This is a genomic window from Janthinobacterium sp. GW822-FHT07H10, from assembly GCF_058798675.1.
The window spans coordinates 723463-781133 of record NZ_JBXAKS010000001.1; the positions used below are offsets into that span (position 1 = coordinate 723463).

Annotated in this window: 45 protein-coding genes and 1 tRNA gene (2 of these 46 only partly in view); 20 read left to right on the forward strand and 26 right to left on the reverse strand. The window is 64.6% G+C overall.

Annotated elements, in window-relative coordinates:
• The 5 genes from nadD to AC1RDJ_RS03310 form a co-directional block, all read right to left on the reverse strand.
• A protein-coding gene (nadD, locus tag AC1RDJ_RS03290) for a nicotinate (nicotinamide) nucleotide adenylyltransferase (RefSeq protein WP_071322195.1) crosses the window boundary here: on the reverse strand, window positions 1-561 show its 5' portion. Its footprint begins 135 nt before the window's first position; 561 of the gene's 696 nt are visible here — the first part of the coding sequence; it begins with the start codon at window positions 559-561; its stop codon lies off the left edge, out of view.
• Window positions 558-1472, reverse strand: coding sequence for an oxygen-dependent coproporphyrinogen oxidase (gene hemF / locus AC1RDJ_RS03295; protein ID WP_071322196.1), 915 nt, complete (start codon window positions 1470-1472; stop codon window positions 558-560). Before hemF ends, nadD begins: the two co-directional genes overlap by 4 nt.
• A 90-nt stretch (window positions 1473-1562) precedes the next feature.
• A complete protein-coding gene (locus AC1RDJ_RS03300; RefSeq protein WP_493026471.1) occupies window positions 1563-2357 on the reverse strand; it encodes a hypothetical protein in 795 nt (264 codons plus the stop codon).
• Window positions 2358-2482: 125 nt separating this feature from the next.
• Window positions 2483-3751, reverse strand: a complete 1269-nt coding sequence (gene purD, locus AC1RDJ_RS03305; RefSeq protein WP_071322198.1) for a phosphoribosylamine--glycine ligase — start codon at window positions 3749-3751, stop codon at window positions 2483-2485.
• Window positions 3752-3809: 58 nt separating this feature from the next.
• Window positions 3810-4535, reverse strand: a complete 726-nt coding sequence (locus AC1RDJ_RS03310) for a YebC/PmpR family DNA-binding transcriptional regulator (protein ID WP_071322199.1) — start codon at window positions 4533-4535, stop codon at window positions 3810-3812.
• Window positions 4536-4679: 144 nt separating this feature from the next.
• Here AC1RDJ_RS03310 and AC1RDJ_RS03315 point away from each other — a divergent pair, with 144 nt between their 5' ends.
• The 4 genes from AC1RDJ_RS03315 (at window position 4680) to AC1RDJ_RS03330 (ending at window position 9644) form a co-directional block, all read left to right on the forward strand.
• Window positions 4680-7163, forward strand: a complete 2484-nt coding sequence (locus AC1RDJ_RS03315; RefSeq protein WP_493026472.1) for an alkaline phosphatase D family protein — start codon at window positions 4680-4682, stop codon at window positions 7161-7163.
• 117 nt (window positions 7164-7280) lie between these two features.
• Window positions 7281-8201 (forward strand): DMT family transporter, encoded by a 921-nt coding sequence (locus tag AC1RDJ_RS03320; protein ID WP_493026473.1) that lies wholly within the window; start codon window positions 7281-7283, stop codon window positions 8199-8201.
• A gap of 29 nt (window positions 8202-8230) precedes the next feature.
• A complete protein-coding gene (locus tag AC1RDJ_RS03325; RefSeq protein ID WP_034786684.1) occupies window positions 8231-8620 on the forward strand; it encodes a methylglyoxal synthase in 390 nt (129 codons plus the stop codon).
• A gap of 94 nt (window positions 8621-8714) precedes the next feature.
• Entirely contained in the window at window positions 8715-9644 is a 930-nt protein-coding gene (locus AC1RDJ_RS03330) for a quinone oxidoreductase family protein (RefSeq protein WP_071326234.1), read from the forward strand.
• 189 nt (window positions 9645-9833) lie between these two features.
• Here the strand turns inward: AC1RDJ_RS03330 and AC1RDJ_RS03335 are convergent, their stop codons facing one another.
• Window positions 9834-10463 carry a DUF4136 domain-containing protein gene (locus tag AC1RDJ_RS03335; RefSeq protein WP_071322202.1) on the reverse strand — a complete coding sequence of 210 codons (630 nt, stop codon included), beginning with the start codon at window positions 10461-10463 and terminating at the stop codon, window positions 9834-9836.
• A 250-nt stretch (window positions 10464-10713) separates the two neighbouring features.
• Here AC1RDJ_RS03335 and pepN point away from each other — a divergent pair, with 250 nt between their 5' ends.
• From pepN to AC1RDJ_RS03350, 3 genes are all read left to right on the forward strand, one after another.
• Entirely contained in the window at window positions 10714-13368 is a 2655-nt protein-coding gene (gene pepN, locus AC1RDJ_RS03340; RefSeq protein WP_493026474.1) for an aminopeptidase N, read from the forward strand.
• A 98-nt stretch (window positions 13369-13466) separates the two neighbouring features.
• Window positions 13467-14468 carry a class 1 fructose-bisphosphatase gene (locus AC1RDJ_RS03345; protein ID WP_071322204.1) on the forward strand — a complete coding sequence of 334 codons (1002 nt, stop codon included), beginning with the start codon at window positions 13467-13469 and terminating at the stop codon, window positions 14466-14468.
• A gap of 115 nt (window positions 14469-14583) precedes the next feature.
• Window positions 14584-14659: transfer RNA gene (locus AC1RDJ_RS03350), tRNA-Thr, on the forward strand.
• Between the two features lie 95 nt (window positions 14660-14754).
• Here AC1RDJ_RS03350 and AC1RDJ_RS03355 read toward each other — a convergent pair.
• Entirely contained in the window at window positions 14755-16155 is a 1401-nt protein-coding gene (locus AC1RDJ_RS03355) for an aminotransferase-like domain-containing protein (RefSeq protein ID WP_493026475.1), read from the reverse strand.
• Between the two features lie 578 nt (window positions 16156-16733).
• Between AC1RDJ_RS03355 and AC1RDJ_RS03360 the strand changes: the two genes are divergently transcribed.
• The 6 genes from AC1RDJ_RS03360 (at window position 16734) to AC1RDJ_RS03385 (ending at window position 25101) form a co-directional block, all read left to right on the forward strand.
• Window positions 16734-17087 (forward strand): hypothetical protein, encoded by a 354-nt coding sequence (locus tag AC1RDJ_RS03360; protein WP_071322206.1) that lies wholly within the window; start codon window positions 16734-16736, stop codon window positions 17085-17087.
• A 247-nt stretch (window positions 17088-17334) separates the two neighbouring features.
• A complete protein-coding gene (locus AC1RDJ_RS03365; RefSeq protein ID WP_493026476.1) occupies window positions 17335-19746 on the forward strand; it encodes a catalase in 2412 nt (803 codons plus the stop codon).
• A 219-nt stretch (window positions 19747-19965) separates the two neighbouring features.
• A complete protein-coding gene (locus tag AC1RDJ_RS03370) occupies window positions 19966-21660 on the forward strand; it encodes an MFS transporter (protein WP_493026477.1) in 1695 nt (564 codons plus the stop codon).
• Entirely contained in the window at window positions 21647-22852 is a 1206-nt protein-coding gene (locus AC1RDJ_RS03375) for an HlyD family secretion protein (RefSeq protein WP_493026478.1), read from the forward strand. The genes AC1RDJ_RS03370 and AC1RDJ_RS03375 overlap by 14 nt, the downstream gene beginning before the upstream one ends.
• Entirely contained in the window at window positions 22849-24255 is a 1407-nt protein-coding gene (locus tag AC1RDJ_RS03380; protein WP_493026479.1) for an efflux transporter outer membrane subunit, read from the forward strand. Before AC1RDJ_RS03375 ends, AC1RDJ_RS03380 begins: the two co-directional genes overlap by 4 nt.
• A gap of 207 nt (window positions 24256-24462) precedes the next feature.
• Window positions 24463-25101, forward strand: a complete 639-nt coding sequence (locus AC1RDJ_RS03385; protein ID WP_335589258.1) for a tetratricopeptide repeat protein — start codon at window positions 24463-24465, stop codon at window positions 25099-25101.
• A gap of 30 nt (window positions 25102-25131) precedes the next feature.
• Here the strand turns inward: AC1RDJ_RS03385 and AC1RDJ_RS03390 are convergent, their stop codons facing one another.
• From AC1RDJ_RS03390 to AC1RDJ_RS03450, 13 genes are all read right to left on the reverse strand, one after another.
• Window positions 25132-26115 (reverse strand): hypothetical protein, encoded by a 984-nt coding sequence (locus AC1RDJ_RS03390; RefSeq protein ID WP_071322212.1) that lies wholly within the window; start codon window positions 26113-26115, stop codon window positions 25132-25134.
• Window positions 26116-26246: 131 nt separating this feature from the next.
• Window positions 26247-29363 carry an efflux RND transporter permease subunit gene (locus tag AC1RDJ_RS03395; RefSeq protein WP_493026480.1) on the reverse strand — a complete coding sequence of 1039 codons (3117 nt, stop codon included), beginning with the start codon at window positions 29361-29363 and terminating at the stop codon, window positions 26247-26249.
• An 8-nt stretch (window positions 29364-29371) separates the two neighbouring features.
• Window positions 29372-30532 carry an efflux RND transporter periplasmic adaptor subunit gene (locus AC1RDJ_RS03400; protein WP_289885110.1) on the reverse strand — a complete coding sequence of 387 codons (1161 nt, stop codon included), beginning with the start codon at window positions 30530-30532 and terminating at the stop codon, window positions 29372-29374.
• 13 nt (window positions 30533-30545) lie between these two features.
• Entirely contained in the window at window positions 30546-31961 is a 1416-nt protein-coding gene (locus AC1RDJ_RS03405; protein WP_493026481.1) for an efflux transporter outer membrane subunit, read from the reverse strand.
• Complete coding sequence (locus tag AC1RDJ_RS03410) at window positions 31958-32686, reverse strand: CerR family C-terminal domain-containing protein (RefSeq protein WP_071322215.1); 729 nt, start codon at window positions 32684-32686, stop codon at window positions 31958-31960. Before AC1RDJ_RS03410 ends, AC1RDJ_RS03405 begins: the two co-directional genes overlap by 4 nt.
• Window positions 32687-32972: 286 nt before the next feature.
• Complete coding sequence (locus AC1RDJ_RS03415) at window positions 32973-34334, reverse strand: hybrid sensor histidine kinase/response regulator (protein ID WP_289885115.1); 1362 nt, start codon at window positions 34332-34334, stop codon at window positions 32973-32975.
• 142 nt (window positions 34335-34476) lie between these two features.
• A complete protein-coding gene (locus AC1RDJ_RS03420; protein WP_071322217.1) occupies window positions 34477-35211 on the reverse strand; it encodes a 2OG-Fe dioxygenase family protein in 735 nt (244 codons plus the stop codon).
• A gap of 105 nt (window positions 35212-35316) precedes the next feature.
• Complete coding sequence (locus AC1RDJ_RS03425) at window positions 35317-37353, reverse strand: TonB-dependent receptor (protein ID WP_493026482.1); 2037 nt, start codon at window positions 37351-37353, stop codon at window positions 35317-35319.
• Between the two features lie 37 nt (window positions 37354-37390).
• Window positions 37391-37879: a DUF6702 family protein gene (locus AC1RDJ_RS03430; RefSeq protein ID WP_493026483.1), complete on the reverse strand. Its 489-nt coding sequence runs from the start codon at window positions 37877-37879 to the stop codon at window positions 37391-37393.
• Window positions 37876-40248 (reverse strand): M1 family metallopeptidase, encoded by a 2373-nt coding sequence (locus AC1RDJ_RS03435; protein WP_493026484.1) that lies wholly within the window; start codon window positions 40246-40248, stop codon window positions 37876-37878. Before AC1RDJ_RS03435 ends, AC1RDJ_RS03430 begins: the two co-directional genes overlap by 4 nt.
• A 165-nt stretch (window positions 40249-40413) precedes the next feature.
• Window positions 40414-40875, reverse strand: a complete 462-nt coding sequence (locus AC1RDJ_RS03440) for a MarR family winged helix-turn-helix transcriptional regulator (RefSeq protein ID WP_070281408.1) — start codon at window positions 40873-40875, stop codon at window positions 40414-40416.
• Window positions 40876-40976: 101 nt separating this feature from the next.
• Entirely contained in the window at window positions 40977-41795 is an 819-nt protein-coding gene (locus tag AC1RDJ_RS03445; RefSeq protein ID WP_493026485.1) for a sugar phosphate isomerase/epimerase family protein, read from the reverse strand.
• On the reverse strand, window positions 41795-42634 hold the full coding sequence (locus tag AC1RDJ_RS03450) for a phytanoyl-CoA dioxygenase family protein (protein ID WP_493026486.1): 840 nt from the start codon (window positions 42632-42634) through the stop codon (window positions 41795-41797). Before AC1RDJ_RS03450 ends, AC1RDJ_RS03445 begins: the two co-directional genes overlap by 1 nt.
• Before the next feature lie 109 nt (window positions 42635-42743).
• On the opposite strand from AC1RDJ_RS03450, the gene AC1RDJ_RS03455 reads away from it, so the two are divergent.
• Complete coding sequence (locus tag AC1RDJ_RS03455; RefSeq protein WP_493026487.1) at window positions 42744-43697, forward strand: LysR family transcriptional regulator; 954 nt, start codon at window positions 42744-42746, stop codon at window positions 43695-43697.
• A 3-nt stretch (window positions 43698-43700) separates the two neighbouring features.
• Here AC1RDJ_RS03455 and AC1RDJ_RS03460 read toward each other — a convergent pair whose 3' ends face one another.
• Window positions 43701-44771 (reverse strand): M29 family metallopeptidase, encoded by a 1071-nt coding sequence (locus AC1RDJ_RS03460; protein WP_493026488.1) that lies wholly within the window; start codon window positions 44769-44771, stop codon window positions 43701-43703.
• A 292-nt stretch (window positions 44772-45063) separates the two neighbouring features.
• Between AC1RDJ_RS03460 and AC1RDJ_RS03465 the strand changes: the two genes are divergently transcribed.
• The gene (locus AC1RDJ_RS03465) at window positions 45064-45483 is read left to right on the forward strand and encodes a hypothetical protein (protein WP_083411632.1); all 420 of its coding nucleotides are present in this window, start codon (window positions 45064-45066) and stop codon (window positions 45481-45483) included.
• Between the two features lie 237 nt (window positions 45484-45720).
• On the opposite strand, the gene AC1RDJ_RS03470 is transcribed toward AC1RDJ_RS03465, so the two are convergent.
• The gene (locus AC1RDJ_RS03470; protein WP_493026489.1) at window positions 45721-47223 is read right to left on the reverse strand and encodes a hypothetical protein; all 1503 of its coding nucleotides are present in this window, start codon (window positions 47221-47223) and stop codon (window positions 45721-45723) included.
• Window positions 47220-48098 (reverse strand): hypothetical protein, encoded by an 879-nt coding sequence (locus AC1RDJ_RS03475; protein WP_493026490.1) that lies wholly within the window; start codon window positions 48096-48098, stop codon window positions 47220-47222. The genes AC1RDJ_RS03470 and AC1RDJ_RS03475 overlap by 4 nt, the downstream gene beginning before the upstream one ends.
• Before the next feature lie 477 nt (window positions 48099-48575).
• Here AC1RDJ_RS03475 and AC1RDJ_RS03480 point away from each other — a divergent pair, with 477 nt between their 5' ends.
• The 3 genes from AC1RDJ_RS03480 (at window position 48576) to AC1RDJ_RS03490 (ending at window position 51067) form a co-directional block, all read left to right on the forward strand.
• A complete protein-coding gene (locus tag AC1RDJ_RS03480) occupies window positions 48576-49064 on the forward strand; it encodes a hypothetical protein (RefSeq protein ID WP_156894679.1) in 489 nt (162 codons plus the stop codon).
• Window positions 49065-49136: 72 nt separating this feature from the next.
• On the forward strand, window positions 49137-50027 hold the full coding sequence (locus tag AC1RDJ_RS03485; protein WP_493026491.1) for a hypothetical protein: 891 nt from the start codon (window positions 49137-49139) through the stop codon (window positions 50025-50027).
• Between the two features lie 311 nt (window positions 50028-50338).
• Complete coding sequence (locus AC1RDJ_RS03490; RefSeq protein ID WP_493026492.1) at window positions 50339-51067, forward strand: hypothetical protein; 729 nt, start codon at window positions 50339-50341, stop codon at window positions 51065-51067.
• Window positions 51068-51143: 76 nt separating this feature from the next.
• On the opposite strand, the gene acpA is transcribed toward AC1RDJ_RS03490, so the two are convergent.
• Window positions 51144-53276: an acid phosphatase gene (acpA, locus tag AC1RDJ_RS03495; RefSeq protein WP_493026493.1), complete on the reverse strand. Its 2133-nt coding sequence runs from the start codon at window positions 53274-53276 to the stop codon at window positions 51144-51146.
• Window positions 53277-53415: 139 nt separating this feature from the next.
• Between acpA and AC1RDJ_RS03500 the strand changes: the two genes are divergently transcribed.
• Window positions 53416-54717 carry a cytochrome-c peroxidase gene (locus tag AC1RDJ_RS03500; protein WP_493026494.1) on the forward strand — a complete coding sequence of 434 codons (1302 nt, stop codon included), beginning with the start codon at window positions 53416-53418 and terminating at the stop codon, window positions 54715-54717.
• 149 nt (window positions 54718-54866) lie between these two features.
• Window positions 54867-55196 carry a hypothetical protein gene (locus tag AC1RDJ_RS03505; protein ID WP_071322231.1) on the forward strand — a complete coding sequence of 110 codons (330 nt, stop codon included), beginning with the start codon at window positions 54867-54869 and terminating at the stop codon, window positions 55194-55196.
• Between the two features lie 69 nt (window positions 55197-55265).
• On the opposite strand, the gene AC1RDJ_RS03510 is transcribed toward AC1RDJ_RS03505, so the two are convergent.
• Together AC1RDJ_RS03510 and AC1RDJ_RS03515 are read right to left on the reverse strand one after the other, a co-directional pair.
• A complete protein-coding gene (locus tag AC1RDJ_RS03510; RefSeq protein ID WP_354669879.1) occupies window positions 55266-57377 on the reverse strand; it encodes a sensor domain-containing diguanylate cyclase in 2112 nt (703 codons plus the stop codon).
• 120 nt (window positions 57378-57497) lie between these two features.
• Window positions 57498-57671 carry the 3' portion of an ABC transporter ATP-binding protein gene (locus AC1RDJ_RS03515; RefSeq protein ID WP_071322232.1) on the reverse strand. The gene runs 1635 nt beyond the window's last position, so the window shows 174 of its 1809 coding nt (coding positions 1636-1809); its start codon lies off the right edge, out of view — the gene reads right to left on this strand; the stop codon is at window positions 57498-57500.

Genomic DNA, 57671 nt, shown 5'->3' on the forward strand with positions numbered 1-57671 from the left:
ATAAGTCAGACCGTGCGGCGTGTTGCGGATGCTTTCCAGGGTGCCCAGGCGGCGCGAAAATTCGTCGGCGACCACCTGCGGCACTGCTGTGTCATTCAGCGCGAAGCCGGGGCGGGCCGCGACGCAGATATGCGCGTATTCAAATAATTGCTGCCATTCGCGCCATGTCGCGAGCCGCTGTAGCTGGTCGGCGCCCATCAGGAAAACGATGGAAGCGCGCGGCCCCAGCTCGGCGCGTACCTGGCGCAAGGTATCGATGGTGTAGCTGGCCTTGCCATGCTCGCTACGCTCGATTTCCTGGCGGTCGATCACCACCGGCAAGGGCAGGCCGCTGAAGGCCAGGCCTGCCATTTCGGCCCGCTGCTGCCCGCTGGCGCCCAGCCTGCCCTTTTGCCAGGGCGCGCCGGCCGGAATCACGCGCAGTTCATCGGCGTGCAGCAGGCTGGAAAAATGCGTGCCCAGCGCGACGTGGCCGATATGTACCGGATCGTAGCTGCCACCGAGTAGCGCCACGCATGGGGTATTGCGCGCCGTACTGCTTACCGTGCCATTTTCCGTCACGCCTGCAGCCAGTCGCGGTGCACGAGGAAGTCAGTATACAGCGCCGCTTCGGGACTGCCTGCTTCCGGGTGCCAGTCGTAGCGCCACTTGACCACGGGCGGCATCGACATCAGGATCGCCTCGGTACGTCCGCCCGATTGCAGCCCGAACAGGGTGCCGCGGTCGAAGACCAGGTTGAACTCCACATAGCGTCCGCGCCGGTAGCACTGGAAATCGCGTTCGCGCTCGCCGTAGGGCGTGTCCTTGCGGCGCGCGAGGATAGGCACATAGGCGTTGACGAAGGCGTCGCCGGCGCTGCGCATCATCGCAAAGCTGTCGTCAAAGCCCAGGGCGTTGAAGTCGTCGAAGAAGATACCGCCGGCGCCGCGCGCTTCGCGCCGGTGCTTCAGGTAGAAATAATCGTCGCACCACTGCTTGAACTTCGGATGCAGCTCCGCGCCGAACGGCGCCAGCGCATCATGGCACACCTGGTGGAAGTGCTTTACGTCGCCCGCGTCGCCATAATACGGCGTCAGGTCCATGCCGCCGCCAAACCACCATACGGGTTCGCCATCGGCGTTGACGGTGCTGAAAAACCGCACATTCATGTGCACCGTGGGCGCATACGGGTTACGCGGATGCAGTACCAGCGACACGCCCATCGCTTCCCACGCCTTGCCGCCCAGTTCAGGACGCGCGGCCGCTGCCGATGGCGGCAGTGCGGCACCGGTGACGTGCGAAAAATTCACGCCGCCCCGCTCGAACACATTGCCTTCCTCGATCAGCCGCGAAATGCCGCCGCCGCCCTCGGGGCGCTGCCAGGCATCGGTCAGGAACGGCTTGCCGTCCTGCGCTTCAAGCGCCTGCACGATACGGTTCTGCAAATCGAGCAAATAGGCTTTGACGGCCGAAGGGGAGGGAGTTGACGACATCGCGTGGGCCGACGAGGCCGAAATAAAAAATTAAGGACGGATTGTACCCTGTTACGCGTTTTTGTGATAGGCCGGCGCTTGCGCTGTGGTTTAGGGAGCCGGCGGCGGCGCGCCGTCCTGCACCACCGTGATGGACAACTGCGCTTCGGCGCCGGGCATGCGGGCGCTCTCCACGGCCTGCGCGGCGCGCGGCTGCAAGTCGCGGCGTTCGACGGCGCTCCCCGCGCTGCCAGGGGCGGGATGCGTGGCGGCCCGGCCGGCGACGATGCTCCGGCCGGCAAACGCGAGCACCAGCAGCAACAGCGCGGCCAGCAGCCAGGTCCCCGGGCGTGCATGGGCGGGACGCTCGCGGCGCGCCTGGCGCACGGCGCCATCGACGATGATGCGCGCCAGTTCCGAACCGTGCCGGCGCGTGCGCAGGGCCTCGAATTGTGGCTGCGTCAAGGTGCCTTGGCCGAGCATCTCGCGCAGGGCGGCGATCGGCGAGGCGAGCAGGCGGTCGGCTGGCAAGCTGGCGTGGGCGGCATCGCGCTGCCACTGGTCGATCAGATTTTCGTCATACAGGGTGTCGACGGCCTGGCGGTTGACCAGCTGCAACGCGGCGGCGGCCGGCTGCTGGCGTTCCTGCAGGGCCGCGCCGCCATGCTGGCGCGGCAAATCGCGCACGCGCGGCAGGAAGGCGTCCTGCGGCAGCAGGTCCGTGTGCAGCAGCCATGCCAGGGTGTCGGCAAGACCCGCATCGGGTGCCAGCCGCGGCATGTCGACATCGTCTTCCTCGTCCAGCGCGAGGATCTCCAGTTCGGCCATGGCCTCGTCGAACTCGGTGGCGGTGATCAGGCCGAGCTGGCGCAGTGCGGCAAGGGAGGGATGGGCATGGGCTGTCATGGGCGGCAAACTTGTCAGGGAGGCAGCATGGTAACGCAATGCCCATTTTTCCGACGCGCGAAAAACAACAGGGCCGGGGCGGAGAAGTTCCGCGCCGGCCCTGCCGTGTGCCACAACGGGGGGGATCAGTGTTTCAGGCCGCGCCAGCCGATGTCGCGGCGGTACTGCGCGCCGTCGAAGTGGATTTTTTCCACGGTTTCATACGCCTGCTTCTGCGCCATCTTGATGCTGTCGCCGAGGCCCACCACGCACAGCACGCGGCCGCCGTTGGTGACCAGGCGCTCGCCCTCGATGCGGGTGCCCGCATGGAAGGTGACGGAGTCGGGCGTTTCCGCCGGGATGTCGCCGATCGGCGTGCCTTTGACGGGATCGTCCGGATAGCCGGCAGCGGCCATGACGACGCCGACGGCCGTGCGGCGGTCCCATTCCAGCTCCACGGCGTCGAGCGTGCCGTTGACGGCGTGTTCCATGACGGTCACCAGGTCGGTCTTCAGGCGCGCCATGATGGGTTGCGTTTCCGGGTCGCCCATGCGGCAGTTGAATTCCAGCGTCTTCGGCGTGCCCTTGTCGTCGATCATCAGGCCGGCGTACAAAAAGCCCGTAAACGTGATGCCGTCCTTGGCCATGCCCTGGATGGTCGGATTGATGATTTCGCGCATGACGCGCGCATGCATGGCCGGCGTGACGATGGGCGCCGGCGAATATGCGCCCATGCCGCCCGTGTTCGGGCCCTGGTCGTTATCCTTCAGGCGCTTGTGATCCTGGCTGGTGGCCAGCGGCAGGATGTTCTTGCCGTCGCACATGACGATGAAGCTCGCTTCCTCGCCGGCGAGGAATTCCTCGATGACGATGCGCGCGCCGGCGTCGCCGAACTGGTTGTCTGCCAGCATCATGTCAACCGCCTGGTGCGCCTCTTCCAGGGTCATGGCAACAACCACGCCCTTGCCGGCGGCCAGGCCGTCGGCCTTGATGACGATCGGTGCGCCCATGGCGTCGATGTAGGCATGCGCGGGGGCGACGTCGGAGAAGGTCTGGTAGGCCGCCGTCGGGATGCCGTGGCGCTGCATGAAGGCCTTGGCGAAGTCCTTCGACGATTCCAGCTGCGCCGCTTCTTTCGTGGGGCCGAAGATTTTCAGGCCGCGCGAGCGGAACAGGTTGACGATGCCTGCCGCCAGCGGCACTTCCGGGCCGACGACGGTCAGGCCGATGTGTTCCTGCTGAACGAAGTCGGCCAGCAATTGCGGGTCGCTGATGTCGAGATTGACCAGGCGCGCATCGCGCGCGGTGCCGCCATTGCCCGGCGCGACATACACCATCTGTATGCGTTCGGACTGGGCCAGTTTCCAGGCCAGGGCGTGTTCGCGGCCGCCAGAGCCGACTACCAGAATTTTCATAGGGACCGTTCGTTCAGTGTGGGTTGCAGGGCGGCGGTGCCGCCCTTGAGGTTGTTGCTTAGTTTTCGATCAGGGCGTTGGTGAAGACTTCCTGCACGTCGTCCAGCAGTTCCAGCGCATCGATCAGCTTTTGCATCTTGACGGCGTCGTCGCCCGTGTAGACGGTTTCTGTCGCCGGCTTCATGATGACTTCGGCCACTTCCGCCTTGAAGCCGGCCGCTTCCAGCGCTTCCTTGACGGTGGCGAAATCGTGCACGGGGGTCAGCACTTCGAAGCCGCCTTCCTCGTCGGCGATGACGTCTTCGGCGCCCGCTTCCAGGGCCGCTTCCATCAGCTTGTCTTCATCGGTGCCCGGCGCGAACAGCAGCTGGCCGCAGTGCTGGAACATGAAGGCGACCGAGCCTTCGTTGCCCATGTTGCCGCCATTCTTGTTGAAGGCGTTGCGTACCTCGGCCACCGTGCGCACGCGGTTGTCCGTCATGCATTCGACGATGACGGCCGCGCCGCCCACGCCATAGCCTTCGTAGCGCACTTCTTCGTAATTGGCGCCGTCGACGCCGCCGCTGCCGCGGTTGATCGCGCGCTGGACGTTGTCTTTCGGCATATTCGCGTCGGCCGCCTTGTCGACGGCCAGGCGCAGGCGCGGATTGGCCGCGATATCGGCGCCGCCCATGCGGGCCGCGACCGTGATTTCCTTGATCAGGCGGGTCCAGATTTTGCCGCGCTTGGCATCCGTGGCAGCCTTTTTATGTTTGATGTTGGCCCATTTGCTATGTCCTGCCATGTCGAATCTTCCTTAGACGGGTGTTCAATTGTGGCCGACATTTTAGCATATCGGCCCCCTGCGAAGCGGCATGGCCCCGTCATCAAGCGGACATAATCTGTTGCTAAAGTGACGCGCTTTCACCATAGCTGAGGGCGCGACATCATGGCAAATCAAATGGACAGGCGGCAATTTTTGAAATTGGGTGGCTTTATTACCGTGTCGGTGGCCACCGTCGGCCTCGCCGCCTGTGGCAGCAGCGATTACAGCGACCCTGGCGTGCCGCTGGCTTCGGGCAGCGACTGGAAATTCCCGCAAAGCGTGGCTTCCGGCGATCCGCGCCCGGACAGCGCCATGCTGTGGACGCGCGTCGTGCCAGCCAGTTTCGACGCCGTCGCGCCCGCCGTGGCCGGCAAGTCCGACGTCGCCGTGCGCCTGATCGTCAGCGCGGCCGACAATACGGCCGCGCTGGGCGGCAACACGGCCCTGGCGGGCACGCCCATCGTCGACGCCAAGTTGCCGTTGAAGGCCGATTTCGACAATACCCTGCGCCACAAGGTGACGGGCTTGCAGCCGGGGCAGGTGTACTTTTACCAGTTCATCGCCGGCGACGTGCGCTCGAACGTGGGCCGCTTCAAGACGGCACCCGCCGCCACGGCCGACGTCAGCCAGCTGCAGTTCGCCTACCTGACGTGCCAGGACTGGAGCATCAACCACTGGGGCGCGCTGTCGCACATCGCTGCCAACGAAACGCTCGACTTCATCGTCCACCTGGGCGACTACATCTATGAAACGGTGGGCGAGGCGTTCCAGAGCGGCGCCGTGGAAAACCGCCACGACCAGCTGAAATTGCCGGACGGCACATTCAAGAGCGGCAACGCGGGCGCGAAATATGCGACCACGGTGGCCGATTACCGCTACCTGTACAAGAAATACCGCACCGATGCGCGCCTGCAAGCCGTGCACGAGCGCTTCGCCTTCATCGCCATCTGGGACGACCACGAATTCACGGACGACGCCTGGCAGGATGCCGCCACCTACGAGGGCATCGTGGCGGCGGATGGCAGCGACCTGCACCAGCCGGCCCGCCGCCGCAGTGCCAACCAGGCGTGGTTCGAATACATGCCGGCCGACGTCACGTTCGACGCCGCCGCCACGACGTTCCAGAATATCCAGATCTACCGCGATTTCCAGTTCGGCAAACTGATGCAGCTGGTGATGACGGACGAGCGCCTGTACCGCGCCGACCACGCGATTGCCGAATCGACCATCAATCCCGCCACGGGCAAGCCGCTGGGCAGCATCGGCAGCCGCTATCTGGTGCCGCAAGCGCTGTTCGACAGCGTGGAAGGGCAGAAGATGGCCGCCGCCACGAAAGCCGGCGCCGATCCGCTGGCGGCCGTCGGCATGCTGGGCAGCACCCAGCGCGACTGGTGGAAGGGCAAGATGAAGGCGGCCACGTCCACCTGGAAGCTGTGGGGCAATGAGGTGTCCTTGCTGCGCATGGGCTTGAATGGCACGGATGCCATCGCCACCCTGGTGGCGCTGAGCGCCATGTCGACGGTGGGCAAGGCCATCGCCAGTACCTTGCCGCTGGTGGGCGGCAGCGTCCCGCTGGCGTCCGCCATCGTGGCGGCCTCGACGGCGGGCGCCTCGCAAGCCGTGGCCCAGGCCGCGGCCATGGCGATCGCCGGCGCGGCTGCCAATGCCAGCGCGCAGGGCGCGGCAGCCGTGGGCGCCGGCTTGAGCGCGGCCCAGGCCGGCATCACGGTGGCGGCCTACAACAGCGCCACGCCGGCCGCCGCCGCGCAAGTGATCGCCTTCGGCTGGATCAAGCCCGACGTGCTGGCCAACAAGGCCGCGTCGAGCTTTGTCGTCGCCTCGGGCCAGCAGGCGGCGCTGGCGCCGTTCTTCACGCGCTTTTTGCTCAATTGCGACCAGTGGGATGGCTACAACAGCGAGCGCAAGAACCTGATGGCCCACCTGAAGACGAATGCCATCGGCAACGTGGTGGCGATTACGGGCGACATCCACTCCTTCTTTGCCGGCACGGTCAGCGACGATTTCGACGCGGCCGGCGGCGGCACGCCCGTGATGGTGGACCTGGTGTCGGCCGGCGTCAGCTCCGATTCCTTCTTCAGCTACCTGAAGTCGGCTGCCGGCACGATGGGCGATGTCGGCACCCTCGTCAGCTATCCGCTGGCCATCCCCGTCACGGGCCTGGGCACGGTCAATCTCGACATCAACCTGCTCGACTACACCATGGGCAAGGCGGCGCCCACCGTCGACAGCCTGCTGGAGCAGTTGCGCGTGCAGTTGCGCGGCGCCCTGGCCGCCAAGGGCGTGCCGGAAGCCCAGCTGGACGGCACGGTCGCCGCCGTGCAGGCTGGCTTGAAAGCGAGCGCTGACTTCAACACGACTTTGCTGGGCCTGGCGCAACAATTGTCCGGCCTGGGCAACAATCCATGGATCAAGCACTTGAACACGGATGCGCAGGGCTACACGGTGGTGACCCTGACGCCGGGCAAGCTGGTGGCGCAGTTCAAGCAAGTCAACAAGCTCGTCGGCGGCAGCGCGCCGTCGAACGTGATTGCGCGCGTGACGACGGCCAGCGTGACGGCGGGGGCGGCGGCGGTGGTGGTGTCGTAAAGGCCGGCCTGCGCTTCCACCCAGAAGGCAAGGGCCGGGGCGGCCCCTCAGGGGCCGGCCCCGGTTTTTGCCGCTGGGCTTATCAGCCGCCTTTGGCTTTTGCCTTACAATCCTGGGATGAGCTCCAGTTCCCCGCAAGCATCCCCCGCATCGCTTCCCCGTTCCGTCTACCTCGGTGGCCTGGCCATCGCCGTGGGCGGGACGGTGCTGTTTTCCACCAAGGCCATCGTCGCCAAGCTGCTGTACCGCTACCAGATCGACGCCGTCACCCTGATCGCCTTCAGGATGATCTTTTCGCTGCCCGTGTTCGCCGTCATCGCATACTGGAAGATGCGCACGGAGCCGCCGCTGTCGAGCAGCGACCGCTGGCGCCTCGTCGGGCTGGGTCTCGTCGGTTATTACCTGTCCAGCTATCTCGATTTCCTGGGGCTGCAATACATTTCCGTCGGCCTGGAGCGGCTGATCCTGTTCCTCACGCCGACTTTCGTGCTGCTGATTACCACCGTGTATTTCAAGCAGACCATCAGCCGCGTGCAGTGGTTGGCCCTGCTCACCTCGTATTGCGGCATCGTGCTGGTGTTCGTGCATGACTTGCAGGGCGGCGCCAGCAACGTGGCGCTCGGTTCGACCCTGGTGCTGGGTTCGGCCTGTTCGTATGCCGTGTACCTGCTCGGTTCCGGCGAGCTGGTCAAGCGCATCGGCTCGATGCGGCTCGTTTCCTACGCGATGTGCGTGGCCAGCTTTGCCTGCATCGTTCAATTCTTCATCCTGCGGCCCGTCGAGCTGCTGATCCAGCCGATGCCTGTGTATGGCTTGTCCCTGTTGAACGGTATCTTTTGCACGGTGATGCCCGTCTTCATGACGATGATCGCCGTCGAGCGCATCGGCGCACCCGTCGCCTCGCAGGCCGGCATGATCGGTCCCGTGTCGACCCTGTTCCTGGGCGCCATGATCCTCGATGAACCGATCACCAACTGGCAACTGGCCGGCACCAGCCTGGTCTTGGCCGGTATTTACTTGCTGTCGAAAAAGAAATAATTCCTCCACCCACTGAAAACGTCCCCACCATGAAAACACGCATCGCCCTGATTGCCCACGATAAGAAAAAAGATGACATGATTACCCTGGCGGGCGAATACCTGGACTTTTTGAAAGGCTGCGAACTGTCGGCCACGGGCACCACGGGCGGCCGCCTGATCAACGAGCTGGGCCTGGCGGTCGAGCGCAAGCACTCGGGGCCGTTCGGCGGCGACTTGCAGATCGGCTCGCTGCTGGTGGAAGGCTTGATCGATTGCGTGATCTTCCTGCGCGACCCGATGACGCCGCAGCCGCACGAGCCGGACATCAACGCCCTGGTGCGCGCCTGCGACGTGCACAACGTGGCGTGCGCGACGAATCTGTCGTCGGCGCACCTGGTGCTGTCGCAGCTGCAGGCGCGGGCCAGCGCGGCAGCCTGACGTTTTCCCCATTCTTCTTTCCAAGGAGCATATTGTGAGCGCAACGATTACCACCAAGGCCATCCGCGTACAGCGCGTGGGCGGTCCGGAAGTGATGGAGTATGTGGATGTGGAGCTGCCGCCGCCCGGTCCGGGCGAGGCGCGCGTCAAGCACGAAGCCATCGGCCTCAATTTCATCGATGTGTATTTCCGCACGGGCCTGTACCCGCAGCCGCTGCCCAATGGCCTGGGCGTCGAGGGCGCGGGCATCGTCGAGGCGGTGGGCGAGGGTGTCACGGAAGTGAAAATCGGCGACCGCGTGGCGTATGCGGCGCGCATCAATGGCGCCTATGCGCAGCAGCGCAACCTGCCGGCGGCTTTGCTGCTGGTGCTGCCCGAGCGTATCGCCTTCGATACGGCGGCGGCCATGATGCTGCAGGGCTTGACGGTGCAATACCTGTTCCACCGCACGGTGGCCCTGAAGGCGGGCGACACGGTGCTGTTCCACGCGGCAGCCGGCGGCGTGGGCCTGATCGCCTGCCAGTGGGCGAAGGTGCTGGGCGTGAACCTGATCGGCACGGCCGGTTCCGATGACAAGGCGGCCCTGGCCAAGGCCCATGGCGCGGCCCACGTCATCAACTACAACACGGAAAACTTCGTCGAGCGCGTGCGCGAGATCACGGGCGGCAAGGGCGTCTCCGTGGTCTACGATTCCATCGGCAAGGACACGTTTACGGGCTCGCTCGACTGTCTGGCGCCGCTGGGCATGATGGTCAGCTTCGGCAATGCTTCCGGCCCCGTGCCGGCGTTTACCCTGTCCGAACTGGCGTCGCGCGGATCGCTGTTCATCACGCGCCCAGCCCTGTTCAGCTATGCCTCGAACCGCACGAACCTGGAAGAGATGGCCGCTTCGCTGTTCGGCGTCGTCAGCAGCGGCGAAGTGAAGATCGAGATCAACCAGCGCTACAGCCTGGCCCATATCGCCCAGGCGCATGCGGACCTGGAGGGGCGCAAGACGACCGGTTCGACCATCATCGTGCCATGAGCGGCGACAGCGGAAACGACGGCGCGCCGAAGTTCGGCCGCCTGCTGATCGTGCTGGTGCTGGCCGTGGCCCTGATCGGCGCCATTACCCTGTCGGCCGAAGCCTACTATTCGTAGGCATGAAAAAACCGGCTTGCGCATTGCTGCACAAGCCGGTTTTTTTGGCGCATCGGATACTGGCCGCGCGCCGTTATTCAACCTTGACTTCGACCTTGCGCGGCACGCCGCTCTGGCCGGGGAAATCGGCAAAGGCGCTGGCCACCATGGCGGGCATCACTTGCGACGTGGCGCGCTTGTTGCTGGTCGATTGCACGGTCACGTCATACAGTTTCTTGCCGGTGCGGTCATTGATCGTCACGCGCAATTCGCGTTCGTATTTATGGCGCACGCTTTCTTCCACTTCCATCGGGCCATACCAGTAGGGGTTATAGCCAAAGCGGCCATAACCTGGCCATGCGCCGTAGCGGTAGCCGTAGCGGCCGGGCCAGTAGCCGGGGCCATACCAGAATGGGTCGGACGCCTGCAGCACGCGCTCAGGGTAGTCGACCGTCGAAAAATCCATCGACACGCGCAAGTTGGCCGCCGCAGGTCCGGAGGCCTCGCCGAAGCCGTGTTTGGCCAGTTCCGCGCGCACGAGGTTCTGGTAGCTGCGGTATTCCAGCGTGTCGCTTTCCGCCGCTGGCGCCTCGAAGACATACGATTTGTCCTGCAACTGCGCGGGCCATTCGTGGAAGGCCGTGACGTCGCTGCGTATGGTGGTGGCGCATCCGGTGAGCAACACGGTCAATGCGGCCATCATGATGGTGAGATATCGTTTCATTGCATGATCTCCTTAGTGTTCTTAATGATTAGCTGCAACTCATTGTTGGCAGGCGCAATTCATCGCTTAGTATTATAAGAATAGTTCCATTTGTTTCCATGCATTATTACAGAATGTTACCGAGCATGTCGGCGTGTAAGGGAATCCCACATTCCCTGATATGAATCGCTGCAAATGGCCGGTGAATCGGTCCGTTCCGGGCCTGGTGTTGGTAAAATAGGCTTTTGCCTCCGCTCCCACCCAAATCCCTATGCGCACAGACAGCCCTCAGACGATTTACCGCAAAGATTACACGCCGCCCAGCTTCCTGGTTGACAGCGTCGAACTTGGTTTCGATCTCGATCCCGCCCGCACAGTGGTGGCGAGCCGGATCCGCATGCGCCACAACCCGGCCAGCAGCAGCCGCAGCATCGAATTGCACGGTGAACACATCGAACTGGTGATGGTGCGCCTGAATGGCAAGGTATTGAAGCCGTCGCAGTACAAATTGACGGCCAGCATGCTGACCATCCCGAAGGCGCCGGACGAGGTGCTGCTCGATATCGAAACGCTGCTGGCGCCGCAAGACAATACGTCGCTCTCCGGCCTGTATGTATCGAACCATAATTTCTTCACGCAGTGCGAAGCGGAAGGCTTCCGCCGCATTACCTTCTTCCCGGACCGTCCCGACGTGATGGCCAAGTACACGGTCATGCTGCGCGCCGACAAGGAAAAATATCCGGTGTTGTTGTCGAACGGCAACCTGATCGAAGAGGGCGACCTCGGCGATGGCCGCCATTACGCCAAGTGGGAAGACCCGTTCAAGAAGCCGTCCTACCTGTTCGCGCTGGTGGCGGCGCGCCTGGTGTGCCAGGAGGAGCGTTACACCTTGCAGTCCGGCCGCGAAGTGCTGCTGCAGGTGTGGGTGGAAGACGGCAACCTCGACAAGACCGATTACGCCATGCAGTCGCTGAAGAATTCCATCCGCTGGGATGAGGAACGCTTCGGCCTGGAGCTGGACCTGGACCGCTTCATGATCGTTGCCGTGGGCGACTTCAACATGGGCGCCATGGAAAACAAGGGTCTGAACATCTTCAATACCAAGTATGTGCTGGCCAATCCGCGCGTGGCGACGGACGTCGACTACGCGGGCATCGAGGCGGTGGTCGGCCATGAATACTTCCATAACTGGACCGGCAACCGCGTCACGTGCCGCGACTGGTTCCAGCTGTCGCTGAAGGAAGGCCTGACGGTGTTCCGCGACCAGGAATTTTCGGCCGACATGATCGGCACGGACACGGGCCGCGCCGTCACGCGCATCGACCAGGTGCGTACCCTGCGCCAGGCGCAGTTCCCTGAAGACGCGGGTCCGATGGCGCATCCCGTGCGTCCCGATTCCTTCGTCGAGATCAATAACTTTTATACGGTCACGATCTACGAAAAGGGCGCCGAAGTGGTGCGCATGTACCAGACCCTCGTGGGCCGCGAGGCTTTTCGCAAGGGCATGGACCTGTACTTTGAGCGCCACGATGGCCAGGCCGTGCAGTGCGACGACTTCCGCGCCGCCATGGCGGACGCGAATGGCCGCGATTTCACGCAATTCGAGCGCTGGTACAGCCAGGCCGGCACGCCGGTGCTGAAAGCGTCCACGCGCTACGACGCCGCCAGCCAGACGTTCGAGCTGACCCTGGCGCAAAGCTGCCCCGCCACGCCGGGCCAGCCGAAAAAGCTGCCTTTCCATATTCCCGTCAGCGTCGGCTTGCTGGGCGCGGATGGCCGCGACCTGCCGCTGCATGTTGACGGCGTGGCGTCGGACGGCGCCACCAGCGTCGTGCTGGAACTGACCGAGGCGTCGCAAACCTTCCGCTTCACGAACGTGAAGGAAGTCCCCGTGCCGTCGCTGCTGCGCGATTTTTCCGCGCCCGTGGTGCTGGAGTACGGCTATACCGATGCCGAACTGCTGCACCTGTTCCGCCACGACAGCGACGCCGTCAACCGCTGGGAGGCGGGCCAGCGCCTGGCCATGGAGCGCCTGCTGAAACTCACCGAGGCCGTGGCCGCCGGCGAAACGCTGGCGCTGGACGACACCTTCATCGAAGCGCAGCGCGCCTTGCTGGCCGACGAAACGCTCGATGCCGCCTTCCGCGAACTGGCCCTGATCCTGCCGTCGGAAACCATCATCGCCGAGCGCATGGCGCAAGTCGATCCGCAGGCGATCCACACGGCGCGCCAGTTCATGCGCCGCACCATCGCCGCGGCCCTGAAGCCCGAATTGCTGGCGCAGTATCACGCCAACCAGACGCCGGGCGAATACAGTCCCGACGCCCTGTCGGCCGGCAAGCGCGCGCTGAAGAACCTGGCCCTGTCCTATCTGCTGATCGCCCCGGGCGAAGCGGAACTGGCCCTGGCGCAGCAGCAGTTCGACAGCGCCGGCAACATGACGGACCGCGCCGCCGCCCTGGGTGCCCTGATTCATTCCGGTTCGCCCTCGCATGCGCAGGCGGCGCTGGCCAGTTTCTATAGCGACTTCGAGAGCGAGGCGCTGGTGGTCGACAAATGGTTCGCCATGCAGGCGGCCGCGCCATCGACCGACGTGCAGGCCGTGCGCCAGCTGATGACGCATCCGGCTTTCACCTTGAAGAACCCGAACCGCGCGCGCAGCCTGATTTTCAATTTCACCAACGCCAATCCATCGCAGTTCCATGCGGCTGACGGCAGCGGCTACGCCTTCTGGGCCGAGCAGGTCATCGCGCTCGACGCCCTGAATCCGCAGGTGGCCGCGCGCCTGGCGCGCTCGATGGACCGCTGGCGCCGTTATGTGCCGGCCCTGCAAAGCCACATGCGCGACGCGCTGGAAAAGGTGGCGGGCCAGGCCAGCTTGTCGAACGACGTGATGGAAGTCGTTTCCAAGGCATTGGCGAATTAATTTTTGGGGGCAGGCCCGCCGGGACCCGGCGTCCCCGTCTGCCCCCGGCTGTTATCCTGGCTTAAGCAAAGAAATACCATTAAAACAAAAGGGAATTCATGAAACGCATCAGTCTTACGCAATACCTGGTTGAAGAGCAACGCTCGAACAACAGCATTCCGGCCGAACTGCGCCTGCTGATCGAAGTCGTCGCGCGCGCCTGTAAAACCATCAGCCACGCCGTCAGCAAGGGCGCGCTGGGCGAGGTGCTGGGCACGGCCGATACGGAAAACGTGCAGGGCGAAGTGCAGAAAAAGCTCGACATCATCTCCAACGAGATTTTGCTTGAAGCGAATGAGTGGGGCGGCCACCTGGCGGCCATGGCGTCGGAAGAGATGGAATCGATCCATCCGATTCCGAACCGCTATCCGAAAGGCGAATACATGCTGCTGTTCGACCCATTGGACGGTTCGTCGAACATCGACGTCAACGTCTCGATCGGCACCATCTTCTCCGTGCTGAAGGCGCCGGACGGCATGGGCGAGCCGACGGAGCAGGATTTCATGCAGGCGGGCGCCAAGCAAGTGGCGGCCGGCTACGCCGTGTACGGCCCGCAAACCATGCTGGTGCTGACCTTCGGCAATGGCGTGAACTGCTTCACCCTGGACCGCGAGATGGGTTCGTGGGTGCTCACGCAAAGCAATATGCAGATTCCGCCGACGACCAAGGAATTCGCCATCAACATGTCGAACGCGCGCCACTGGCATCCACCCGTGAAGCGTTATGTCGACGAACTGCTGGCCGGCGACACGGGCCCGCGCGGCACCAATTTCAACATGCGCTGGATCGCCTCGATGGTGGCCGACGTGCACCGCATCCTGAACCGCGGCGGCATCTTCATGTACCCGGCCGACCTGCGCGACACCTCGATGCCGGGCAAGCTGCGCCTGATGTATGAAGCGAACCCGATGGCCTTCATCGTCGAACAGGCCGGCGGCGCCGCCACCGACGGCCAGCAGCGCATCATGGACATCGCCCCGCACAAGCTGCACCAGCGCGTGCCCGTCTTCCTCGGCTCGAAAGACGAAGTGGCCCGCGTGACGGCTTACCACGCGGAGTAAAAGCCCCACTTTTCCCCTTTTTTTGGCGGCCCGCGGCAGGGCCGCTAAAAAAAATGAAAAAAGATCGCATTGACACTAGCAAATTTTGTGCATTGTTTGTAGAATGTGGGTCTTCGCCGTTGTAGCTCAGTTGGTAGAGCAGCACATTCGTAATGTGAAGGTCGCCAGTTCGATTCCGGCCAACGGCACCAAGTATTCGCAGTAGAAAAAAACCCACCGTGCAAACGGTGGGTTTTTTTTCGCCCGCGTTTCTGTCGCCCGCCTGCGCCGACGGTGCCTTGGCGGGCTAAATCACGAATTCGTGCCGCATGGCCGGCTTGTGCGCCAGCAGCAGCGACAGTTTTTTGAGGGCGTTGGCCAGCCGCGCGCGGTCGCGGATGCTGCCCAGCGAGATGCGGATGGCGTTCGGCGGGCCGTTGTCGTAGAAGGCGTCGGAGGCCGTGACGGCCACGCCCTGGGCGCGGGCCGTGGCGGCCAGTTCGCGCGAGGTCCAGTAGCTGGGCAGCGAAAACCATACGTGGATGCCGTCGCTGCGTGCGTGGCTGCTGCCCGTCAGGATGGTGTGGATCACGTCCTGGCGCGCATCGGCTTCGCTGCGCACGCCGGCCAGCAGGTTGCGCGCAGAGCCGTCGTGTATCCATTGCGTCGCCAGCGCTGTCGTCAATGGCGTGGCCATCAAGCTGAATGAGCGCAGCGCCTGCAGGAAGCGTTCGCGCAGCTGCGCGTCGGGCAGCAGTGCATAGGCCATGCGCAAGCCCGGCGCCAGGCATTTCGACAGGGTGGCGATGTAGGACACGTGGCCCGGCGCGTAAAGGGCCAGCGGCGGCGGCGCGTCGGAGGCCAGCAGCCAGTAGGGGTCGTCCTCGATGATGTGCATGCCGCAGCGCTGCGCCACTTGCGTGATGGCCAGGCGGCGCGCGGCCGGCATGGTGCGTGCCGTGGGGTTTTGCAGGGTGGGGTTCAGGTACACGAGGCGCGCGCGGTGCTTGCGGCAGGCCTTTTCCAGCGCCTCGGGCAGCATGCCGTCCGCATCCGTGTCCACGACGATCACCTTGCGGTTCAGCTGTCCCGCGGCCGAGCGCAGGCCGGGGTACACGGCCGGCTCCGTCAATATCGCGTCGCCGGGCCGGCTCAAGGTCAGGATCAGTGCCGCCAGCGCCGCCTGCGCGCCGGGGCAGGCCACCACGTGTTCCGCATCGACCTGGCCGAACATGGGGGCCAGCCAGACGGCGCCCGCCGCGCGGTCGGCCTTGCCGCCGCCGCCCAGGTGATAACTCATCAGCAGATCGCTGTCCGTGCGCATCAGCACCTGCGCCACGCCCTGTTTCAGCAGGTCGTCGAAATCCACGCCGACGGGCGGCGGCGGGATGTTCATGCTCAGGTCCAGCATCTGCGTCAATTCCACTTTCGGCGCGGCCACGTAGGTGCCGCGCGCGCCCCGTCCCTCCAGCAGATTCCTGCGCTTGGCCTCGTCGTAGGCGCGCGTCACCGTCGTCAGGTCGACCTGGAACAGCGCTGCCAGGCGGCGCTGCGGCGGCAAGCGGTCGCCGGGGCGCAGGCTGCCGTCGGACAGCGCGCGTTCCAGCATGTCGGCGATCTGCAGGTAGCGCGGGCCGCCGTGCTGCACGAACGGCGTGGTCCACGCGCTGGTCTGACTGTCTTCTTGTATGGATTTCGACTGGGACATTTTTCTGTATGCATGGATTTTGCCTGTCGATATTATGCGTAAAAGCCTGGCAAAAATCCATACATTTGTGCGGGATTGGCGTTGTCTGCAGAAAAGGACCATGCATAGGCCATCGTCGTTGCCCAACGACGCCTGGCCGCTGCCGGGCGTTTTCCATGCCATATGGCGCCAGGCGTCAGCCGCAGTTGCGGGAAGAAATCGCGCGGCTGCGCCGGCAAGTCGGCAAATTGCGTGTCGATGACGCCATCCGGCAAGACGTGGCATGCCTGCTGGCAAAGCAGGGTGGCCGATGTGCATGCACGGCAGCGTCTATCCCATCTTCACCAGCCTCGCGAGGCCGCTGGAGATGGTTATTTCTGACAGGAATTTAAGTCTGCGCTTCAAGGTGTGGCAGCGCACGGTGGCGCGTGGCCGGCGCGGTTAAGGTGGTGGCAACAGCGTGCCGCTGATGCCGTATTTGATATGGCTCAGTCCGGCAGCGTTTAATCGCTTCTTTTTCCCCGGAAGCGAGGAGAATCATGATTCGGTCACGGCATCGAGCATGGTTGGATTTTATTCATACTTAAAAGGAAACCATCATGAACGCGATTGAAAAAGCCAGTTCCGACCTGAACGGTAACGCCCAGGATACCCGCCAGGATTTGCACCGCAGCATCGACAAGGTGGCAGACCAGGCCCAGCCGTTGATCGACAAGGTGGCCACGCGCGCGCACGACAGCGTGGACCAGGTGGGCGATCGCATCGAGCAGGTCAGCGCCACCGTTGGCAAGGCATCCGAGCGCCTGAAGGCGCGCGGCAAGCAGCTGGGCGCCGCCTGCCAGCGCGCCGGTGAAACGGGCCGCGGCTATGTGCGCGAACGCCCGGCCGTATCCCTGCTGGTGGCGATGGCGGCCGGTTATGGCCTGTCGAAGCTGCTGGGCTCGCGTAAATAGCGTTTGCCGTTGTTTGACGCATTCTTGCTGAGTATTTGTCGTGGGCGCTGGCCCGGTTCGCCACTGTAGCGGACTGGGCCAGCGCCCACGCGCACAAGGTTGTACGGAGCGTGGACAGGCGCTCCAGGTGCTTGTTCGGTGTCCCTTTTTCACCATGTTTGATTGCCCCTGTACGCGCGCTGGCTCGTGCCTTCCTGGAACGCCTTGCAGCGCGATGTTCGTGGGCAAGATACTCACAGGAGATGTCATGGCTAGCAATAAGAAATCGCCATCCACGGATGGCGCCGGTTCCGTATTGAGCAGCATGTCGGGGCCGTCCGAAATCGATCCACCACTGAGCCTGGGCAGCAGCAACCCCATCGCGCAGGCATTGCTGAACAAGGCTGGCGCCGGGCAGGCCCTGTCCGCCGCCATGCCCGACAATCCCAACGTGCTGGGCCAGTACGGCGCGGCGGCGCATGCGCCGGAAGAGGGCGTGCACGTCGCGGTTGAGGAGCCGCTGGCCACGGCCAGCACCACGGGCGAGACGACGCCGTCGCCGAAGGTGGGCGACGGCTTGCCGGAACTGGGCGCGAATGCGCAGAATGCGGCGCTGGACCGCGCCCGCGCCGACGACAGCGGCTGCGTGCTGACGACCAACCAGGGCGTGCCCGTGGGCGACAACCAGAATTCGCTGAAGGCGGGCTTGCGCGGCCCCACCCTGATGGAAGACTTCATCCTGCGCGAAAAGCTCACGCATTTCGACCATGAGCGCATCCCCGAGCGCGTCGTGCATGCGCGCGGTTCGGCCGCCCATGGCTACTTCGAATGCTACAAGGAACAAAGCAAGCTGACGCGCGCCACGCCGTTCGCCAAGGCGGGCAAGCGCACGCCCGTTTTCGTGCGGTTTTCCACGGTGGCCGGCGAGCGCGGTTCGACCGACACGGCGCGCGACGTGCGCGGCTTCGCCGTGAAGTTTTATACGGACGAGGGCAACTGGGATTTGGTCGGCAACAACATTCCCGTCTTCTTCATCCAGGATGCGATGAAATTCCCCGACCTCGTGCACGCCGTCAAGCCCGAGCCGCACAACGGCATCCCGCAGGCGGCCAGCGCGCACGACACGTTCTGGGATTTCGCCTCGCTGTCGCCGGAAATCACGCACATGCTGATGTGGGTCATGTCCGACCGCGCCATCCCGCGCAGCTTCCGCATGATGCAGGGTTTTGGCGTGCATACGTTTCGCCTGGTCAATGCCAAGGGCCAGTCCGTCTTCTGTAAATTCCACTGGTCGCCCATGGCCGGCACGCATTCGCTCGTGTGGGATGAGGCTGTCAAGCTGAGCGGCGCCGATTCGGACTTCCACCGGCGCGACCTGTGGGAAGCCATCGAGTGCGGCGAATACCCCGAATATGAACTGTCCTTCCAGGTCTTCACGGAAGCGCAGGCCGAAGCGTTTCCCTTCGACGTGCTCGACCCGACCAAGCTGATCCCGGAAGAGCTGGTGCCGTTGATCCCCGTCGGAAAAATGGTCTTGAACCGCAACCCCGACAATTTCTTTGCCGAGACGGAGCAGGTGGCCTTCTGCACGGCGCACATCGTGCCCGGCATCGATTTTTCCAACGACCCGCTGCTGCAGGGGCGCATCCATTCGTACGTCGATACGCAGCTGACGCGCCTGGGCGGCGCCAACTTCCATGAGCTCCCCATCAATGCGCCACTCGCACCCGTGCACAACAACCAGCGCGACGGCATCCACCGCCAGGCCATCAACCGCGGGCGGGTGGCGTACGAGCCCAATTCGCTGGCCGGCGGCTGTCCGTTCCAGGCCGGCAGCAAGGGCTTCAACAGCTTTCCCGCCGCGACCGAGGGCGACAAGGTGCGGGGCAAGCCCGAGAAATTCGCCGAGCATTACGCGCAGGGACGGCTGTTCTGGATCAGCCAGACGGCCGTCGAGCAAGACCATATCGTGCACGCGTTCCGCTTCGAACTGAGCAAGGTGCAGACGGTGGCCATCCGCCAGCGCGTGGTGAGCATGCTGCGCAATGTCGACGAGACCCTGGCGCAGCGCCTGGCCGATGCGCTGGGCCTGGCGCTGCCGCCGGTCATGCCGCGCGCCTCGATGCAGCCGATGCCCTCGTATGCGCCGTCGCCGGCGCTGTCGCTGACGTTCCGCCCCGGAAAAACCGGCATCCATACCCTGCGCGTGGCCATCCTGGTCGGGCCGGGCAGCGATGGCGCGCAGGTGCGCAGCATCTATGCCGCGCTGCTGGCCGACGGCGCCGTGCCGCGCCTGGTGGGCAGCCAGCTGGGCCGTGTCGACACGAGCAGCGCCGCGCCGCTGGCCGTCGAGATTTCGCTCGAAGCGGGACCGTCCGTGCTCTTCGACGCCGTCGTGGTGCCTGACGGCCAGGGCGCCGTGCAGCAGCTGGGCGGCGATGCCAACGCGCTCGACTTCCTGCGCCTGCAATACCGCCACTGCAAGCCGCTCCTGGCTATCGGCGCAGGCAGGGGCTTGCTGGACAAGGCCGGCGTGCCGACCACCTTGCCCGATGGCAAGCCCGACCCGGCCATCATCGTCGTGCCTTCGGGCGACGTGGTGAAAGCCGTGGCGGCCTTCAAGAAGGCGCTGGCAGCGCACCGGGCGTTTGCGCGCGAGACGGACCCGCCGCAGGTGTAAGCGCGGGCCAGGTCGGGCGCAGGGCGGGGTGGACCAGCCAGGTCGCCCCTGCCGGTGCACCGCATCGTAGCCTGATTTTTCTTCTTGGCAACACCCGCGATCAATTTAACCAGGCAAAACGGCCTGCGGTGATATGCTGCTGACTGGAACTGCTCATTTGCAACTGTTTGCATAACAACAGCATTGAGTCGTTCCCGCAAACCTGATCGCGATGACCGCATGGACAAGTACACACCTCGGACCTGGGGGCCGGGCGAACGCCCGACCTTGCCCGGGTCGCCATCGATGCCCGAACACCCGACGCCCAAGCGCGTCGCGTATTTCATCGTCGGCCTGATCGTCGCGCTGACGGGAGGACTCGGCAACGGCCTCGTGACGGCCAACCTGCTCAACCTGCAGGGTTCGCTGGGCGCCTATGCCTACCAGATGCAGTGGCTGCCGGCCGCCTACGTGATGACCATCGTCTCCATGAATCTGCTGCTGGTGAAATTCCGCCAGCAATTCGGCCTGCGCCTGTTCACCGAATTCTTCCTCGTGCTGTATGCGCTCGTCACCTTCGCCCACCTGTACGCGAACAGCCTGTCGTCGGCCATCGCCGTGCGGGCCGCGCATGGCATGGTGGGCGGCGCCCTGGGGGTGCTGGGCCTGTACTACACCTTGCAGGCGTTTCCCGCCAAGCACCGGCTGAAGGGCGTCGTGCTGGGCCTGGGCTTTGCGCAGCTGGCGCTGCCGCTGGCGCGCATCTTTACTTCCGAGTTGCTGCAGATCGGCGAGTGGCATGGCCTGTACCTGTTCGAGCTGGGGCTGGCCCTGCTGGCGCTGGGCTGCGTGCTGGCCCTCAAATTGCCGCCCGGCGACCGCATGCAGACCTTCGAACCGCTCGACTTCCTCACCTTCATCCTGTTCGCGCCCGGCATGGCCCTGCTGTGCGCCGTGCTGGCGCAGGGACGCACGGCCTGGTGGATGGAGGCCGAGTGGGTAGGCGTGTGCCTGGCATGCTCCATCGTGCTGATCGCCGCGTCGCTGGCCATCGAGCATAACCGCGCGCGACCGCTGCTCAATACGCGCTGGCTCACCACGGGCAAGATCGCCAAGCTGTTTTTATCGGTGCTGCTGTTTCGCATCGTGCTGTCCGAATCGACGGGCGCCGTCGGCTTCCTGCAGGCGCTGGGCTTGAACACGGACCAGATGCAGAACCTGTTCGTCGTCGTGCTGCTGGGCAGCGTGGCGGGCCTGGTGGTCAGCGCGCTGACGATCAATCCGGCGACCCTGAACCGCTCGCTGATGTTCGCGCTGCTGCTGATCGCCGCCGGCGCCCTGATCGACGCGCATGCGACCAGCCAGACGCGGCCCGTCAACATGTACCTGAGCCAGTTCCTGCTGGCCTTTGGCGGCACGTATTTCCTCGGTCCCACCATGGTGGCCGGCATGGGGGCCGTGATCGCCGAACCGCGCAACCTGGTAAGTTTTTCCGTGATGTTTACCATGACGCAGAACCTGGGCGGCTTGCTCGGTTCGGCCATCGTCGGCACCATCCAGACGGCGCGCGAAAAATACCATTCCAGCTACCTGGTCGAACACCTGACCATGCTCGATCCGCAGGTGGCCGCGCGCGTGCAGTCGGGCGCGGCCAGCTACGGCGGCGTATTGGCCGATCCCGCCCTGCGCAGCGCCCAGGGCGTGGCGCGGCTCGGCGCCATCGCCACGCGCGAAGCCAATGTGCTGGCCTATAACGATGTTTTTTTGATGATCGCCGGCGTCGCCATCGCCACCCTGATCTGGATGCTGGTCAGCCAGTTCTGGACCCGCATCACCATCGGCGCGCGGCGCCTGGTGGGGCCGGTGCGCGACGCGCAAACGGCCATGGCCATCGTCCCCATTACCAATTCGGAACCGAGCAATGACAGAAAATAAGAATCCGCCGCCCGCCGCCACACCGGCGTCGCCCGCCGCCACGCCCGCGCCTGCGGCCAGCGCCCCTTCCGCGGCGCAGCCGGACCGGCGCCACCAGTGGCTGTCCGCGCTGGCCTTTGCCGCCGTGGCCCTGGTGGGCGTGTTGATCGTGCTGTATGCGTGGCGCCTGCCGCCGTTTACCAGTCCCATCGTGACGACGGAAAACGCCACCGTGCGCGGGCAGGTGACGATCATCGGCACGCAGTTGTCCGGCTACGTGGTGGACGTGACGGTGCAGGATTTCATGGATGTGAAGGAAGGCCAGCTGCTGGTGCGCATCGACGACCGCATCTACCAGCAGCGCTACGAGCAGGCGCAGGCCCAACTGGCCGCGCAGCAGGCGGCGCTGTCGAACTGGGCGCAGCAGAAGGCCAGCGCGCAGGCGGGCATTGCCGTCAGCCAGGCGGCGCTGGCGAATGCGGAAGCGCAGGCGCGCAAGGCCAGCGCCGACCTGGGCCGCGTCGAGCAGCTGGTGGCGGACGGTTCGCTGTCGCAGCGCGAGCATGACCAGTCGCGCGCGGCGCAGGCGCAGATGGCGGCCGCGCTGGCACAGGCCAGGGCCAATCTCGACATCGCCCAGCAAAGCGTGCATAGCGTGGTGGTCAACAAGCAGGCGCTGGAAGCGGCCGTGGCGAATGCGCAGGCGGCCGTCAAGGCGGCGAAGATCGACCTCGATAACACGCGCATCGTGGCGCCATCCGATGGCCAGCTGGGCCAGGTGACGGTGCGCCAGGGCGCGTACGTGAATTCGGGGGCGCAGCTGATGGCGCTGGTGCCGCGCCAGATGTGGGTGATCGCCAATTTCAAGGAAACGCAGATGAACGGCGTGCAGGAAGGGCAGAGCGCCACTTTCCACGTCGATGCCCTCGATGGCGCCGTGCTGACGGGACAGGTGGAGCGCATCTCGCCGGCCACGGGCTCGGAGTTTTCCGTGCTGCCGGCCGATAACGCGACGGGCAATTACCTCAAAATTGCCCAGCGCATCCCCGTGCGCATCCGCATCGATCCGGGCCAGGCGAATGCGCGCCGCCTGGTGCCCGGCATGTCGGTGGTGGTCAGCGTCGATACTTCCGCCGTGCTGAACGACTCGGCGGAAAACCCGGCGCCGTCGCCAGCAGCGCCGAAAAAGGCGCCGGCGAAAGCCAAGCCATGAAACGCCGCCATGCAATCGTGGCCGGCGTGCTGGCGCTGGCCGGCTGCGCCGCCAAGGCGCCGCCGCAGCCCCCATCGACCCTGCAGCTGCCGTCCGGCTGGCGCGCGCAGGCCGCCGGTGCGCCGGTGCCCATTGCCACCTCTGATGGTGCGCATGTCGAGCTGCTATGGTGGCACGCCTTTGGCGACCCGGTGCTGAGCAACCTGGTCGGCGAGGCGCTGGCGCGCAACGGCGACTTGCGCGTGGCGCGTGCCCGCGTGCAGGAGTACCGCGCGCGCCTGGCGCAGGCCGATGCGAACCGCGCGCCCAGCCTGGCCTTCGACGGCTCGCCCACGCGCACGCGCACGCTGGCCTACAACGGCGTGCCCTACGTGACGAATGTCTTCCAGGCCGAGCTGCAGGCCAGCTATGAAATCGATGTGTGGGGTCGGCTGGGCAATCTGAGCGACGCGGCCGCCGAGAGCTACCGCGCCGAGCAGGCCAGCCTCGATGCGGCGGCCCTGTCGATCGCCGCCAGCGTGGCCACCGCCTACCTGAATTTGCGGGGACTCGACGCGCAGCTGGCGCTGACGCAATCGACCCTGCAGCTGCGCGAACAGTCGCGCGAACTGGCGCACAAGCAGTTCGAGGTGGGCTACAGCTCGCGCCTGGAATGGCTGCAGGCGCAATCGGAATACCATGCGGCGGCCGAGCAGGTGCCGCAGCTGCAGCGGCAGATCTTCGAGCAGGAAAACGCGCTGGCCATCCTCGTCGGCGGCAATCCCGGCGCCATCGCGCGCGGCCTGCCGCTGGCGCAGCTGAGCGCGCCCGTCGTGCCGGCCGGCCTGCCGTCGGAACTGCTGCGCCGGCGCCCCGACATCGCGCGCGCGGAGCACAATCTGGCGGCCGCCAATGCCAGCCTGGCCGCCACGCGCGACCAGCTGCTGCCGTCGTTCAAGCTGACGGCGACAGGCGGCGGGCAAGCCACCACGCTGACCGATTTCCTGCATGCGCCGAAAGCCTTGTGGCGCCTGACGGCGCTGGCGGCCGGCCCGCTGTTCGACGGCGGCCGCGTGCAGGCGCAGACGGATGCGGCGGGCGCCCAGCGCGACCAGCTGGCGTATGCGTATGAAAACGCGGTGAGGAATGCCTTCGCCGAGACGGAGAACAGCCTGGGCGCCATCCACCGCCTGCGGCAGCAAGCCGTGGAAAACGACGCGCGCCGCGCCACGGCGGCTGACACCCTGCGCATCGCGCACAACCGCTACCGCAACGGCTATGCATCGTACCTGGAAGAACTCGACGCCCAGCGTACCCTGTACAGCGCCGACGTCGGGCTGCTGCAGCTGAAGACGCGCATCCTCGTCGCTTCCGTCGACCTGTACCGCGCCATGGGCGGCGGCTGGTCGGCGGGAGAGCCATAACGACGGCGTATCCGGCGCGGAGCATGCCGGCGGCCGGTGTACTATTCTCACCAGGGAAAGCGACGGCATGGTGCCAGCCGCTCCCGTCACGAACGAGGTTGCAGCATGACGATTTTTGGCATAGGCATTCACATATTGATCGCATTGTTTTTTGCGATTCACGTGGTACGCAACGGGCAGCAGCTGTACTGGCTGCTGATTCTTTTCATGTTTCCGCTATTGGGCAGCGTGGTGTATTTCTTCGCCATCTACCTGCCCAATTCGCGCCTGCCGCAAGGCGCGCGCAAGGTCGCCTCGGTGGCCGTCCAGGTACTCGACCCGAACCGCGAACTGCGCGAGGCGCGCGCCGCCTTCGAGTACACGCCGACGGCGCAGAACCAGATGCGCCTGGCCAGCGCGCTGCTGGAAGCGGGCGATGCGCAAGAGGCGGCATCGACTTATGAAGCCTGCCTGCAGGGCGCATTTTCATCGGACCTGGAAATTCGCCTGGGCGCGGCGCGCGCCTATCTGGAATGCGCGCGCGGTGCCGAGGCATTGACGCACCTGGAATTCATCCGTCGCAGCGATATTCATTTCCGTCCCGAGATGGTGGCCCTGCTGACGGCGCGCGCGCTGGCGCAAAGCGGACGTCAGCCGGAAGCCAGGGCGGAATTCGACGATGCGCTGACCCGCTACGGCAGCTTCGAATGCCGTGCCGAGTATGCAATCTGGGCGCTGCAGCAGGGCGACCAGGTGCTGGCCGAGCGCCTGCTGCTCGATATCGACAGCGCCATGGCCCGCTGGAGCAGCCATACGCGCTCGATGTATGCGCCGCTGCTGGCGCGCCTGGAGGCGGCACGCAAGTAGCGGAAGGTCGGTTGCCGGCTGCGTATTCGCTTACACGCCAGGCACCGTGTTCTTGCCTTCAACCAGCTTGTATCCCTTGCCATCGAAGGCGTAGCGCGCGTGGCCGTTCAGCGGCGTGGCGATGCGCGGCGGGTCCTGGTCCGGCTTGAGCGTGACGCCGGGCTTGATCTTTTCCGACGCACCCGTAAAGTCGATCAGCAAGTCATCGTAGGCGCCGCCGTTGCGCGCGGCGGCGAAGCGCCAGCTGCCTTCGACCATCCAGCACACATCCATGTCCGGCGTGCAGGCGCCCATATTGTCCGAGTACAGGTCGATGCCGCCGTCGAGCGCGGCGACCTTGCCGTCGCCGATTTCAAACAGGGCCAGCTGCGTGATCGTGTAGCCCTGGCCCGTATAGCCGTGGCGGATCGCCAGTCCCGGCTTGTGCGCGCCCAGCATGACCCAGTGCACTTCGCCCAGCTGCCCGGATGAACCGAGGGCGGCGATGTTTTCCAGGCGCTTGACGACCCGCCATTGGCCGTCGCCGGCCTGGCCCTTGGGCGCGAGGAAAAAGACATTCAGCAGGCCCGACGAGGCATGCGCCGATTCGGCCGTGCCTTCCGTGTTCGCCGTTTCCGCATTCGCCACCAGGATGGCCGTGCCATCGGGCAGCAGCTTGTGGCTGACGGCGCTGACCACATAACTGAGCTTGTCGACATGATTGTCCGGATCGGACAGGTCGGCCAGCGCATCGTCGCTGTCGTCGCGGTAGTCCTTGCCGAAGACGGCGCGCATCATGCCCGCTTCGCGCTCGCGTGCCTGCGGCGTGTTCATGTCTTCCGTCCTGGGCGCGGTAGCCGATGGCGGCCGCACGGCCTCGGTGGGGGCGGCTTCGTCGACGGCAGCGGCAGGGGCGCTTGCCGTGACGTCGGCCGCCGTGTCGGCCACGGTGGCGCTGGCGGGAGCGGTTTTTTCCGAGCAGGCGCCGAGCAGGGAGCAGATCAATAGCAGGGCCAGCGGGGTGGGGTAATTCATAGGCAGGGCAGATTGCGTTCATTGAGAATGGGCGCAGTATGCCAGATAGATGAAAGCGAGGGAGCGCGGCCTGCCGGCCGGTCCCTCGCTTCCTTGCCCGCAGGGGGCGATTTGGCAAACAATGGTAGTGCTTATTTTTCCAGCGCCACCCTGTCATCGCGCCGCAGCGGCGCCTTGTGGCGGCGCAGTTTGGCCATGCCGCGCTTGAGCAGGTGCTCGAGGTCGTCGATGTAGGTGAACACGGCCGGCACCACCAGCAGGCTGAGTAAGGTCGACGTGATCAGGCCGCCGATGACGGTGATGGCCATCGGCGAACGGAAGCTCGGGTCGGCGCCCCAGCCCAGCGCCAGCGGCATCATGCCGGCGCCCATGGCAATCGTCGTCATCAGGATGGGCCGGCTGCGCTTGTGGCAGGCGTCGACCAGCGCATCGAAGCGGTTCATGCCCGCCTGGCGCGCGAGGATCGCATAGTCGACCAGCAGGATCGAGTTCTTGGTGACGATCCCCATCAGCATGATCAGGCCGATCATCGATGGCATCGACAGCGCGCTGCCCGTGATCAGCAGCGCCACGAAGGCGCCGCCGATGGACAGCGGTAGCGCCGCCAGGATGGTCACCGGCTGCATGAAGTCCTTGAACAGCAGCACCAGCACGCAGTAGATGCACAGGACGCCGATCAGCATGGCCAGGCCGAAGCTGGCGAACAGCGACGCCATCTCCTGCGCGTCGCCCAGTTCCGCGATCTTCACGGATGGCGGCAGGTTCTTCATCGACGGCAGCGCGCGCGCCTCCTCGTTCAATTCGCCGAGCGTGCGCGAACCGAGTTCCACGTCCAGCGTGACGTTGCGGCTGCGGTTCAGGCGGTCGATCTGCGCCGGGCCGCTTTCCATGCTCACCGTGGCCACGTTCGCCAGGCGCACGGGGCCATTCTTGCCGGGCACCGTCAGACGTTCGATGGCGGCCAGGTCGGCGCGCACGCTGTTGGGCAGCTTGACGCGGATCGGCACTTGCCGTTCGGGCAGATTCATCTTCGTCAGGTCCGTATCGTAGTCGCCGGCCGTGGCCACCCGCACGGTTTCGCCGATGGCCGCCGCCGTCACGCCCAGGTCGGCCGCCTTGGCGAAATCGGGACGCACGATGATTTCCGGACGCACCAGCGAGGCGCTGGAATTGACGTTGCCGATGCCTTTCAAGCCGCGCAGTTCGCGCTCGACCTTGCGTGCCGCCTCCATCAGCGCCACCGGGTCTTCCGAGCGCAGTACCAGCTGCATTTTCACGCCTGTGTCGGGCGGGCCCACCGTGAAGCGGGCACCGGGAATCGTGTCGAGCTTGTGGCGCAGCTGCGTCTCCAGGCCGGCCATCGACTCCTTGCGCTCGGTGCGGTGCACGGTGGTCAGGGTCAGCACGGCGCGCCGCGCCTCGGCTGCCGCGCCGGGAGCGAAGGCGTCGCCGCTGGAGCCGCCGCCGATGGAGCTGAAGACGCCCTTGATGCCCGGCGTGCGCATGGCAGCGTCGCGCGCCATGGCCGCCACGGCCTGCGTTTCGCCCAGGGTGGAACCGGGCGGCAGTTCCAGGTTGATCTGCGTCTGCGCGCGGTCGGCGGCCGGCACGAAGCCCGTCGGCAGCAGCGGCACGAGCATGATGGAGCCGACGAAGAACAGGGCCGAGGCGATGGCCGTGATGCCGCGGTGATGCAGGCACCAGCGCATCACGCGCAGGTAGCGCGTCATCAGCCAGCCATCCTGCACTTCCTTGTGCGGCAGCGGTTTCAGGATGTACGCGGCCATCATCGGCGTGAGCAGACGCGCCACCACCAGCGAGGCCAGCACGGCCAGCACGGCGGTCCAGCCGAACTGCTTGAAGAACAAGCCGGGGATGCCGCTCATGAAGGCCGTCGGCAGGAACACGGCCACCAGCGCGAACGTGGTGGCGATCACCGCCATGCCGATTTCATCGGCCGCTTCCATGGCCGCTTCCATAGGCGACTTGCCCATGCGCAGATGGCGTTCGATGTTTTCGATCTCCACGATGGCGTCGTCGACCAGCACGCCGACCACCAGTGCCAGCGACAGCAGGGTGACGGTGTTGAGCGTGTAGCCGAACCAGTAAATGCCGAGAAAGGCGGGCATCACGGACAGGGGCAGGGCGGCCGCGGCCACCAGCGTGGCGCGCCAGTCGCGCAGGAACCACCACACCACCAGCACGGCCAGCAGCGCGCCCTCGTACAGCAACTCCATCGAACCGTCGAAGTTTTCCTCGACGGGGAAGGCGTTGTCGATCGACTGCTGCAGCACCACGTTCGGGTTTTCCTTTTGAAGTTCGGCGATGGCGGCGCGCGCGCCATTGGCCACTGCCACCTCGCTGGCGCCCTTGGTGCGGAATACCTCGAAGGCGACCACGGTCTTGCCATCCTGCTCGGCCAGCGCGCGCGGCTCGGCCACCGTGTCGCGCACCGTGGCGACCTGGTCGAGGCGCACATGGCGCCCATCCGGCAGCGGCACTTCGACGCGCGCCAGTTCATCGGCCGTTTTCACGGTGGCGATGGTGCGCACCGACTGTTCGGCTCCGCTGACGTCGCCGCGTCCGCCGGGTGCTTCACGCTGCACCAGGCGCAGCTGGCGCGACACGTCCAGCGCCGACACCTTCAGCGCCGCCATGCGCGCTTCATCGAGTTCGACCTGGATTTCGCGGTAGACGCCGCCCACGCGCGTGACGGCGCCCACGCCGGGCACCGTCAAGAGGCGCTTGGCCACCGTATTGTCGACAAACCAGGACAGGTCGGGCGCGTCGAGCGGATTGTCGACGCCGGGTTTCGCCGTGGCGATAAAGGTCAGCACCACGCGGCCGGCCGTCGACGCCTTGGTGACGGTGGGGTCGCGCAGTTCGGCCGGCATGTCCGCTTTCACGCGGGCGACGGCGTCGCGCACGTCGTTGACGGCTTCGGCGATCTGCTTTTCCAGGATGAATTCGACGGTCACCGTGACGGTGCCGTCGAGCACCTTGGTGTAGATGTTCTTGATGCCTTGCAGGGTGGCGACGGAATCCTCGATCTTGCGCGCCACTTCCGTTTCCAGCTGGGCCGGCGCGGCGCCTGGCAGCACCGCGTTGACGGTGACGATGGGCAGTTCGATATCGGGGAAATCCTGCACCGGATTGGCCTTGTAGGCCAGCAGCCCGGCCAGGGTCAGCAGCGCGAACAGCATGATGGCCGGGATCGGGTTCTTGATCGACAGGGAGGAAAAGTTCATGGCTTGCCTTACTTTTTCGCCGTGGCCGGCTTGGCCGCTGCCGCGACCGGGGTTTGCACATTGCGTACCAGGTCGCCGTCGTTGAGGAAGCCGGCGCCGCTGACGACGATGGTGGTGTCGGCCGTGATGCCGCCCAAAATTTCGATGCGGTCGCTCAGGCGCCGTCCGGCCTGCACCTTGATCTGGCTGACCCGTTGGTCGGGATTGAGGCGGAACACATAGCTGAAGCCATCGCGCACGGCGATGGCCTGCTGCGGCACGGTCAGCGCGCCCGAGGTGCCCAGTTCAAATGCGCCGCTGGCGTACATGCCGGCCTTGAACGGCGCGTTCGTGCCGGTGCTGGCCGGCAGGTCGACATACACGAGGGCGGAGCGGGTTTGCGGATCGACCGTGGGCGCGATCATGCGCACCTTGCCCGTCAGGATGCTGCCGTTGGCCGCCTTCACCTGCGCCAGCGTGCCCTGTTTCAGATTCAGCAGTTCGGTGGCCGTCACTTCGGCGCGCCACTCGAGGCGCCCCTGGCGGATCAGGCGGAACAGTTCCGTGCCGGCGCCGACCACCGAGCCGACGGTGGCCGAGCGCGAGGAGATGATGCCGCTGTCGGGCGCCACCACCTGCGTGTATTTCAGGCGCAGCTGCTGTTGCGCCAACTGCGCCTTGCCTGACGCGATGCGGGCGTTGGCCGTCTGTTCGGCCGTCAGGTATTGGCTGATCTGCTGCGCGCTGATGGCGCCCGTGCTTTGCAGCGAGCGGGCGCGCTGCGCGTTGGCCGCCGCCTCGGCCGCATTCGCTTCGGCCTCCAGCACGGCCGCTTTTGCCTGCGCCACGTCGGCGTTTACCGTGTCGTTCGAGAAGACGGCCAGCACCTGGCCTGCGCGCACGACGTCGCCGACATTCACGCGCACTTCCGTCAGGCGCAAGCCGTTCGACTCGCTGCCGATGACGGCTTCCTGCCACGCGGCCACGTTGCCGTTGGCGCTCAGCTTGATGGGCAGGCTGGCCGTCTGCGGCCTTGCCGTGGTGACGGTCAGGGCCGGCTTGGCGGCCGCCTTGTCCTTCGCTTCGTCGGCCGCCGTGGAGGCGGGCGGGTACAGGGCAATGCCGGCGCCCAGCGCGACAAGGACGGCGGCGAGGGCGAGTGCCATGGGTTTCAAGGTCATTTTTTTCATGTTGTCGTATCCGTCAAGGGGCATTGTTGGCGATGGAGGCAGTACTGTCCCAGCCGCCGCCGGCGGCGCGGTACAGCGCTACCCAGGCGGCGCTGCGTTCGCGCTCCAGATTGACCACGGTGTTTTCGGCGGCCAGGCGCGTGCGGCGCGATTCTTCCAGTTCGATCAGGCTGGCTAGGCCATTTCTGTAGCGGTCTTCGGTGGCGACAAACGAGATGCGGTAGCCTTCCATGGCTGCCCGTGCATGCCCGCTGCGTTCATCCGTGCTGGCCAGATTGACCAGTGCTTCTTCCACTTCGCGCACGGCCTGGCGCACGCCGGCGCGGTATTTCACTACCGCTTCGTCGTAGCGGGCCGTGGCTGCGTCGACTTCGGCGCGGCGGCGTCCGGCGTCGAAGATGGGCAGGCTGACGGCCAGCGGGCCGATGCTCCAGGTGCTGGCCGTGATGCTGCTGCCGCCGGAGCGGATATTGCCCTTGCCGATGGAGCCGGCAAGGCTCAGTCGCGGATAGCGCTGCGCCTGCGCACCGCGCACTTCAAAGCTGGCGGCCGCCACTTCGCGTTCGGCGCTGTAGATGTCGGGGCGCTGGCCCAGCGTCTGTGCCGGCAGCGCGGCAATTGCCACGGGCGAGGGCAGGACGGCGGGGCTGGCCGCCAGTTTCTGGCGCAGCGTCGCTTCCGGCATGGCCGACAGCGCCACCAGCGCCTTCACGTCGACGTCGCAGGCGGCACGCTGTTCGATGGCGCGGCTGGCGCCTTCGGCCGCGCTGGCGCGCGCCAGCGCCGCATTCGCGGGAGGCTGGAAGCCGGCGCCGGCGCTCAGTTCCGTCAGGCGCGACGAGTCGCGGCGCGAGACGGCATCCTGTTCGGCCACGGCTTGCAATTGCTGGCAGGTGCGCAAGGCGTAGTACTGGTTGGCCACTTCGGCCGCCACCGAGACGCGGGCCTCGTGCCAGCCCGCGCGCGCGCTGTCGTAGCGCTCCTGCGCCGCATCGCGCGTGGCGCGGTTGGCGCCGAACACGTCGATTTCCCAGGACGCCTGCAGCGCCGCCTGCGAGGTGGTGCCGCCGGGCTGCAGCGACTGCTGGCTGGTGCGCACCACGCTGCCCGTGGCGTCCAAGGCGGGCGCCAGCGCGGCGCCGCTGGCGACCCTGTCGGCGCGCGCCCGCACGATGCGCGTGCGGGCGGCGGCGATGCTGGGGCTCACTTGCTGGGCATCGGCGATCAATTCCACCAGCAGGGCGTCGCCCTGGCGCTGCCACCAGGTGGACAAGTCGGCCAGGCTGCCGTTATGTGGCAGCGGCGCCTGCCACTGCGCGGGCGCGCTGGCGGCTACGGCGGCGGGCGGCCCCTGCAGGGCGCAGCCGCCCAGGGCCAGCACGATGCCGGCGGCCAGGGTGCGTTGAACGGCTTTGTGACGTATCGTCATGCTGGTCCTTCTGCTTGTCGTTGAACGGTATGGTTTGAGGGTGGGCTGGCGAGGCGCTGGCGTTCCAGGTCGGCCATGGCCAGCGCATAGTCGGTCATGCGCGCCAGCCAGGTGTCGATGGCCTGCGGCGTTGCCAGCAGCTGCGGGCGCAGGGTTTGCAGCACCTCGGTGCCGACCATGTGCTGCAGGGCCAGCGAGGCGATGGAAAACGCCAGCCGGTGCATGTCGTCGCTGTCGTCGGGGGCGCCCAGGTGGCGCGCCAGCACGCCGGTCAGCGCTTCGTGTTCGGGGCGGATGTTCTGGTCGATCTCGCGCGCCCACAGGCCAGTCGGTTCCAGCATTTCGCGGCACCACAGGCGCATGCAGTCGCGCGCGATGTCGCCCTGCTGCATGGGGGCGAGCAGCTGCGCATAAAAGCCTTCCAGGCTCTGGCGCAGGGTGAAATGCGGCTGGTCGAACAGGGCGATATTGTCTTGCGGATTCGACGACTGCTGGGCGAAGGCGGCGCGGTACAGGCCCGCCTTGTCGCCGAAATAATAGCTGATGGCGGCCGCGTTCGTGCCGGCCGCCAGCGCCAGTTCGCGCGTCGACGTCTTGGCGTAACCGTGTTCGGCAAACAGTCGGATGGCGCTATGCAGCAAGCGTTCGCGCGACTGCTCGCCATCGGAACGCGGCTTGCGCCCGTCGTCGGCCGGGGCGATGGGGGTGGAAGTTTTTTCAATCATGCCGGAGATTTAATCACATATCTCAAGCGATTGATATAACTAAATCATTTGATTTAGTTATTGCCGGCAGGGCAGCAGGTTTGCCCGGACGCCGCCGCGCAAAAAAAAAGCCCGCGTACCTTGCGGCGCGGGCTGAATCCAATGTTCGGAGAACGAATTGGAGGAGACAGTTCTACTATAGCGCCAAAAATGGTGCGGTGCAATACCGTAGAACTACTGTATTCGTGCATTTGATATTGGTAAAATTATCAAGAAAGCAAATTTTCATGTTGCGGCGCACAGAAGGTCAGGCCTTGCTGCGCAGGGCCAGGGTAAACGTGCTGCCGGAACCGTAGTCGCTGTTGAAGAACAGGGCGCCGCCGATGGCGTTGGCCAGGTTCTGGCACAGGTACAGGCCCAGTCCCGCGCCTTCCACGTGGCGCGTGGAGGTGGAATCGAGCTGCGAGAAGGCCTGGAACAGCTTGGCCTGGTCCTCTTCCTTGATGCCGGCGCCGCTGTCGGCGATGCTCATTTCCGTCACCAGCACGCCGTCTTCCTCGCGCTGGGCCAGGCTGATGCGCACCGTGCCCTGCTCCGTGAACTTGATGGCGTTGTTGAGCAGGTTGATGAGGATTTGCGTCAGCGCGCGGCGGTCCGTGTCGATGATGGCGGGCGGCTGATCCGCCTCGCCCAGTTCGATTTCCAGCGCCAGGCCTTTTTGCTGCGCCAGCGGGCGCAGGGTGTCGGCCACTTCGGCCATCAGTTCCTGGCAGTGTACGGGCTCGATCGACAGGGTCAGCTTGCCGGCCTCGATCTTCGCCACGTCGAGGATGTCGTTGATCAGCGAGAGCAGATGGCGCGCACTGGCGCGGATGGTGTTCAGTTGCTTGTCCTGGTCGGCCGTCAGCGGGCCGGGCAGTTTCATCAGCAGCGCGCCCGTAAACCCGATGATGGCGTTCAGCGGCGTGCGCAGTTCGTGCGACATATTCGCGATGAAGGCCGACTTCATGCGGCTCGCTTCGGCCAGCTCGAGGTTTTTCAGCGCGATTTCGCGGTTGATGGTTTCCAGTTCGGCCGCGTGGTGCGCCAGGCGCATGTTCAATTCGATCACCTGGCGTTCGCGCGCCTGCAGCTCGCCGTTGACCTGCACCGCCTGCTCATAGGTGGAAATGAGCAGGTCGAGGATTTGCTGGCGTTCCGCATTGATGAAGTGCTTCTGGTCGCCCAGGTACAGTGCGATGCCGATTTCGACGTTCTGGTTCTTGCGCAGCTTCTGGTTCATCAGCATGTGGCTGATGCGGTTGAGCAGGTAGTCTTCCGCGTACGGCTTGCGGATGAAATTGTCGGCGCCGCACTCGATGCCGCGGATGATGTCCTTCGGGTCGTTGAGCGAGGTGACGAGGATGACGGGAATGTCGCGCAGGGTCGGGTCGGACTTGATGGCGCGGCACAGGTCGTAGCCATTCATTTCCGGCATGACGATATCGGACAGCACCAGATGCGGCTTGCGTTCGCGGATGGCGGCCAGGGCCAGCTGGCCGTTGGCGGCCACGCGCGCGTTATAGTGCAGGGACTGGATCAGGCGTCGCAAGCGCTCCGCCTGGGTCGGACTATCCTCGACGATCAGGATCTCGATTTCGTCAGGCTTGATTTGGTTGTTGGAGTCCACAGACCTCTCCTAGAATTCAGTATATTGGATGCTGGACGCAGTGGGCGCGCAATATCGACATCATGTGACTATATCGGATTTAGGTCTGTAAAAGTAACTTCCAAGTAACTATTTTGGCCACAGGGAATGCTGTGGCCGCTTGTTAATTCTCGCCCTGGAATTGACCGGCGCGATACGTCAGCACGAGCGTATCGCGGTGGCCATGTTCGCCCACGGGCTGGATCGGCGTCGACTCGTGGATGACGGCCGCATCGTCGAGCAGCAGCAGCGACCATGGCTCGGTGAGGGTGAAACGCTTGCCGTTGGGGCCTTCCGCCTCGAAGATGCGCGTCTCGCCGCCCTTGATCTGTTCACGCCCGATCAGCAGCACGGCGACGAAGTCGACGCCGTCGCGGTGCGCGCCTTCCGGCGTCGGGCGGCCGATGCCGTCGGTGGTGTCGATGCGGAACTGGTGCGCCTCGATGAACCACGGCTGGCGGCCCTTGACCTGGGAGCAGGCATCGCCCAGGGCGCGGATCAGCTGCTGCCAGGCCGGCTGCGCGACGATGGCCGGATCGACCGGCTCGAACAGGCGGTGCATGCCGCCGTGCAGGGCGTTGTACTCGACCGGCTGCCAGTGCGGACGGTGCGCCGTTTGCGTCAGGCGATCGCCATCCTGCACGAAGCACGAATGGCGCCGGCGCCGATAGCGGCCGCCATCCTTCAGGTAGTTGTCCAGCGCCAGGGTGTCCCAGCTGCCTTCGAGTTCACGCAGCGCCGCCAAGGGGCAGCCGGCCAGCGCGGCCACGTCCTGCGGGCGCAGCACGGCATAGCCGTCGTCGCGCAAGGCGTCCTTGAGACGGGACGGGTCGGTAAAGATCGGTGCGGAAGTGCTCATGGCGGTGCCGGCCGGGATGCGGCCTGTATCAGTTTATCCAGCCTGGCATTCTACGACTTCGCGGCGTTTCCTGTGCAGCGTCCGATAGGAATTATTCCTGTTCACTTAAAAATTCTTTACCAGGGTCAGGCGCAGCGAACGCGACTCCACCGGATGGAAGTGGATATCGTCGATGGGCTGCGCCTCGCCGGGCAGGCGCGAGGCATAGTAGTAGTCGATGGCCGAGTCGCGCCGGTTGGCCAGGTTGAAGCCTTCGAGCTCCACGCGCAAGGTTTTGTCGATCTGGTAGGCGAGGCGCCCGTTCACGCCCACGCTGGCCGAGGAGCGCACGCTGTTATCCTCGATCAGGGGACGCGGGCCGAAGTAGCGCAGGCGCAGGGAGCCGGACCAGGGCCCTTGCGGCGTCAGCGTCAGCGCCAGCTGGGCCACGCCTTCGATGGCGCCCGGGATGAAGTTGCCGGCCGGGTCGCTGCCGCGCGAGCGGGCGCGCGCATACGCGAGGTCCAGGTCCAGCGACAGCCAGCTGGCCGCCTTGTAGTAACTGGAAAACTCCACGCCATAGCGGCGGCTGGGGCGGCCCGCCTCGGTGGCGCCGGCGTCGCCGATGAACAGCAGCTCGGAATCGAAGTCCAGGCGGTACAGCGACAGCGACGTTTGCAGGCCGGCGATGGCGGCGCTGCGCAAGCCCAGTTCCAAGCCGCGCGAGCGCGCCAGCGGCGTGACCTTGTCGGCCGCCTCGCCGGTTTTCGGGTCGACGGCGATCGTCGTGCCGCGCGCGTCGTTGCTGTGAAAACCATTGCCAATGTTGATATACGCTTCCGTATCGCGCCACGGGCCGGCGATCACGCTCAGGCTGGGGCTGAACAAATGGTCGCTGGCCTTGCCCGAATTGTCTGCGCGGTCGCTGCGCACGTCGAAGCGGTAGGCGTCCGCGCGCAGACCGGCCACGGTGCGCAGCCAGGGCGACCAGCGCGTGCTGTTTTCGGCATACACGCCAAGGCTCGATTCGACGATGTGGTCTTGCCGCGTGGTCGACAGGATCTGGCGCTGCCGCGTGTTGTACAGGCCATTGTGGATATTGTCGTTTTGTAGCTGCAGGCCGATGGTGGTGTCGCTGCTGCCCCTGTCCGTGTGGCGGTGCCAGGTGTGGCTGGCATTGACGCCGGAGGTCACGCGCCGGTCCGGCTGGGCGAACTGGTCGCCATTGTCGGGGTCATCCATCGCATACGTAAAGTTCGAGAACAGGGCCAGGCGGTTGGCAATGACATAGGCGCTGACCTTCGACGACATGTCGTCCAGGGTCTGGCGCCAGGCGCCCGACAGGCTGTAGCGCTGCGCCTTGCCGCCATCGCTGGGGTCGACGGCGTCGAAGCGGCCCAGCGTGCCATCCTGCACGGCGCGCAGGGGAATCTGGTCGCTGGCGTTCCAGCTGGCGTCATACGCCATGGCCGTCACATTGAAACCGTTGTTGGCATAGCCTTCGCTGTAGCGCAATACGCCATTGCGCTTGCGGTAGCGGTCCGGCTGCGTGAACGGGCCATCGTTATGCTGCGCCTCGAGCGCGTACAGCAGGCTGCCGCGGCCCGCATCGAACGAGTCGGCCAGCAGCGCGCGGCGAAAGCCGTTCTGTCCGACGCCGACGCTGGCGATGCCTTGCGTCAGGCGGTTCGCATACACGATGGCGGCCGCGCCGGCCGAGGAAAAGTCGCCCTCCGCCGCCGAATACGGTCCCTTCTTGTAATCGAGGCGCATGGCCAGTTCGGGAATCAGGAAGTTCAGGTCCGTCCAGCCCTGGCCGTGGCCGTGGCTGCGCTGGTTGACGGGCATCTCGTCGACGGTGGTGCGCAGGTCGGTGCCGTGGTCGAGGTTGAAGCCGCGCAGGTAAAACTGGTTGGCCTTGCCCTCGCCGCTATGCTGGCTGACGATCAGCCCCGGCACGGCTTCGAGCAATTCGCCGGGGCGGTAGCTGGTGCGCGCTTCAAGCTGTTTTTGCGTGACGCTGCCGGCGTTGGCCGAGTCGGCCACGCCCAGCTGGTTCATGCGCGAACCATCGACCAGCACGCGCTGGAAGATGTCGTCGGCCCGGGCGGCGGTTGCTGAAAACAGGGCGGCGAGGAAGAGGGGCAGGTGGCGTGGCGTCATGGGTCCATGGGTGCGGCGGGGCGTGGCCCCTGCCGGTTTATTTGATCGGCAGCTCGGCGTGCTGGTGGTCGAAGAACAGCGTCTGGATGGTGCCGCCGTCCTGCACGTTGAGGGTGTTGCGCTGGCTGGGCAGGAAGTCGATCAGCAGCTGGTTGTGGATGCGCGTGGCGGGCGCCAGGCGCGTATGCTCGATCTCCTGGAAGATCACCACGTTGTCGGCATTGACCTTCATGCCGACCCAGTTCAGGCGCAGGCGCTTGCCATCCGCGCCGGTGATATGGAACTGCCTGTCCACGTAGCGGCGCAGCGCCGCCTCGCTGTCTTCCTGGCCCAGGTCGAACTGGCGCTGGTACAGGTTCGTCAGCAGCGCTTCCACGTCGTGGCCCGTGTAGGTGTGCACCACTTCCGTGCTGCCGCTGGCCGCGTTGTAGCTGATGTCGGCGATGCCCATGTGGAAATTGTGGGCGCCGGCCGCCATGCTGGCGCAGGCCAGCATGGCGGCGGCCAGCACGCGCCAGCGCTTCACGCCTCGTCGCCCTTGGCCGAGCCGCCGTTCTTGCCTTTCAACGGCGTATTAAAATCCTGCATCAGGTTATCCCTGGGCGCCTTCTCGCTCTTGAACAGCTCCAGGCGCGATGGCGTGATCTTGCGCGGCCAGGCATTGTTGCTGGTGTCGATATCGGCCGTTTCCCAGTACGGGTCCTGCACCAGGCCCACCATCGGTTCGTCGGTGATGACGACCTTGGTGATTTTCTTCGGCGAGTAGCGCCACACTTCGGCCGGCACGCGCTCGACGTATTTCTTGCCGCTCTTGAGTTCAATTTCCAGTATCAGCGGCATCACCATGCCGCCCAGGTTCGACAGGTCCACCAGGTACAGGTGCTTGCCCTGTTTCAGCAAGTCCCTTTCCCACGGCTCCAGCTTGTCCAGCGCTTCGGCGTAGGCGTTGCGGTCCTTGTTGGTCACCGTGAAATCGTCATGCTGGTTGTAGAAATCCTTCAGCTCAGGATGCGCGTCGACGCGGCGCGGCATGCCCTTGTTGGCGCGGTCCGTGACGGATTGTGGCTGGGCGCCTTTCTGCGCTTTTTTCCAGGCCTTTTCCGTTTCCGGATTTTTTGAACTCACGCCATATTCGGTGATGCCATCGATGCTGATGTCGACCGGATCGGTCGTGTAAAACCAGCCGCGCCAGAACCAGTCCAGGTCCGTGCCGGAAGCGTCTTCCATGGTGCGGAAGAAGTCGGCCGGCGTAGGGCGCTTGAACTTCCAGCGCTGCGCATATTCCTTGAATGCATAGTCGAACAGCTCGCGCCCGAGGATGGTTTCGCGCAGGATGTTCAGGCCCGCCGCCGGCTTGGCGTAGGCGTTGTTGCCGAACTGCAGCAAGGACTCGGAATTGGTCATGATGGGCACCTGGTCGCGGCTACGCATGTAGTCGACGATTTCGCGCGGCTCGCCGCGCGAGGCCGGGTAATGCTCTTCCCACGCCTGCTGCGCCAGGTATTGCACGAAGGTGTTCAGGCCCTCGTCCATCCATGTCCACTGGCGCTCGTCCGAGTTGATGATCATCGGGTAGTAGTTGTGCCCGACTTCATGGATGATGACGCCGATCAGGCCGTACTTGGTGCGCTTGGAATATGTCAGCGCGCCCGTTTTCTTGTCTTTCACCGGGCGCGGGCCGTTGAAGGAAATCATCGGATACTCCATGCCGCCCACCGGGCCGTTGACGGAGATCGCCGTCGGGTACGGGTAGTCGATGCTGTACTTGTTGTACTGCTCGATGGTGTGCACGATGGCTTGCGTGCTGTATTTTTCCCACAGCGGATTGCCTTCCTTCGGATAGTAGGACATGGCCATCAGCTTGCTGCCGCCCTTGTCGTAGCCCTGCGCATCCCAGATGAACTTGCGGCTCGAGGCCCAGGCGAAGTCGCGCACGTTGGACGCCTTGAAGTGCCACGTCTTTTGCGCGCGGCTGACGGATTTCTCGGCTGCTTCCGCTTCCTTCTGCGTGACGATGATGACGGGCTTGTCGCTGGTGCTGGCTTTCTCCAGGCGCTCGCGCTGTGCGCTGGAGAGCACGTCCCGCGGATTTTGCAGTTCGCCCGTGGAGGCGACGATATGGTCGGCCGGTACCGTCAGCTGCACGTCGTAGTCGCCGAACTCCAGCGTGAATTCGCCCGAGCCGAGGAACTGCTTGTGCTGCCAGCCGGCCGCGTCGTAGTAGGCCGCCATGCGGGGGAACCACTGCGCCACTTCGAACAGGGCGTTCTTGTCGTCGAAGACTTCATAGCCGGCGCGCCCGCCCAGCACCTTCTGCTCGTTGATGCGGTAATCCCAGTCGATCTGGAAGGCAAAGTCCTGGCCCGGCTTCAACGGCTGCGGCAAGTCGATGCGCATCATGGTGCGGTTCACTACATATTTCAAAGGCTGGCCATCGGCGCCTTTCAGGGCGCGGATATTGAAGCCGCCCTGGAAGTCGCCGCGCGCCAGCATGCCGCGCAAGCCTTCGAACTTCATGCTGTCCTCGCCCGTCTTGGCCCACGCCTGGCGCGACGGCGCCGTGGTCATGCGGCGGGCGTCGGAATCGGGTTTGTAGATATTCTGGTCCAGCTGCACCCACAGGTAGCCCAGGGTATCGGGCGACTGGTTATGGTAGGTGATGGTGCCGCTGCCGGCGATCTCGCGTTTGGCCTCGTCCAGGGTGGCGCGGATGGTGTAGTCGGCGCGCTGCTGCCAGTAGGCGTGGCCCGGCGCGCCGGAAGCGGTGCGGTAGGTATTCGGGGTGGGCAGCAATTCCTCGAGCTGGCGGAACTTGTCGTCGAATGGCTCGGCGGCGAAGGCCGAGACGGTAAAGCAGAGAGCCAACGAGGCAACGGAGCCGAAAGGTATGCGCATATTCACCCTGATGTTGTTGTAAGGAAATAGTGGCAACTATTCTATACGCAGGGTGATGGCCGCCTTGTATCGTTTTGTAATAAAGAAAGGCGGATTTTGCGCCAGCTTTTGCCTGGCGCCGTCAGGCTCATGCTTTGCCTGATTTTGCTTGGAAAAACAGCCTGTTTACTCACTTTTCATCAGGCTGTCGCGCAACTGGTTCAGTTGTTGTTTCATGTCCACAACTTGCTCCACGCTGCAGTGGCTGGCCGTCAGGATGGCCTCGGGCAGCAGGGCCGCCTCGTGGCGCAGCTGGTCGCCCTGTTCGGTGAGGGAAATGATGACCTGGCGCTCGTCGCTGGCGGCGCGCGTGCGTGTCAACAGGCCCGATTGCTCCATGCGCTTGAGCAGGGGCGTCAGGGTGGCCGAATCGAGGAACAGGCGCTCGCCCACTTCCGATACCGTCAAGCCGTCGCGCTCCCACAGCACCATCATCACCAGGTATTGCGAATACGTGAGGCCCAGCTTGCGCAGGAGCTTGCGGTACAGCTTGTTCATGGCGAGCGAGGTCGAGTACAGCGCAAAGCACAGCTGGCTGTCCAGGCGCGGCACCTGGTGCAGCGGGTTGGGGGAGGTGGTGGTATCCATGGAGACAGTATATATAGCGCACTACTTAATGACAAGCGTGGCTGGCCTGCACCCACGCACCGGACCCGTGTGGCCCGGCGCGTGGGTGCGGTCTTGGCGAACTAGCGCGCGTAGCGGGCGCGCAGCAGATGCAGCATGGCGACGTTCTGCTGCCAGGCGTCGGCCACGGGCTGCTGCGTCCAGGGCAGGGTTTGCGTGTACGGGGCGGGACCGAATTCCGGCGTAAACGTCATGCGCTCGGCGCCGGCGGCGCGGCGCAGGGCGACGATGGCGTCCCACCACGCCAGGTGGGCGTCGAGGGCCGGCTTGGCTTCCGGCGCGCGGAAGTCGGCCACCTGCGGGCCCTGGGCATGGCCGACGCGCGCGTGCACGTGGCGCACCAGCGGCAGCACTTGCGCCAGGGTCTGCGGCTGGTCTTCCAGCAGGGATTCGCAGGCGCAGCACCAGTGCGACAGGTCCGCCGTCAGCGGCAAGTCGGGATACTGGGCCAGGTAGGGCAGCAGCAGCATCGGGTGGCCGCTGAAGCGGCTGCGGTGGATCTCATGCACGATGGGCACGCCGTGCTTTGCCGAGATGGCGGCGGCCAGCTCGATCAGCTGCGCGTTCTGCGCCGGCGTATAAAAATCCTTGCCCGTGTGCGTGTTGACCAGCACGGGGCGCGCCAGGCAGGCGTTCTCCAGCAGCTCGGCCAGGGCCGCGCGGTGCAGCGCGAAATCGCTGTGGAACACGGTTTCCCATTGCGCGGCGATCAGTTCCAGTCCGGCCCTGGCGATGCGGTCCGTCCACTCCTCGCGCAGGGCCGCGTCCAGCGGCAGCGACATCTCGATGCCGTCGAAGCCGGCCGCCAGCACCTTGTCGATGAAGACGTCGGGTGGCAGGTCGTTATTGCCCCAGTGGGCGGCGAAAACCTGGATGCGCATCAGACGAAGCCTCGCACGGGGAACGATGCATCGCGCTGTATCCAGTTGTGGGCCGCGTATTCGGTCTGGCCATCGGTGGCGTGCAGGGTGTAGGCGTGGCGCGAGACGGGCGAGCGGTTCGGCGCGCTGTAGTGGGGCAGCAAGCCATGGAAGCAGACGAGGGCGCCGGCCTTGACTTCGAGCGGCACGGCCGTGCTGTCGTCGGGCCAGGGCATGGCGTCGAGTTTTTCCACGCGCACCTGGTCGCCGTTGCGGATGAAGCGTTCGCGCAGCGGGCCGCGGTGGCCGCCCGGTTCCGCCCACAGGCAGCCGTTTTCCAGGGTGGCGTCTTCCAGCGCGAACCAGAAGGTGGTCACGCTGACCGGCGTGGTCTCGAAATACGTGGCGTCCTGGTGCCAGCGCACTTCGCCGCCGATGCCGGGCTGCTTGAAGATGTACATCGATTGCCATACCTGCGCGTCCGCCAGGCCCAGGTCGCGCGCCACTTCGGCCAGCTTCGGGTCGGCCGAAAAGGCGCGGAAGACGGGGTCCAGGTCATGCATGGCGTGGCCGATCTTGTTGATCGACAGCGACTTGGCTTGCTTCAGCTGGCCGTCCGCGCCGAATGCCTCTTCCTCGAAGAAGCAGCGGATGGTGTTGTCGGAAGCGAGGAAATAATCGTTGGTATTCTTCGCCTGGTCGCGCGTGGTGAAGATGGACTGGCTGACGCTGGGATCGAATTCGTTGACAATCTGCTCGGCGCGCGCGCGCAGGGCGGCGATTGCGTCCGCGCCCTTGAAATCGGGCAGGATGAGGTAGCCGTCGCGTTGGTACTGTTCTTGTTGTTCGATCGTTAGCATGGCGGCGGCTCCGGAGGTGTATGGAAAACGCCATTGTAGGTGGCTGCAGGCGGGCAAACAATCGGCCAACGGTTGACAGATTGTCGCTCAAACGATGACAATCTTTGACATGGATCAATTAAAAGCGATGGAAATCTTTGTCGAAGTGGCGCGCCAGCGCAGCTTCACCGTGGCTGGCCAGCGCCTGGGCCTGACGCGCGCCATGGTCAGCAAGACCATCATGCAGCTCGAGGAACGCCTGCACGCGCGCCTGCTGCACCGCTCCACGCGTGAAGTGAGCCTGACGGACGCGGGGCGCGCCTACCTGGCGCCGTGCATGGCCACCGTCAGCCAGGCGCAGGAGGCGGCGCGCATGGTGGCACACGTGGCGCAAGCGGGCGCTGGATTGGCCGGGCCGCTGCGCATCCAGGCGCCGTCGAGTTTTGGCAGCGCCTGGCTGGCCGACGCCGTCGCGCGTTTCAGCCTGCTGCACCCGCAGGTGCAGGCCGAACTGTTTGTCGACGACGCGCTGCTCGATCCGATACGCCACGGCTTTGATCTGACCATCCGCGTGGGCGGCATCCCCGACAGCAGCGCGCTGGCCATGCGCCCGCTGGCGCCGTGCCGCGCCGTGCTGTGCGCCAGCCCCGCCTATCTGGCGCAATGGGGTGTGCCGCAGGCGCCGCAGGATTTATTGAACCATCAGTGCCTGCATTTCAGCCACCTGACCGATGGCACGAACTGGCATTTCCAGAAGGGGGAAGGGGAGCGGCGCGAGGAGGTGAGCGTGCGCGTGCAGGCGGGTTTCACGGCAAATAACGGCCTGGTGCTGCACCAGGCGGCGCAGCGCGGGCTCGGCATCGTCTACAGCACCACCTTCCTCGCCTGGCGCAACCTGCTCGACGGCAGCCTGCTGCCCGTGCTATCGGGCTGGGACCTGCCGCTCAATCACCTGAGCGCCCTGTATCCGGCCAGCCGCCAGCCATCGCCCAAGGTGCGCGCGCTGATCGATTTCCTGGTGGCCAAATACCAGCCCGTGCCGCCGTGGGACCGCGAGCTGGCAGCGGCCGGATTTTTCAGTTGAGGCTCAGTTGAAGGCGACCGGCTGCACCGTCCACGCGCCATCCGCGTACACGCGCTCGTCGTCGAGATAGACGGCTTCGGTGACGGCGAAGATGTCGACGTGGTAGCGCGCATCCTTGCGCTTGAACTGCGGTTTCGCATATACGCCGTGCTTGGCGCCCAGCGACAGATGGATGCCGCACATGCGTTCATACGTGCCGATGTCGTTGACCAGCTGCTCGCGCGAAAAGGCGCGGTTCATGCCGAAGCCCAGTTCGCGCACCCACACTTCGCCCTCATGCGCGCGGATGATTTCCAGCATGGCGGTAAATTCTGGCGTGGCGTGTTCGGTGCCCGTGACGCGGCCCTTTTCGATGATCAGGGTGATCGGCGTGTCGGGGCGGTTGACCATGAAGTGCGTGTCGCCAAAGACGAAGATGCGCACGCGCCCGTTGACCGCTTCCAGGTCCTGCGCTTCCGTGAATACTTCGCCCAGCGGGAACTGGCCGCCGATATTGTTCATGCCGCTGTAGTCGCCAATATTGAGCTTGGCCGATTCGAACGGCGAGGCGAAGACCAGCTGCTCGCCGCCGCTGTCGACCATGCCGTGGCGGGCGCCGTCGATGCGCGCCTTGAGTGCATGGCCCACGCCGCGATAGTAGGCGGGGTCGTAAGCCAGCGAGGCGATGTAGTGCAAGCCCTGCACGCCTGGCATGCGCGACAGATGCACATGCTCGATCACCTTCAAGCCGCGCTTGAACAGTTCGATGCGGATGCGGAACGCTTCCAGACGGAAGCTGGTCGACTGGATCAGCACGACAAGGCTGCCGGCCGGCAGTTCGGCAAACGCGGCCAGCACGGCGTCCGGCGTGACGTCGTCGAAATCGATGAGGGTGGCGTCCGGCAAGGCCAGGCGATAGGCTTCCGTCAGCACCACGTTGAGCCAGCTGCGCTTGTCGCAGACGATCAGGGCCGGTTCATCGGGCCGGTGGCAGATGGCCATGGCCAGCAGGTCGGCCACGTTGCGGGCCGCGACTTCGGTGGCGGCGGCACTGATGGCGTCGAGCCGGCTGGTATCATTTTCGGGAAGCGTCATGGTGAGGGGAGCGTCTTGCATGTGGGGAGGTAAGCGCAGCATTATAAGGCGAGTGCCGCCGGCGCCGCCATTCGGCCCTGAACGCGACGCTTGAGCGCACCGGGGCCGGGGCGCTGATTATCTTGTGTAGTGCTCTACGGCAATGTATTATTTGATAAACAGTATGGAACCGGCCAGCCGGGGCGGCAGCGTCCGCGCGCGGCACGGTTCCAGCGATAGCCATAAATACAACAGGCCAACCGGCGATGACAAAGAGCGTGATGCAATGAGCATAATTGGACAAGATATTCCCATGGAGCGGCCCGACACGGATGGGCGTGCCGCCGTGTTCGTTCCCGTGACGGGCGTCAAGGAAGATGTCCTGTTGACCATACGCAAAGGCGCGGCCATCGTCGGCTTTGCCAACCACGACCGCACCATCACCGTGTATTTTGAAAGCAACCGTTTCGACGACCCCGTGCTGGCCAAGTGGGAGCACAAGGCGCGCAAGGCGTATGACCGCCTGGTCGACAACGCGCCGACCGTCTCGAAGCTGACCACCAGCTCCGCCAATTTCGAACAGATCGGCTATATCAACGGCAAGGGCATCACCATCCGCCGCATGGAAAGCCTGCAGCGCTGGCTCGCGTATTCGGATGCGATGGCGTCGTGCCCGGAGAACGACATCATTCCGCGCACGGTGATCGCGAAACCCGACAGCGTCAAGGTGTAAGAACGGCCGATAAAACGCCCAGGGCGTTGTTGCCTGTCCCGTTTTCCTTGCCGTACTGACGTACCGCCTTCGGGGCGGCGCCTGGCCCTGCACGCTGTCTCGGCCGCTTTGGGCGCGCATAGGGCATTAACCCTATTGTCGGTTTGCGCGCGGCGTGGCTGCATCCCGGCGGCCCCATCTTGGCAGCGCCACCCCGGCGGCGCCACTCATCCGGCCTGCGCCAGAGTTTGTCCAGCATCACACGACCACGATATTCGCCTGCGCCTTGAGCGGGCAGGGCAGGCTGTCGTCGAAGGTGATCTCGATGGCGCTGGCGACGAACATGCCGCCGATATGCTGGGCGGCGATTTCCGGCGGCGTGCCCGGCTTGGTCAGGTTGACGTCTTGCGCGAAGACAAACACGCGCCAGGTGCCAAAGACTTTCTGTCCATACTGCAGCAAGGTACGGTAAGCGCGTTTCAAGTCCAGGCTGCCGGCATAGACGCCATCGTTGGCGCCAGGATCGAAGCCCAGGCCGTCATCGGTCAGCGATTCCACGAAATACAGGCCCTGCGGCGCCTGGAACAGCACGAATGCATACAGTTCCGTGCCGCGGAAGACATTGCCATTGTCGCGCTTGAAGCTGGCGCGTACCCACAACGGTTCATAGGCCTGCACGACGGCGGGCGTATCCGTTTCCACGGGGCCCGCCACATGGATGTTGACTTGCGTTTCAGTGACTGCATGCTGGTAGGTGGCGCCCGTGGTGAAGCGTTCGTACTGCCAGCTGATGTCGGCCGTGTAGGGCAAGCCCGCGTTTGGCGCCTCCGGCAGGACCCACTTCGCCACCACGCGTTCGGCCAGGGTCAGTTCGCCGGCGGCCGGGGGTGTTGCTTCCTGGCCACGCCAGAACGGGTCGGCGATATCGGAACAGGCGACGGCGATGGCGCCCGAGGCGATGGCCGAAGCCACGCCCGCCACCGTGAATTCGGGCTGGCCCGAACCGGCCCCTTCGAGCGAGCAGCAGTCGACGCTGGGGTCCGTCTCCTCGAAGGTGCCGCCCACGCTGAAGCTGGCCTTGCCGGAGCCGAGCGCGGCTGAAATGATGGCGACCAGCGCGGCGATGATGGCGATGATGATGGCGAGAATCTTCCACCACGGATCGGAAAACGGCAAGTCCCCGTGCGTGCCCGCGTAGGCGGGGTTCGGTGTCCAGACGAGGGTCATGCCGGTCGGCACGATGGGACCGAGGCCGGGCGGACAGCGGCAGTCCTTGTTGTCGCCGCCCGTGCTGCCCCAGCGCTTGGCGGGCAGATGGCCTTGCGGCTTGGACAGTTCCAGGGTGCCTTCCTCGACCGTGCATGTGTAGGTATTGGTGGCGCTGTCGAAGCGCGTCTGCGAGACGAAGATTTGCTGGATCGAGCGGCGCGGCGCGTAGCCGTCGGCCTTGGCGACAAAGCTGACGAGGCGCTTGCCGGGCGCCGCATGCTGGAAATCGGCATCCCACGTCACCAGCATGGCCGCGCCGGCCGGGACGCTGGCAAAGAAGAAGGTGCGCGCCACGGGCGCGATGCCGGGATCGCCCACGCTTTCCAGGTACACGGTGACGTTGTTGAGCGCGCTGCTCGACATGTTCGTCACGTGGGCCGCGATGCGCAAGCCGTAGATGGCATTGTCGAAGATGCCGTCCGGCAGCATGATATTGGTGACGGGTTCGATCGCGAATGGCCGCGTTAACACTTGCATGGGCGTGTCGCTCATGATGCTTGCTCCTCGGGGCTGTGCTGCTGGTCCTCGCCTTGCTCCTGATCCAGATCAACGACGATGTACGTGATGCCGCCCAGTACCTTGCCATCGCGCGTTTCCAGCACGCGCAGCAGCGCATATTGGCCACGGGGCAGCGCTTCGGCGCGCAAGCTCAGGTACACGGGCACGGCCTGGCCGCGCGGCACCTCGACCTCCAGCTTCTGTTCGCCGGAGCCATCGCCATTGCAGTGCGGCGTGCGCGCCAGGCCCGCCGCCAGGCGCGCCTCTTTTGCCGGCTGCCATTTGTCGAGGCCCAGGGTGGCCAGCAGGCGCTCCGGCAGTTCGCCGCCTTGATCGATATGCAGTTCCACTCTCTTTGCCTCGCGCGGCAGGGCCGCCACCGCGATGGTCAGCAGCTGCGCGCGCCTGGCCGCCAGCACCACCGTCACATTGCGCTGGGCGATCTGCTCGTGCAGCGTGGGCTGGAACGGGAAGCCGTTCGGCAGCGGATCGGGCAGCGGGTTGACGTCGCCGGCGCCGTGCGCCACGGCCAGCAGGCATTCGTGGCCGCCATTGACGATGACGGGCACCCAGGGCACCAGGCACAGCACTTCCTGCGTGGCGCCAGGCGCCAGGTCGGCAAACGCGGAACCGATCGGCGTGGCGGCGCCGACGGCGATCTGGCCCGAAGGATCGGCCCAGTAGAAATCCACGCGCACGCCGTTCGAGCCACTGTTGCCCGTGTTGTGCACGCGGCCCCACAGGTAGTTGCTGACGCCGGCAATGGGCGCGCCGGGCGGACCGTTCGGATCATTACCCGGCACGACCCAGATATCGGCGCTGTCCCACCACCAGGGCTGGCCGTCTTCGATGATCAGGTGGGCTGGCATGGCAATCTCCTTGTGCGTGGCCTGTGCTGGTAGCTTAGGCCGTGGCGGGCGATGCTCGTTGATCGGTATCAAGCCCTCTGAATTGTGGCGGCACGTGTTTATGTAGAGCCTTGCGAAAGGACTTTTATAAAGATTGACTAAGGCATCTTTGCTGTTATGCCGGAAATAGGTGGTATTGCTGGTCAAGGATGCGTTATTATTTGAAAGATAATTTAAGGTGTTTTTTGTAATTTATGGGTATCGGTTTTATCGTCATGCCAGGGAATATTCTCCCTGTAATAGATGAGTGACGTAGGAAGAGGTATTTTTGTGAATCAGGAAATTGAATACCAATGTCAAGAATTGAGCTGCCAGTCGACATACCACTCGACTGTGAATTTTTGTCCTTTTTGTGGAGTTAAGCAAACGGCCATCAAGGTAAAAATAATTTCACCTGTATTAACTGTGCCACACGTAGACAGGACTATGTCGTTGCCTATGAGTGAACAGGTCTGGACCAGCGCCTCTGAAGTTAAGGAAGATAACGCGCCGAAGGAACTGTTATTTTCAAACCCTGTTTTTTGGGAGGAGGCGCAGAAACAGTTCAATAAGAATATTGCCGATAGTGTTTCAAACGCATACTGCGATTGCGTCACTTTTGGTGTTCTAGTGCGAAATGGAAGGAAGGCTTTAGGCGTGGATTTGAGGCGAGTGGAGTCAATTGTGTCGTTGGCTTTGCAACGTTTAAATGTCGTCAATGAAAAAGGGTTGTTGGATGAACTTGATGCGCTACTACACACTTTTACAGATATTGAAAAAAGGTTAGATAAAAAGAGTCGTGTCGACGCTTTGCAAAGCGTCTGTAAGCCGCGCTTTGGTGCGATGAAGGGGGTCGATTTTGAGGTGGCAGAGCGATTTATCAACGATTTTTGTCGGAAAAATAGCGTGATGCAGCGGTCAGGTATTTGGGGGTGGAAAATTTTGTAGTGTAGGTAAGATGGCGAAGATTTTATTTGGTTTGATCATTTAGATAGAAACTTTTAGAAAACTGAGGGAAATATGAATCAATCTGATTTGGACTGGCTGAAGAACCGAGTAGCTGCGGCTGTAGACGATGATTTTTATCTGGATCGAGGTGAAGAGCGACGCATTAAAGAAGAAGCAGCCGCACGCGGTATCGTCAGTAGGGAAATAGAGTTGGTAATTCGTGAGCAGTTAGATGAGTATTCCGCAGTGTCGGAGCGTGCACTCGTGGAAGAGCTCGATAGGTTGTTGCATCAGTTTACAGACAATGACAAGAAGTTGGATCAAAAGGAGGAGCGTCTGGCGCTGAGTAAAGTAGTGAACGCGGCGTCTGGAAAACGTGTTGGACTTGATCCGCGTGTGGCAGAGGAATATGTGACAAGTTTCTGCAAAGCAAACGGTGCATCGCGTTCGACGGATACAAAAAAATGGCTTGGTTCCCAGATGGGACTGGTACTTGTCGCTATTGCAGTTGTAGGTGCTGCTATCTTCTTTGCTACTCGGCCATTGAAGGACGCGAAGGATGCGAATCCTGGTGCAGCGGCACAGGTCAATGAGAGTCGACCTGTGGGGACGAACGCAATTAAGCTCAATGAAAATGACCGTTCTGAAATCGACGATCAGTTGCGTCGTGCTTCTCTTTACATCGAGAAAGCTCAATACACTGATCCGCCGGAGAGTTCGGCTAAAGCTTCACTGGATCAAATTCGGCAGATTGACCCTGAGGGCCAATATCGTGGCGAAGAGGTCAAGGGGCTTGCCAGCAAGATAGTTGATCATTACATCAAACTAGCAGAGAAAAGTGCGGCATCGAATGATCTAGGCGCCGCTGCCAAGTGGTTGGCACGTGCGAAACTGCTGAATCGTGATCGTGAGGTAATATTGGAAAAGGAACGAGCATTAGGGCTGGTGAAGGCGGAGCGTTGAATCTGCGCTATCTCCGCCAGCAGATATAAGTAGAGTTCGTGCAATGAAGAGGGCATTCGATATGATCGTAAGCCTTCCATTGTTGCATGAGCAGTAAAGGTTGGAACGTGCCTGAAAAAGTGAATGAAATGTGCATCAACGCCGCTTGCGGCCGCTACTTGCCGCTGTGCGTGGCGCATTGTCCGTTTTGCGGCGCGCGCCAGGCCGCTGAATCTATTGTTTTACAGAAAGTATCGCCGTCCCCGGTGACGCCGCCACCGTTGCCGCCGCCGGTGCCGCGCATGCCGCCGCCTGTCCCCGTAGCTGCACCCATGTCCGTGCCGCAGCCGGCGACTGCCCCCGCGCCGCCCGCTCCGCAGCCGAGTACGGCACCTGCTGCTCCGCCGCCCAAGGCGCCGCCCGTCAAGCCTGCCGCCAGGGGCTCGGTGCCGCCGCCGCGTCCGCCCGTGCGCCTGCGCACGTGGATCGCGGCCGGGGTGGTGCTGGCTGGCATCTGGTTCATCAACAAGCCAGCCGACAAGCCGGCCAGCGTGACCGAGCAGGTAGAGGCGGCCACGGCGCTGGCGGCGCAGTGCGACCTGGACGGGGCGCGCAGCGCGCTGGCCGTGCTGAAAAGCGCCAAGGCGCCGGCCGCGCAATTGAAACGCTTGCAGGCGAGCATCACGACGGCCGCCGCCGCGTGCGAGAAGACACAGCGGCGCGAACAGGCGTGGAGCACGGCGCAGGCGTCCGTCAACCAGGCGCTCGACGGGGGCAAGCCGGATCTGGCCGCCACGCGGCTGGCCGCGCACGTGAAGCGCTGGGGCGACGATCCGGACACGCTGGAACTCGATGCCAAGGTGAAAGTGGCGCAGGCCAGCGCCCAGCTCGACGCGGCCGACGCCTGCCTGGCCAAGGGGGACCGCATCTGCCTGGAACGCAGCCTGATCGCCGCCGAGCGCTACAAGCGGCCGGAACTGGCGGCGCGCACGCAGGCGCTGCGCGCGTCGCTGTCGCAATTGCTCGAGCATTCCCTGCTCGATGCGGCCCCGGGCCAGTAGCGCCGGATAGCACGGAATGAAAAACGCCCGCCGCGGCCAGGCCGGGCGGGCGTCGCGATGCCGTCCCTGTCGACGGCTATTCTTGCGGCACCAGGGCCAGCGCCGCGCTGAAGTCGCCCATGGCCTTGCCGCCATTGGCCACCAGCGCCTTGTCGCGCGTGGTCAGGCCGTCGAGCACGGGCAGCGCAAAGCGGTGCGTGATGGCGCGCAGGATGGAGGCCGAATCGTATTGCGTATGATCAACCAATCCCTTTTTCACGTACGGCGAGACGAGGATGGCCGGCACGCGCGTGCCCGGACCCCAGCGGTCGCCCTTCGGCGGCGCGGCGTGGTCGTAGAAGCCGCCATTTTCATCGTAGGTGACGATGACCAGCATGTTCTTCCATTGCGGACTCTTTTTCAGCTGGGCGATGACGCCGGCGATATGCGCGTCGCCATCGGCCACGCTGGCATAGCCCGCGTGCTGGTTCAAGTTGCCCTGCGGCTTGTAGAAGGTCACGGCCGGCAGCTTGCCGGCGCCCGCGTCGCTGAGGAACTGGCTGTCGAAGTCGCGCAGGTGGGCGGCGCGGTAGGCGGGCGCCTTCACCGGGTCCATGCTGGCGAAGTAATTGAACGGCTGGTGGTGGAACTGGAAGTTCGGCGGGCTGGGGAAGCTGCCGGCGCGCGCGCTGGCCGTGGCCAGGGCCGTCGTGTCCTTCCAGGCGCCCGCATACCAGGCCCAGTCGATATTCTTGGCTGACAGCAGGTCGCCGATATTCGTCTGCGTCTGCTGCGGCAGGGTGGTGGCCTTGCCGGTGTCCGCATACAGCTTGCTGCTGTCGCCCGAGGCCGGGGCGTTGCTGCTGGGCTGGAAGGGCGGCTGCATGGTGTTGACGGCATAAAACATGCCCGTGCTGTCGGCCGGCGTCAGCGCGCCGTCGTTGGCGTAGGCGGGCGCGCCGTTCAGCACCGTGGTCGGCGCCGTGGCGGACGGCGTCAGGCGCAGGAAGCTGCCCTTGGCGTCGACGTCGATCTTCGCGATCGAACCCTTGGCCACCGAGGTGTCGGCGTTCGGGTAGGTGGGCGCGCAGGCGCAGATCAGGTACTGGTGGGTGAGGAAGGAGCCGCCGAACGCGCCGATGAACAGGTTGTCGGCCAGCGCATATTGCCTGGCGATGTCCCACAGCTGCATCTTGCTGCCGTCGTAATAGCCCATGGCCAGGCCGCCGGCGTCGGAATAGGCCGCGAACTTGTCGTTGGCGCCGCCGTTGATCTGCATCTGGTTGTTGTAGAAGCGGTGCACGAGGTCGCGCGTGATCACCGATTGCGGCAGGTACAGGGGGCTGTCGGCGGCATCGATCTGGAACGGCTTGTTTGGCAGGTTGGCCGACTGCGCCTGCGTGATGACGGTGCTCTGGCCGGCCGCCGTCATGCCGCCCCAGGTGGGCGGCAGCACGGGCAGGGTGCTGCCATCGATATCCTTTTGCGGCACGTAGGCGGAGGTCGACGTGGGGTTGACGCCCGGCACGCCATTGGCGCCCGGGAACAGGCCGTACAGATTGTCGAAGCCGCGGTTTTCCGCGTAGATGACGACGATGGTCTGGATATTGTTCAGCGCCAGCGCGCCGTTCAGCGCGGCCAGTGCATCGGCGGGCGCCGCCTGCGCGCTGGCGCCGGCGATCAGCGCCGTGACGCTGGCGTTTTCCGCCTTCAGTTTCGCCAGCTCGTCGCCGCTGGCCTTGTTGAAGTCGGACGCCAGTCCCGCTTCCGACACGCCGAGGCGCGCCGCCAGCTTGCTGCTGGCGGCCGCAAAGTCGCCGCCATTGCCTTCCATGACTTGCGCCAGTTCCGTCGACAGGGCGCTGACGAACGCGCCGTGGCCGGCGGGGGCGCGCAGCAGCAGTTTTTGCGTGACCTTGCTGCCGCTGTCGCCGATGGCCTCGTGGCGGATGGCGTCCGTGCCCACCGTCACCAGCACGGCGCCCTGGCCTTCCAGGCTGTAGCTGCCGTCGGCCGCCGTCCTGACGGGAGTCGAGGCGCTGTCGCACGTCAGTTTGGTCGTGCTGCTTTCCACGCAGACCTGGGCGTTTTCATAGTAGCTGCCGATGACCTGGCCCGTGATGTGCGGCATGACGGCGTAGTCGCTGCCGCAGGCCGCCAGGCCCAGCGACAGCAATAATGGCAGGGGACGTAGGACGGGAGCTAAGGTGATTCTGGCGTGCGGTTTCATGTTCATGCCTCGTGGGTGGAAAACGTCGCATGCTAGGCAGGCAATATGTCAGCTGCGTGACATGTCAGGCGCTGTTACATGACGTAATGTACGGACTTGATACATTACTTTTCGCAGGGTCTTGTCACGCAGCTGTCACATGCCGTTGCTACGCTGCCACCCCATGTTGAAACCGAATCCTTCCCTGCTGCTGGCGGCGGCCAGCGCCATCTGCCTGCTGGCCGCCTGCCAGCCCGCGCCGCCGACAGAAACCCAGGCCGCTGCTGCACCTGCCTACCTGGCGGGCGCCTACGCGCCGACGCTGAAACGCCAGCCTTCGGTACAGGAAATGACGGCCATGGGGCGCGCCATGTTCTTTGAGCCCAGCCTGTCCGTCTCGGGCAAGCTGGCCTGCGCCAGCTGTCACAGTCCCGAACACGCCTACGGCCCGCCGAACGGCCTGGCCGTGCAGCTCGGCGGCCCGGAGCTCAAGGATGCAGGCACGCGCGCGGCGCCATCCTTGCGCTATATCCAGAACGCGCCGGCCTTTACCGAGCATTTCCACGACGATGACGGCGACGACAGCGTCGACGCTGGGCCGACTGGAGGGCGCAACTGGGATGGCCGCGCCCAGTCCGGCCATGAACAGGCGCTGGCGCCCCTGCTGTCGCCGCGCGAGATGGGCAACCGCGATGCGGCGGCCGTGGTGGCCAGGTTACGGGCCGGTCCCCTGGCCGCGCAATTTCGCCGCACGTATGGCGACGATATCTTCGCGCAGCCGGGTCAGGCGCTGCGCTGGGCGCTGATGTCGCTGGAAGTGTTCCAGGAAAGTCCGGCCGACTTCTATCCGTACACGAGCAAGTACGACGCCGTGCTGCGCAAGCAAGCCGTTTTGAGCCCGCAGGAGGCGCGCGGCCTGGCCCTGTTCAATGCTGAAAACAAGGGCAATTGCGCCTCGTGCCACATCAGCCAGGTCAGCCCCGGCGGCGTCTTTCCGCAATTTACCGACTACGGCTTGATCAATCTCGGCGTGCCGCGCAACGGCCGGTTGCCGGCCAATACGGACCCGGCGTTCTTCGACCTGGGGTTGTGCGGCCCGGACCGCACCGATTTGACGCAGCACAAGGAATATTGCGGCAGCTTCAAGACGCCGTCGCTGCGCAACGTGGCGCTGCGCCAGGTGTTCTTCCATAACGGCAGTTTTGCCAGCCTCGAGCAGGTGCTGCGCTTTTACGTGCAGCGCGACACGGCGCCGCAGAAATGGTATCCGCAAGACAGGAACGGCAAGGTGCACAAATACGACGATCTGCCGCCGGGCCTGGAAGCGAACGTGAATCGGGAAGCACCGTTCGACCGCCAGCCGGGCCAGGCGCCGGCCCTGAATGAACGCGAGATCACCGACGTGATCGCCTTCCTGCACACCCTGACCGATAGCGACCAGCTGGCCCACGCCAGACACTGACAGGATGGCGAAAAGATATCAAGATACCATTGCTTACAAATACGCTACAAATCCGTGTTTTTATGTGCGTTAGCGAACGCTCGAAAATTTTATCCAGGTGTATATTGCGGACTGATCTGTGTCTTTTGATAACAATGAAAGGGAATATCATGAAAGTAAGCAAAAATTGGATGACCCTGTGCGCCGCCGGGATGATGGTCGTTGCGCTGGCCGCCTGCCAGAAGAAGGAAGATGTCGCAGCCGGTCCTGCAGAGCAAGCGGGCCAGAAGATCGATGCCGCCGCAGCCAAGGCTGAAGCCGACATCAAGGCTGCCGCCGCCAAGGCCGATGCCGCCGTGAGCCAGGCCGCTTCCGACACGGGCGCGAAGATCGACCAGGTCGCCGCTGACGCCGACAAGAAAATGACCGAAGCGGCCGATGCCGTCGGCCAGAAGGTGGAAAAAGCCGGCGAAAAGATCCAGGACGCCGCACACAAGTAATCGCTGCTCATCTGGCACAGGCCGCTTACGCCGGCCTGGCCGCTTGCAGCCAGTGACCGTGGCGGCCGCTCAGCCGGCCGCCGCCGTACCGCAGGCACCCGGGGCGTCGTCCGCAGCCGGGGCCGCCGCCATGGCGCTGCCCTTCTCCTCCTTTGTACCCAATACCACGCTCAGGTCGACATAGCCGTCGCGCCACGCCCGTTCCAGGTCTTGTTCCACCGCCTCGAGCGTCGTGCGTTCCACGTGCCGGAAGCCGCGCAAGCCATACGCCCGGTTGCGTCCGTGCGCCTTGGCCAGGTACAGCGCCATGTCGATCAGATTGACGCTGCGCTCCCAGCTCAGGGGCTGGCCCAGCGGCGACAGCGGATACGGCGCGAAACCGACGGAAACGTGCACGCCGATCGCCTGTCCCTGGTATTCGATCCTTTGCGCGGCCACGCCATTGAGGATGCGCCGCGCGATATCGTCGAGTCCATCGCGCGCGACGGCGGGCAGGAAGGCAAGGAATTCCTCGCCGCCCCAGCGCACGATCATGTCCGTTTCGCGCAACACCTCGTGCAGGGTTTCGGCGATGCTGGTCAGCACCAGGTCGCCTGCCGCATGGCCGTAGCGGTCATTGATATGCTTGAAATGGTCGACGTCGAGCAGGAACAGCGCACCGACCACGTCGCTTCCCGCGTACGTTTGCAGCGGCTTGCCCGCGTGGTTGCGCATGAATTCCTGGAAATGCCGGCGGTTGTACAGGGCCGTCAGCGGGTCGCGCGAACTTTGCCGCTTGAGTTCCTGGTTCTTCACCTTCAGCTGCACGTTCGCATGGCGTACCTTGCGGTACAGCATGCCGACGATGACGGAAGCCATGGCCAGCACCAGTGCCAGCAGCCACCACACGCGCTGCTGCAGGCGGCGGTTGTCGAGTTCGGCGCTCTTGATCTGGTTTTCGCGGCTCAGCAGCTCGATCTGGCGCTGCTTCTTTTCCATCTCATATTTTTCCTGCAGCTCGTACACGGCCTTTTGCCGCTGTTTCTCGAACAGCTGGTTGGAAATGCCCCGTTCGCGGTGGTAGGCCGTGACGGCGCCGCGCATGTCGCCCGCCTTTTCCAGCGCCTGGCCGTATTCGAGCAGCACGGCCTGCATGTCCGGCTGGTTGGCCGTGCGCTCGTAGTATTCGAGGCCCGTGGCCACGCTTTGCTTGCCTTCCTGTAAACGCCCCTGGCCGATCAGCGCTTGGCCGATGTTCAGGCGCGCCGTCGCCTCCACCTGTTCATTGTTGATCAGGCGGGCCGCCGTGATGGCCTCGTTCGCGTAGCGCAGGGTTTGCGGATAGTCGCCTTCCTTCAGATAGCTGTCCGACAGGTTGACGAGGGTGGTCGCCACCATGCCGCGGGCGCCCAGCTTGCGTTCGAGGGCCAGCGCCGCCAGCAGCGCGCGCTGGCCCCGCTGCGGCTGCTGCGCATCGAGTGCCAGGCCGTATTCCGTGTTCTTCGCCTGCGCCATGCGGCCCGGCGATTCCAGCGTGCCGGAGACGGCCAGCAATTCATCGAGCACCTGGAAGCCCTTGTCGTATTCGCGCATCTGCGTGTACAGCAGGGTGAGGGCGTTCAGGGCGGCGGCCAGGCTGGACGGCGAATCGCTCTGGCGCGCCAGGTCGACGGCGGCCTGCAGCTTGGCCAGCGCGGACGGGAAATTGCCTTCTTCGGCCCACGACTGGCCCGCGCTGATGGTCGCCTGCACGCGCACGGGCAAGTCGTCCGTGCGGTTGGCGATCTTTTCTGCCTCGAAGGCCAGCAGGTGCGAGGCGCGGCGCTCGTTCATGGCGAACGTGATGTAGGCCTTGCACAGCATGCCTTTGGCCAGCGCCACGTCGTTATTGTGCTGGCGGGCGTAGGCGATCAATTCCTCGGCCAGCTGCATGGCGATATCGTTCTGCCCCAGGCGCATGCGCACGGTGCTCAGCTGGGTGAGGAATTCGGCGCGCACCGCCAGGGGCGCGCTGCGCGCCTGCGTTTCCACTTCCTGCAGGCGCAGCAGGGCGCGGTCCGGCACGAAGCGGCCATCCTCGCGCACGGCGTCGATGCGCTGCAGCAGCTCGTCCTGGGCGCCGGCGGCGGGCGGCAGCAGGCATGCCAGTGCCAGCAGCCAATGCGCCTTCCGCCATGATGCCCGTTTCTCTCTGCCTGCCAACTTCCCGCCCCCGCAATGACACTCTTGTCTGCAAAGATTATATTCTGTTGCAATCAAGAAATATCACGCGGCTTGCAGAAATTTACGAAAGTGCACACTCCCGGCATTGACAAAACAGCATTACTGCGCCAGCTGCTGCAGCAGGTACAGGCGCTGGTACAGGCCGCCTTCGATCTGCATCAGGCTGTCGTGCGGCCCCGACTCCGTGATGCGGCCATGATTGAGCACGATGATGGTGTCGGCATCGCGGATGGTCGACAGGCGGTGGGCGATGGCGATGATGGTCACCTTGCC

Bases quoted from the DNA above. Each gene is read 5' to 3' on its own strand.
- AC1RDJ_RS03455 (WP_493026487.1), top strand. From the start codon at position 42,744: ATGGATCAATTAAAAGCGATGGAAATCTTTGTCGAAGTGGCGCGCCAG.
- AC1RDJ_RS03355 (WP_493026475.1), bottom strand. From the start codon at position 16,155: ATGTCCCAGTCGAAATCCATACAAGAAGACAGTCAGACCAGCGCGTGG.
- pepN (WP_493026474.1), top strand. From the start codon at position 10,714: ATGCGCACAGACAGCCCTCAGACGATTTACCGCAAAGATTACACGCCG.
- purD (WP_071322198.1), bottom strand. From the start codon at position 3,751: ATGAAAATTCTGGTAGTCGGCTCTGGCGGCCGCGAACACGCCCTGGCC.
- AC1RDJ_RS03460 (WP_493026488.1), bottom strand. From the start codon at position 44,771: ATGACGCTTCCCGAAAATGATACCAGCCGGCTCGACGCCATCAGTGCC.
- AC1RDJ_RS03365 (WP_493026476.1), top strand. From the start codon at position 17,335: ATGGCTAGCAATAAGAAATCGCCATCCACGGATGGCGCCGGTTCCGTA.
- AC1RDJ_RS03490 (WP_493026492.1), top strand. From the start codon at position 50,339: ATGTCCGTGCCGCAGCCGGCGACTGCCCCCGCGCCGCCCGCTCCGCAG.
- AC1RDJ_RS03375 (WP_493026478.1), top strand. From the start codon at position 21,647: ATGACAGAAAATAAGAATCCGCCGCCCGCCGCCACACCGGCGTCGCCC.
- AC1RDJ_RS03420 (WP_071322217.1), bottom strand. From the start codon at position 35,211: ATGAGCACTTCCGCACCGATCTTTACCGACCCGTCCCGTCTCAAGGAC.
- AC1RDJ_RS03450 (WP_493026486.1), bottom strand. From the start codon at position 42,634: ATGCTAACGATCGAACAACAAGAACAGTACCAACGCGACGGCTACCTC.
- AC1RDJ_RS03465 (WP_083411632.1), top strand. From the start codon at position 45,064: ATGGAGCGGCCCGACACGGATGGGCGTGCCGCCGTGTTCGTTCCCGTG.
- AC1RDJ_RS03320 (WP_493026473.1), top strand. From the start codon at position 7,281: ATGAGCTCCAGTTCCCCGCAAGCATCCCCCGCATCGCTTCCCCGTTCC.
- acpA (WP_493026493.1), bottom strand. From the start codon at position 53,276: ATGAAACCGCACGCCAGAATCACCTTAGCTCCCGTCCTACGTCCCCTG.
- AC1RDJ_RS03445 (WP_493026485.1), bottom strand. From the start codon at position 41,795: ATGCGCATCCAGGTTTTCGCCGCCCACTGGGGCAATAACGACCTGCCA.
- AC1RDJ_RS03310 (WP_071322199.1), bottom strand. From the start codon at position 4,535: ATGGCAGGACATAGCAAATGGGCCAACATCAAACATAAAAAGGCTGCC.
- AC1RDJ_RS03370 (WP_493026477.1), top strand. From the start codon at position 19,966: ATGGACAAGTACACACCTCGGACCTGGGGGCCGGGCGAACGCCCGACC.
- AC1RDJ_RS03395 (WP_493026480.1), bottom strand. From the start codon at position 29,363: ATGAACTTTTCCTCCCTGTCGATCAAGAACCCGATCCCGGCCATCATG.
- AC1RDJ_RS03410 (WP_071322215.1), bottom strand. From the start codon at position 32,686: ATGATTGAAAAAACTTCCACCCCCATCGCCCCGGCCGACGACGGGCGC.
- AC1RDJ_RS03330 (WP_071326234.1), top strand. From the start codon at position 8,715: ATGGAGTATGTGGATGTGGAGCTGCCGCCGCCCGGTCCGGGCGAGGCG.
- AC1RDJ_RS03335 (WP_071322202.1), bottom strand. From the start codon at position 10,463: ATGAAACGATATCTCACCATCATGATGGCCGCATTGACCGTGTTGCTC.
- AC1RDJ_RS03405 (WP_493026481.1), bottom strand. From the start codon at position 31,961: ATGACGATACGTCACAAAGCCGTTCAACGCACCCTGGCCGCCGGCATC.
- AC1RDJ_RS03440 (WP_070281408.1), bottom strand. From the start codon at position 40,875: ATGGATACCACCACCTCCCCCAACCCGCTGCACCAGGTGCCGCGCCTG.
- AC1RDJ_RS03425 (WP_493026482.1), bottom strand. From the start codon at position 37,353: ATGACGCCACGCCACCTGCCCCTCTTCCTCGCCGCCCTGTTTTCAGCA.
- AC1RDJ_RS03325 (WP_034786684.1), top strand. From the start codon at position 8,231: ATGAAAACACGCATCGCCCTGATTGCCCACGATAAGAAAAAAGATGAC.
- AC1RDJ_RS03360 (WP_071322206.1), top strand. From the start codon at position 16,734: ATGAACGCGATTGAAAAAGCCAGTTCCGACCTGAACGGTAACGCCCAG.
- AC1RDJ_RS03300 (WP_493026471.1), bottom strand. From the start codon at position 2,357: ATGACAGCCCATGCCCATCCCTCCCTTGCCGCACTGCGCCAGCTCGGC.
- AC1RDJ_RS03400 (WP_289885110.1), bottom strand. From the start codon at position 30,532: ATGAAAAAAATGACCTTGAAACCCATGGCACTCGCCCTCGCCGCCGTC.
- AC1RDJ_RS03315 (WP_493026472.1), top strand. From the start codon at position 4,680: ATGGCAAATCAAATGGACAGGCGGCAATTTTTGAAATTGGGTGGCTTT.
- AC1RDJ_RS03500 (WP_493026494.1), top strand. From the start codon at position 53,416: ATGCCGTTGCTACGCTGCCACCCCATGTTGAAACCGAATCCTTCCCTG.
- AC1RDJ_RS03345 (WP_071322204.1), top strand. From the start codon at position 13,467: ATGAAACGCATCAGTCTTACGCAATACCTGGTTGAAGAGCAACGCTCG.
- AC1RDJ_RS03470 (WP_493026489.1), bottom strand. From the start codon at position 47,223: ATGAGCGACACGCCCATGCAAGTGTTAACGCGGCCATTCGCGATCGAA.
- hemF (WP_071322196.1), bottom strand. From the start codon at position 1,472: ATGTCGTCAACTCCCTCCCCTTCGGCCGTCAAAGCCTATTTGCTCGAT.
- AC1RDJ_RS03480 (WP_156894679.1), top strand. From the start codon at position 48,576: ATGAGTGAACAGGTCTGGACCAGCGCCTCTGAAGTTAAGGAAGATAAC.
- AC1RDJ_RS03390 (WP_071322212.1), bottom strand. From the start codon at position 26,115: ATGAATTACCCCACCCCGCTGGCCCTGCTATTGATCTGCTCCCTGCTC.
- AC1RDJ_RS03435 (WP_493026484.1), bottom strand. From the start codon at position 40,248: ATGCGCATACCTTTCGGCTCCGTTGCCTCGTTGGCTCTCTGCTTTACC.
- AC1RDJ_RS03385 (WP_335589258.1), top strand. From the start codon at position 24,463: ATGTTTCCGCTATTGGGCAGCGTGGTGTATTTCTTCGCCATCTACCTG.
- AC1RDJ_RS03475 (WP_493026490.1), bottom strand. From the start codon at position 48,098: ATGCCAGCCCACCTGATCATCGAAGACGGCCAGCCCTGGTGGTGGGAC.
- AC1RDJ_RS03380 (WP_493026479.1), top strand. From the start codon at position 22,849: ATGAAACGCCGCCATGCAATCGTGGCCGGCGTGCTGGCGCTGGCCGGC.
- AC1RDJ_RS03485 (WP_493026491.1), top strand. From the start codon at position 49,137: ATGAATCAATCTGATTTGGACTGGCTGAAGAACCGAGTAGCTGCGGCT.
- AC1RDJ_RS03505 (WP_071322231.1), top strand. From the start codon at position 54,867: ATGAAAGTAAGCAAAAATTGGATGACCCTGTGCGCCGCCGGGATGATG.